General features: G+C 45.5%; 60 protein-coding genes (1 of these 60 running past the window's edge). 35 read left to right on the top strand and 25 right to left on the bottom strand.

Annotated elements, in window-relative coordinates; translation table 11 throughout:
- The 4 genes from gyrB to dnaA form a co-directional block, all read right to left on the bottom strand.
- Positions 1-139, bottom strand: the 5' portion of a protein-coding gene (gyrB, locus tag AB4180_RS15505) for a DNA topoisomerase (ATP-hydrolyzing) subunit B (protein ID WP_102249187.1). The gene continues 2,279 nt to the left of window position 1, outside the view; only the first 139 of its 2,418 coding nucleotides appear in the window; its start codon is at positions 137-139; its stop codon lies beyond the left edge, outside the window.
- A gap of 17 nt (positions 140-156) precedes the next feature.
- A complete protein-coding gene (recF, locus tag AB4180_RS15500) occupies positions 157-1,236 on the bottom strand; it encodes a DNA replication/repair protein RecF (RefSeq protein WP_102249186.1) in 1,080 nt (359 codons plus the stop codon).
- A 74-nt stretch (positions 1,237-1,310) separates the two neighbouring features.
- A complete protein-coding gene (dnaN, locus tag AB4180_RS15495; RefSeq protein ID WP_017107516.1) occupies positions 1,311-2,411 on the bottom strand; it encodes a DNA polymerase III subunit beta in 1,101 nt (366 codons plus the stop codon).
- A gap of 81 nt (positions 2,412-2,492) precedes the next feature.
- Positions 2,493-3,914, bottom strand: a complete 1,422-nt coding sequence (gene dnaA, locus AB4180_RS15490; protein WP_009848136.1) for a chromosomal replication initiator protein DnaA — start codon at positions 3,912-3,914, stop codon at positions 2,493-2,495.
- Positions 3,915-4,223: 309 nt separating this feature from the next.
- Between dnaA and AB4180_RS15485 the strand changes: the two genes are divergently transcribed.
- The 23 genes from AB4180_RS15485 to glmU all read left to right on the top strand — a co-directional run bounded on the left by AB4180_RS15485 (position 4,224) and on the right by glmU (position 24,412).
- Entirely contained in the window at positions 4,224-4,973 is a 750-nt protein-coding gene (locus AB4180_RS15485) for an amino acid ABC transporter substrate-binding protein (RefSeq protein WP_029223762.1), read from the top strand.
- 134 nt (positions 4,974-5,107) lie between these two features.
- On the top strand, positions 5,108-5,779 hold the full coding sequence (locus AB4180_RS15480) for an amino acid ABC transporter permease (protein WP_009848134.1): 672 nt from the start codon (positions 5,108-5,110) through the stop codon (positions 5,777-5,779).
- Entirely contained in the window at positions 5,776-6,513 is a 738-nt protein-coding gene (locus AB4180_RS15475; protein ID WP_009848133.1) for an amino acid ABC transporter ATP-binding protein, read from the top strand. The genes AB4180_RS15480 and AB4180_RS15475 overlap by 4 nt, the downstream gene beginning before the upstream one ends.
- Positions 6,514-6,719: 206 nt before the next feature.
- Positions 6,720-6,854: a 50S ribosomal protein L34 gene (gene rpmH / locus AB4180_RS15470; RefSeq protein ID WP_004735800.1), complete on the top strand. Its 135-nt coding sequence runs from the start codon at positions 6,720-6,722 to the stop codon at positions 6,852-6,854.
- A gap of 45 nt (positions 6,855-6,899) precedes the next feature.
- Positions 6,900-7,223, top strand: coding sequence for a ribonuclease P protein component (rnpA, locus tag AB4180_RS15465; protein ID WP_029223763.1), 324 nt, complete (start codon positions 6,900-6,902; stop codon positions 7,221-7,223).
- Complete coding sequence (gene yidD, locus AB4180_RS15460) at positions 7,190-7,447, top strand: membrane protein insertion efficiency factor YidD (RefSeq protein WP_004735802.1); 258 nt, start codon at positions 7,190-7,192, stop codon at positions 7,445-7,447. Before rnpA ends, yidD begins: the two co-directional genes overlap by 34 nt.
- 2 nt (positions 7,448-7,449) lie before the next feature.
- A complete protein-coding gene (gene yidC / locus AB4180_RS15455) occupies positions 7,450-9,069 on the top strand; it encodes a membrane protein insertase YidC (RefSeq protein ID WP_009848131.1) in 1,620 nt (539 codons plus the stop codon).
- A 129-nt stretch (positions 9,070-9,198) separates the two neighbouring features.
- A complete protein-coding gene (mnmE, locus tag AB4180_RS15450) occupies positions 9,199-10,560 on the top strand; it encodes a tRNA uridine-5-carboxymethylaminomethyl(34) synthesis GTPase MnmE (RefSeq protein ID WP_029222947.1) in 1,362 nt (453 codons plus the stop codon).
- A gap of 50 nt (positions 10,561-10,610) precedes the next feature.
- The gene (mioC, locus tag AB4180_RS15445; protein ID WP_009848129.1) at positions 10,611-11,045 is read left to right on the top strand and encodes an FMN-binding protein MioC; all 435 of its coding nucleotides are present in this window, start codon (positions 10,611-10,613) and stop codon (positions 11,043-11,045) included.
- 479 nt (positions 11,046-11,524) lie between these two features.
- Positions 11,525-13,420, top strand: coding sequence for a tRNA uridine-5-carboxymethylaminomethyl(34) synthesis enzyme MnmG (gene mnmG, locus AB4180_RS15440; protein WP_012605106.1), 1,896 nt, complete (start codon positions 11,525-11,527; stop codon positions 13,418-13,420).
- Complete coding sequence (gene rsmG, locus AB4180_RS15435; protein ID WP_009848127.1) at positions 13,420-14,052, top strand: 16S rRNA (guanine(527)-N(7))-methyltransferase RsmG; 633 nt, start codon at positions 13,420-13,422, stop codon at positions 14,050-14,052. The genes mnmG and rsmG overlap by 1 nt, the downstream gene beginning before the upstream one ends.
- A gap of 14 nt (positions 14,053-14,066) precedes the next feature.
- Complete coding sequence (locus tag AB4180_RS15430; protein ID WP_102249185.1) at positions 14,067-14,840, top strand: ParA family protein; 774 nt, start codon at positions 14,067-14,069, stop codon at positions 14,838-14,840.
- 23 nt (positions 14,841-14,863) lie between these two features.
- Complete coding sequence (locus AB4180_RS15425; protein WP_012605105.1) at positions 14,864-15,745, top strand: ParB/RepB/Spo0J family partition protein; 882 nt, start codon at positions 14,864-14,866, stop codon at positions 15,743-15,745.
- A gap of 192 nt (positions 15,746-15,937) precedes the next feature.
- Complete coding sequence (locus AB4180_RS15420) at positions 15,938-16,327, top strand: F0F1 ATP synthase subunit I (protein ID WP_008221392.1); 390 nt, start codon at positions 15,938-15,940, stop codon at positions 16,325-16,327.
- Between the two features lie 8 nt (positions 16,328-16,335).
- Positions 16,336-17,133 (top strand): F0F1 ATP synthase subunit A, encoded by a 798-nt coding sequence (atpB, locus tag AB4180_RS15415; RefSeq protein WP_009848124.1) that lies wholly within the window; start codon positions 16,336-16,338, stop codon positions 17,131-17,133.
- A gap of 49 nt (positions 17,134-17,182) precedes the next feature.
- On the top strand, positions 17,183-17,440 hold the full coding sequence (gene atpE, locus AB4180_RS15410) for a F0F1 ATP synthase subunit C (RefSeq protein WP_004411110.1): 258 nt from the start codon (positions 17,183-17,185) through the stop codon (positions 17,438-17,440).
- Between the two features lie 59 nt (positions 17,441-17,499).
- A complete protein-coding gene (gene atpF / locus AB4180_RS15405) occupies positions 17,500-17,970 on the top strand; it encodes a F0F1 ATP synthase subunit B (protein WP_010433231.1) in 471 nt (156 codons plus the stop codon).
- Between the two features lie 15 nt (positions 17,971-17,985).
- Positions 17,986-18,519 (top strand): F0F1 ATP synthase subunit delta, encoded by a 534-nt coding sequence (gene atpH / locus AB4180_RS15400; RefSeq protein ID WP_009848122.1) that lies wholly within the window; start codon positions 17,986-17,988, stop codon positions 18,517-18,519.
- Positions 18,520-18,532: 13 nt separating this feature from the next.
- Complete coding sequence (atpA, locus tag AB4180_RS15395) at positions 18,533-20,074, top strand: F0F1 ATP synthase subunit alpha (RefSeq protein ID WP_009848121.1); 1,542 nt, start codon at positions 18,533-18,535, stop codon at positions 20,072-20,074.
- A gap of 48 nt (positions 20,075-20,122) precedes the next feature.
- Positions 20,123-20,989 (top strand): F0F1 ATP synthase subunit gamma, encoded by an 867-nt coding sequence (gene atpG / locus AB4180_RS15390; RefSeq protein WP_009848120.1) that lies wholly within the window; start codon positions 20,123-20,125, stop codon positions 20,987-20,989.
- A gap of 34 nt (positions 20,990-21,023) precedes the next feature.
- Positions 21,024-22,427, top strand: a complete 1,404-nt coding sequence (gene atpD, locus AB4180_RS15385; protein ID WP_009848119.1) for a F0F1 ATP synthase subunit beta — start codon at positions 21,024-21,026, stop codon at positions 22,425-22,427.
- Positions 22,428-22,445: 18 nt separating this feature from the next.
- Positions 22,446-22,868 (top strand): F0F1 ATP synthase subunit epsilon, encoded by a 423-nt coding sequence (locus tag AB4180_RS15380; RefSeq protein ID WP_004735742.1) that lies wholly within the window; start codon positions 22,446-22,448, stop codon positions 22,866-22,868.
- A gap of 182 nt (positions 22,869-23,050) precedes the next feature.
- Positions 23,051-24,412: a bifunctional UDP-N-acetylglucosamine diphosphorylase/glucosamine-1-phosphate N-acetyltransferase GlmU gene (gene glmU, locus AB4180_RS15375; RefSeq protein ID WP_102249184.1), complete on the top strand. Its 1,362-nt coding sequence runs from the start codon at positions 23,051-23,053 to the stop codon at positions 24,410-24,412.
- A gap of 123 nt (positions 24,413-24,535) precedes the next feature.
- Here glmU and punC read toward each other — a convergent pair whose 3' ends face one another.
- Positions 24,536-25,747, bottom strand: coding sequence for a purine nucleoside transporter PunC (gene punC, locus AB4180_RS15370; RefSeq protein WP_102249183.1), 1,212 nt, complete (start codon positions 25,745-25,747; stop codon positions 24,536-24,538).
- A gap of 163 nt (positions 25,748-25,910) precedes the next feature.
- Between punC and punR the strand changes: the two genes are divergently transcribed.
- Complete coding sequence (gene punR / locus AB4180_RS15365) at positions 25,911-26,825, top strand: DNA-binding transcriptional activator PunR (RefSeq protein ID WP_012605101.1); 915 nt, start codon at positions 25,911-25,913, stop codon at positions 26,823-26,825.
- A 100-nt stretch (positions 26,826-26,925) separates the two neighbouring features.
- Here punR and ilvA read toward each other — a convergent pair whose 3' ends face one another.
- Genes ilvA through ilvG form a run of 5 tightly spaced genes read right to left on the bottom strand, consistent with a single transcriptional unit; the run spans position 26,926 to position 33,260 of the window.
- Positions 26,926-28,470 (bottom strand): threonine ammonia-lyase, biosynthetic, encoded by a 1,545-nt coding sequence (gene ilvA / locus AB4180_RS15360; RefSeq protein WP_102249182.1) that lies wholly within the window; start codon positions 28,468-28,470, stop codon positions 26,926-26,928.
- Positions 28,471-28,472: 2 nt separating this feature from the next.
- Entirely contained in the window at positions 28,473-30,314 is a 1,842-nt protein-coding gene (gene ilvD / locus AB4180_RS15355; RefSeq protein ID WP_102249181.1) for a dihydroxy-acid dehydratase, read from the bottom strand.
- A gap of 32 nt (positions 30,315-30,346) precedes the next feature.
- Positions 30,347-31,315, bottom strand: coding sequence for a branched-chain amino acid transaminase (locus AB4180_RS15350; RefSeq protein ID WP_102249180.1), 969 nt, complete (start codon positions 31,313-31,315; stop codon positions 30,347-30,349).
- A 12-nt stretch (positions 31,316-31,327) separates the two neighbouring features.
- On the bottom strand, positions 31,328-31,612 hold the full coding sequence (gene ilvM / locus AB4180_RS15345) for an acetolactate synthase 2 small subunit (protein ID WP_009848112.1): 285 nt from the start codon (positions 31,610-31,612) through the stop codon (positions 31,328-31,330).
- A gap of 1 nt (position 31,613) precedes the next feature.
- A complete protein-coding gene (gene ilvG / locus AB4180_RS15340) occupies positions 31,614-33,260 on the bottom strand; it encodes an acetolactate synthase 2 catalytic subunit (protein ID WP_017103134.1) in 1,647 nt (548 codons plus the stop codon).
- Positions 33,261-33,731: 471 nt separating this feature from the next.
- Between ilvG and AB4180_RS15335 the strand changes: the two genes are divergently transcribed.
- A complete protein-coding gene (locus tag AB4180_RS15335; protein WP_102249179.1) occupies positions 33,732-35,255 on the top strand; it encodes a YifB family Mg chelatase-like AAA ATPase in 1,524 nt (507 codons plus the stop codon).
- Between the two features lie 141 nt (positions 35,256-35,396).
- Here AB4180_RS15335 and AB4180_RS15330 read toward each other — a convergent pair whose 3' ends face one another.
- The 6 genes from AB4180_RS15330 to AB4180_RS15305 form a co-directional block, all read right to left on the bottom strand.
- Positions 35,397-36,350: a DUF2860 domain-containing protein gene (locus tag AB4180_RS15330; RefSeq protein ID WP_017099682.1), complete on the bottom strand. Its 954-nt coding sequence runs from the start codon at positions 36,348-36,350 to the stop codon at positions 35,397-35,399.
- 139 nt (positions 36,351-36,489) lie between these two features.
- On the bottom strand, positions 36,490-37,089 hold the full coding sequence (locus tag AB4180_RS15325; RefSeq protein ID WP_102249178.1) for a thiol:disulfide interchange protein DsbA/DsbL: 600 nt from the start codon (positions 37,087-37,089) through the stop codon (positions 36,490-36,492).
- A 53-nt stretch (positions 37,090-37,142) separates the two neighbouring features.
- The gene (locus AB4180_RS15320; RefSeq protein WP_102249203.1) at positions 37,143-38,129 is read right to left on the bottom strand and encodes a serine/threonine protein kinase; all 987 of its coding nucleotides are present in this window, start codon (positions 38,127-38,129) and stop codon (positions 37,143-37,145) included.
- A 74-nt stretch (positions 38,130-38,203) separates the two neighbouring features.
- Complete coding sequence (gene ccoG, locus AB4180_RS15315) at positions 38,204-39,622, bottom strand: cytochrome c oxidase accessory protein CcoG (protein ID WP_009848106.1); 1,419 nt, start codon at positions 39,620-39,622, stop codon at positions 38,204-38,206.
- A gap of 326 nt (positions 39,623-39,948) precedes the next feature.
- Positions 39,949-40,212: a YihD family protein gene (locus AB4180_RS15310; protein WP_009848104.1), complete on the bottom strand. Its 264-nt coding sequence runs from the start codon at positions 40,210-40,212 to the stop codon at positions 39,949-39,951.
- 131 nt (positions 40,213-40,343) lie between these two features.
- Entirely contained in the window at positions 40,344-40,511 is a 168-nt protein-coding gene (locus AB4180_RS15305) for a hypothetical protein (protein WP_009848103.1), read from the bottom strand.
- Positions 40,512-40,794: 283 nt separating this feature from the next.
- On the opposite strand from AB4180_RS15305, the gene AB4180_RS15300 reads away from it, so the two are divergent.
- Positions 40,795-41,586, top strand: a complete 792-nt coding sequence (locus AB4180_RS15300) for a sporulation protein (RefSeq protein ID WP_009848102.1) — start codon at positions 40,795-40,797, stop codon at positions 41,584-41,586.
- A 173-nt stretch (positions 41,587-41,759) separates the two neighbouring features.
- Positions 41,760-42,413 carry a hemolysin III family protein gene (locus tag AB4180_RS15295; protein WP_017107564.1) on the top strand — a complete coding sequence of 218 codons (654 nt, stop codon included), beginning with the start codon at positions 41,760-41,762 and terminating at the stop codon, positions 42,411-42,413.
- Positions 42,414-42,435: 22 nt separating this feature from the next.
- Here the strand turns inward: AB4180_RS15295 and AB4180_RS15290 are convergent, their stop codons facing one another.
- The 6 genes from AB4180_RS15290 to def form a co-directional block, all read right to left on the bottom strand.
- Complete coding sequence (locus AB4180_RS15290) at positions 42,436-42,990, bottom strand: DUF3157 family protein (protein WP_102249177.1); 555 nt, start codon at positions 42,988-42,990, stop codon at positions 42,436-42,438.
- A 26-nt stretch (positions 42,991-43,016) separates the two neighbouring features.
- The gene (locus tag AB4180_RS15285; RefSeq protein ID WP_009848099.1) at positions 43,017-44,462 is read right to left on the bottom strand and encodes a TrkH family potassium uptake protein; all 1,446 of its coding nucleotides are present in this window, start codon (positions 44,460-44,462) and stop codon (positions 43,017-43,019) included.
- Positions 44,463-44,558: 96 nt separating this feature from the next.
- Positions 44,559-45,935: a Trk system potassium transporter TrkA gene (trkA, locus tag AB4180_RS15280; RefSeq protein ID WP_004735766.1), complete on the bottom strand. Its 1,377-nt coding sequence runs from the start codon at positions 45,933-45,935 to the stop codon at positions 44,559-44,561.
- A 110-nt stretch (positions 45,936-46,045) separates the two neighbouring features.
- Positions 46,046-47,326 (bottom strand): 16S rRNA (cytosine(967)-C(5))-methyltransferase RsmB, encoded by a 1,281-nt coding sequence (gene rsmB / locus AB4180_RS15275; RefSeq protein WP_009848098.1) that lies wholly within the window; start codon positions 47,324-47,326, stop codon positions 46,046-46,048.
- A 119-nt stretch (positions 47,327-47,445) separates the two neighbouring features.
- A complete protein-coding gene (gene fmt, locus AB4180_RS15270) occupies positions 47,446-48,411 on the bottom strand; it encodes a methionyl-tRNA formyltransferase (RefSeq protein ID WP_102249176.1) in 966 nt (321 codons plus the stop codon).
- Positions 48,412-48,449: 38 nt separating this feature from the next.
- Positions 48,450-48,962, bottom strand: a complete 513-nt coding sequence (gene def / locus AB4180_RS15265) for a peptide deformylase (RefSeq protein WP_004735769.1) — start codon at positions 48,960-48,962, stop codon at positions 48,450-48,452.
- Between the two features lie 140 nt (positions 48,963-49,102).
- On the opposite strand from def, the gene AB4180_RS15260 reads away from it, so the two are divergent.
- Genes AB4180_RS15260 through AB4180_RS15245 form a run of 4 tightly spaced genes read left to right on the top strand, consistent with a single transcriptional unit; the run spans position 49,103 to position 52,365 of the window.
- Positions 49,103-50,194 (top strand): LysM peptidoglycan-binding domain-containing protein, encoded by a 1,092-nt coding sequence (locus AB4180_RS15260; RefSeq protein WP_102249175.1) that lies wholly within the window; start codon positions 49,103-49,105, stop codon positions 50,192-50,194.
- Complete coding sequence (dprA, locus tag AB4180_RS15255) at positions 50,191-51,303, top strand: DNA-processing protein DprA (protein WP_102249174.1); 1,113 nt, start codon at positions 50,191-50,193, stop codon at positions 51,301-51,303. Before AB4180_RS15260 ends, dprA begins: the two co-directional genes overlap by 4 nt.
- 3 nt (positions 51,304-51,306) lie before the next feature.
- On the top strand, positions 51,307-51,783 hold the full coding sequence (locus AB4180_RS15250) for a DUF494 family protein (RefSeq protein WP_009848094.1): 477 nt from the start codon (positions 51,307-51,309) through the stop codon (positions 51,781-51,783).
- Between the two features lie 12 nt (positions 51,784-51,795).
- The gene (locus AB4180_RS15245; protein WP_102249173.1) at positions 51,796-52,365 is read left to right on the top strand and encodes a type I DNA topoisomerase; all 570 of its coding nucleotides are present in this window, start codon (positions 51,796-51,798) and stop codon (positions 52,363-52,365) included.
- 89 nt (positions 52,366-52,454) lie between these two features.
- On the opposite strand, the gene AB4180_RS15240 is transcribed toward AB4180_RS15245, so the two are convergent.
- Positions 52,455-53,585, bottom strand: coding sequence for a 5-(carboxyamino)imidazole ribonucleotide synthase (locus AB4180_RS15240; RefSeq protein WP_102249172.1), 1,131 nt, complete (start codon positions 53,583-53,585; stop codon positions 52,455-52,457).
- Positions 53,586-53,590: 5 nt separating this feature from the next.
- Positions 53,591-54,076: a 5-(carboxyamino)imidazole ribonucleotide mutase gene (purE, locus tag AB4180_RS15235; RefSeq protein ID WP_004735777.1), complete on the bottom strand. Its 486-nt coding sequence runs from the start codon at positions 54,074-54,076 to the stop codon at positions 53,591-53,593.
- Positions 54,077-54,271: 195 nt separating this feature from the next.
- On the opposite strand from purE, the gene AB4180_RS15230 reads away from it, so the two are divergent.
- The 4 genes from AB4180_RS15230 to AB4180_RS15215 all read left to right on the top strand — a co-directional run bounded on the left by AB4180_RS15230 (position 54,272) and on the right by AB4180_RS15215 (position 56,961).
- Entirely contained in the window at positions 54,272-54,829 is a 558-nt protein-coding gene (locus AB4180_RS15230; RefSeq protein ID WP_029223376.1) for an L-threonylcarbamoyladenylate synthase, read from the top strand.
- Positions 54,830-54,848: 19 nt separating this feature from the next.
- Complete coding sequence (gene hemF / locus AB4180_RS15225; RefSeq protein WP_102249171.1) at positions 54,849-55,766, top strand: oxygen-dependent coproporphyrinogen oxidase; 918 nt, start codon at positions 54,849-54,851, stop codon at positions 55,764-55,766.
- A gap of 77 nt (positions 55,767-55,843) precedes the next feature.
- Positions 55,844-56,674, top strand: coding sequence for a shikimate dehydrogenase (gene aroE, locus AB4180_RS15220; RefSeq protein ID WP_102249170.1), 831 nt, complete (start codon positions 55,844-55,846; stop codon positions 56,672-56,674).
- A gap of 17 nt (positions 56,675-56,691) precedes the next feature.
- The gene (locus AB4180_RS15215; RefSeq protein ID WP_102249169.1) at positions 56,692-56,961 is read left to right on the top strand and encodes a DUF1488 domain-containing protein; all 270 of its coding nucleotides are present in this window, start codon (positions 56,692-56,694) and stop codon (positions 56,959-56,961) included.
- Here AB4180_RS15215 and AB4180_RS15210 read toward each other — a convergent pair.
- Positions 56,958-57,503, bottom strand: coding sequence for a gamma carbonic anhydrase family protein (locus AB4180_RS15210; protein ID WP_012605080.1), 546 nt, complete (start codon positions 57,501-57,503; stop codon positions 56,958-56,960). The two genes, AB4180_RS15215 and AB4180_RS15210, sit on opposite strands and share 4 nt — an antisense overlap.
- Positions 57,504-57,671 lie beyond the last annotated feature (168 nt).

The raw sequence follows: 57,671 nt of genomic DNA, 5'->3' as shown, positions 1-57,671 counted from the left end.
AGTTATCTACCACCTCAAAAACCATGTGGTGCAGACCGGTACCATCATCCGTGTCGCCAATGTACATTCCAGGACGCTTACGTACCGCATCCAGACCCTTCAGTACTTTAATACTCGATGAATCGTAATTATCTGACATAGTTACTCTCTGACTAATTATCCTTGCTCTATTTTGCCATGTTCCACATGAAACATCCTGCTATTTTCGTCATGCATATCTGCAATCTGATCAGCGGTAATAGAGCTTACAAAAACTTGAGCCTGGGTCGCCTTTAAACACTCAGCAAGACGTGCTCGGCGTTGGCTATCTAATTCGGAAGCAAAGTCATCTATCAAATAGATGCACTGCTTACCTGTCATTTGAGTGAGGTGTTGCCCTTGTGCTACTCGCAGCGCGCACACCATCAACTTCAATTGACCTCGTGACAAGACATCTTCCACTGGAGTGCCGTTCACTTTTATCTTCAGATCCGCTTTGTTTGGCCCACTAAAGGTGTAACCAAGCTGCTGATCCCTTTCAAAATTCTTTTCTAAAATATCGGCATATGGGGTGTCTTTGTCCCAACCACGATAATAGTTAATCTTTATCTCAAACTCAGGAAGGAAGGTCGCACAGATTTCTTCGGCGACTTCTTTAAGCTGTTCAACGTAAGTGGCACGCCACTGGCTGATACTTTCCGCTAAACGGGCCAATTCTTGGTCCCAATAGCTCAGTTCTCGATAGTTTTTTGCCGTTTTCAATAAGGCGTTTCGCTGCTTATTGAGGCGCTTTACCCTGCCCCATGCATCATAAAAGCCGGACTCACTGTGGAAGACTCCCCAATCAATGAATGCGCGGCGATGCTTAGGCCCATCGGTTAGTAAATCAAACCCTTCCGGGTGAATCAACTGCAAAGGTAAAACCTGAGCTAACTGAGCCAATTTTTGCCCAGTTTGACCGCTTATTTTAACCTCTGTGGTGCCATCGCGCTGCTTATTAATGCCAATTGGCAGCTCAAATTGATCCGAGGTCATAAAACGGCCATGTACAAACAGCTCACTGCACTCGTTTTGTATGATACGGCCGGTGAGTGAACTCTTAAATGAGCGACCATGTCCAAGCAGATATACCGCTTCAAGGACACTGGTTTTTCCGCTCCCGTTAGCCCCTATAAGAAAGTTAAAGCCTGATGACGGTTGAATGTCACAGGCTTCTATATTTCTAAACTGCTTAACGATTAAGCGCGATAAAGGCATAACGTCTTCATATTAATCTTCAATCACGACTCGATAGGTAAACGTTGTTGATCAGTAAACATCACAAACAACGCTTATAAGCGAATAGGCATAACAACGTACATCGCGCTGTCGTCTTGTGCGTTCTCGATAAGAGCACTCGCATTGGCGTCTGACATTGAGATGCGAACTTGCTCACAACGTAGTGTGTTCAGAACATCCAACACGTAGCTTACGTTGAAACCAATCTCTAGTGCATCACCATCAAAGGTTACGTCTAGCACTTCTTCCGCTTCTTCTTGCTCTGGGTTGTTCGCGGTAATACGCATCTCGCTATCTACAAGATTAACGCGAACACCACGGAATTTTTCATTCGACAGAATCGCAGCACGAGAAAATGCTGAACGTAATTCATCACAACCAGCTTCAAGTGTCTTGGTAGTATTTTGCGGCATTACGCGGCGATAATCAGGGAAACGACCATCAACCAGCTTAGAAGTGAAGACATAGTTGTTAACTTCAGCACGCACATTAGAGTTACCAATCTGCAGCGTTACCGGTTGCTCTGGTGCATCCAGTAGCTTCACTAACTCTTGCACACCTTTACGAGGAACGATGATCTGCTTCTGAGCAAAATCGGCACCCAATTGTGCTTGAGATACCGCCATACGGTGACCATCAGTTGCGACACTTCGTAGGATTGAACCTTCAATCTCAAACAACATACCGTTGAGGTAATAACGAACATCTTGGTTCGCCATTGAGAATTGGGTTTTCTCGATAAGACCGCGTAGCTCAGCTTGTGTCACTGACACTTCAACTTCACTGCTCCAGTCTTCAATATTTGGAAAATCTGCCGCAGGTAATGTCGCCAATGAGAAGCGGCTACGACCAGAGCGAACCTGAACACGGTCACCATCCAATACCACGGTGATCACTGAGCTGTCTGGCAAGCCACGACAGATATCTAGGAACTTACGTGAAGGTACGGTAATGCTGCCCGCTTCGAAATCACCTTCAAGCGTTACACGGCTGATCAGTTCAACTTCTAGATCCGTTGCTGTCATCGACAAAACGTTATCTTCTACTTTAATCAGTAGATTTCCTAGAATTGGAAGCGTTGGCCTGCCACCGAGTGCGCCAGATACTTGTTGTAATGGCTTAATCAGGTGACTACGTTCAATGGTAAATTTCATATCTTGCTCTTACGGTCTAAATGGCACTGCGTAATAGTACGTGGCCAAGGTTCTGCTTATTAAGGTTAAGAATACTGTGTATTAAGAAGAAAGGGTACGAATCAAGTTCGAATAATCTTCTTTAATGTCGTGGCTCTCTTCACGCAACTGAGCAATCTTACGACAAGCATGCAGTACGGTCGTGTGGTCACGGCCACCGAATGCATCGCCAATCTCAGGCAAGCTGTGGTTAGTTAACTCTTTAGCCAGTGCCATCGCCAGTTGGCGTGGACGAGCAACAGAACGAGAACGGCGTTTAGATAATAGATCAGCAACTTTGATTTTGTAGTATTCAGCGACTGTCTTTTGAATGTTATCAATGGTGACGAGTTTTTCTTGCAGGGCAAGCAAGTCACGCAGTGCTTCACGCACGAAATCGATCGTGATCGGACGGCCTGTGAAGTTTGCATTCGCAATAACACGGTTCAATGCGCCTTCAAGCTCACGAACGTTAGAGCGTAAACGCTTAGCAATAAAGAATGCCACTTCATCCGCAAGGTGAATTTGGTGGTCTTCGGCTTTCTTCATTAAGATCGCAACACGAGTCTCAAGCTCTGGTGGCTCAATCGCAACCGTCAAACCCCAGCCGAAGCGAGATTTAAGACGATCCTCTACCCCGTTGATCTCTTTTGGATAACGGTCAGAGGTTAGGATGATCTGTTGGTTGCCTTCAAGCAGCGCATTAAAGGTATGGAAGAACTCTTCTTGAGAGCGCTCTTTATTCGCGAAAAATTGGATATCATCGATAAGCAAAGCATCAACACTACGGTAGTAGCGCTTAAATTCTTCAATCGCGTTATTTTGTAGCGCCTTCACCATATCCTGAACAAAGCGCTCAGAATGCATGTAAACCACTTTCGCATTCGGCTTATTATCAACAATGGCATTACCCACCGCATGCAACAAGTGCGTCTTACCTAAACCGGTGCCACCGTATAAAAACAACGGGTTATAAGCTGTTCCTGGATTATCAGAAACCTGACGTGCCGCCGCCAAACCCAATTGGTTTGATTTACCCTCAACAAAGTTATTGAACTTATGTTTTGGGTTTACGTTTGAACGGTGGTTAAGATCAACCGCTACAGGCTCTTCATCACGCCAGATATTGTGAACAGGCTTACGAGCTTGTAGCTGCGCAGGTGCTGACGATTCAGCGGCCACATCAGCGGCTGTACGGGTACGAGCTGGGGCGATAGTCTCAGATTTTGGAGCAGTAACTCGTTTGTTCCCAATTTCAAAATGAAGATGCGGGATATCATTACCACAATATTCTTGTAGCAAACGGTTAATGCTATTTAGGTACTTATCGCGCACCCAATCGAGTACAAATCGGTTTGGTGCAAATAGAGTTAGAGTATTACCATTGAGCTCCGCTTGTAACGGACGTACCCACATACTGAATTCTGTAGCTGGTAACTCTTCTTGAAGCTGTTGCAAGCATTGCAACCAAAGCGAAGATGACACGGTGCCCCACTCTATTTAAGTTATATGAAATGACCGTTAATTTTACCTGTTGATAAGTCAGATCACCAGCAATTGATCACAGATCCAGTGAATAAGATCCAAGTTATTCACAATAATTTTGTAAATAATCGGTGGATCCACACATCTTGCCCCTAATTTACTCACACAATGATCCACTTATGCCCGGATCCTTGCTAGTTATCCCCAAATCGAGAATGCGATCTGGTTATGGTTAATAACATCTGGTTATTTATTCTATTGAGCATTTTCCCAGTAACATCCAACCCTATAAATATAAGGAGTTACCAAATGAATAACTGGATTAAGGCTGCAATTGCGGCTATCGCACTCTCTGCTGCTACTGTTCAAGCCGCGACTGAAGTTAAAGTCGGCATGTCTGGTCGCTACTTCCCGTTTACGTTCGTTAAACAAGACCAACTACAAGGTTTTGAAGTGGATTTATGGGATGAGATCGGTAAACGTAACGATTACAAGGTTGAATACGTAACGGCAAACTTCTCTGGTCTTTTTGGTCTTCTTGAAACGGGTCGTATCGATACCATTTCAAACCAAATTACAATGACGGATGCACGTAAAGCGAAATACCTATTCGCAGACCCATACGTAGTAGACGGTGCACAAATTACCGTTCGTAAAGGTAATGACAGCATTAAGGGTATCGAAGACCTTGATGGCAAGACGGTTGCGGTAAACCTAGGTTCAAACTTTGAACAACTGCTTCGCAGCTACGATAAAGATGGCAAGATCAATGTTAAAACCTACGATACAGGTATTGAGCATGATGTCGCTCTTGGTCGTGCCGATGCATTCGTAATGGATCGCCTATCAGCACTAGAGCTTATCAAGAAGACGGGGCTACCATTACAGCTAGCGGGTCAGCCATTCGAAACCATTGAAAACGCTTGGCCTTTCGTGGACAACGACAACGGTAAAAAACTGCAAGCAGAAGTAAACCAAGCATTAGCAGCAATGCGCGCAGATGGTACGCTAGAAAGTATCTCTCAGAAATGGTTTGGTGCGGACATTACTCAGAAGTAATCACTCACTATCTCCATTCGAGGCCCACTGCTTTACACGGCGGTGGGCTTTTTGCTTTTGTACACTGATTAAAAGCCTGATAGAACAGTATTTCCAAATAGAACAACACTTCCAATACTAATACGAGATAGATTATGGGATTTGACTTTAATTACATGCTAGAGCTGTTGCCAATACTACTGAAGTATTTAGGCACCACGATGGAGATGGCGACTTGGGGCTTGTTCTTTGCTCTGATCCTGTCTCTGATACTGGCGAATATTCGTGTATTCAAAATCCCAGTACTCGACCAACTGAGCCAGCTGTACATTAGCTTCTTTCGAGGCACACCACTGTTGGTACAGCTTTTCCTCCTTTATTACGGCTTACCACAAGTATTCCCGTGGATGGTTGGGTTGGATGCTTTCAGCGCCGCTGTAATTGGCTTAACCCTGCACTTTGCCGCGTATATGGCAGAAAGTATTCGTGCCGCGATTATCGGTATTGATCGTAGCCAGATGGAAGCCAGCCTCTCAGTCGGTATGACAACCAGTCAAGCGATGCGCCGAGTGATCTTGCCGCAAGCAACCCGCGTAGCACTGCCTTCTTTAATGAACTATTTCATCGACATGATCAAGTCGACTTCACTTGCATTCACCTTAGGTGTAGCCGAAATCATGGCTAAAGCTCAGATGGAAGCTTCTTCAAGTTTCCGCTTCTTCGAGGCTTTCTTAGCAGTCGCGCTGATTTACTGGGGCGTAGTGGTTATCCTCACTCGTATTCAAATTTGGGCCGAAGTGAAACTGAATAAGGCGTATGTACGATGATCAAATTACAAAATATCCACAAGCAGTTTGGTGACACCGAAGTTTTGAAAGGGATCGACCTAGAAATCAAACAAGGTGAGATAATTGTCATCATAGGTTCAAGTGGTACGGGTAAGTCTACCCTGCTGCGTTGTGTGAATTTTCTAGAGCAAGCCGATCAAGGTATTATTTCGATTGATGATATTAAGGTTGATGCTCAGAAACACACCAAAGCAGAGGTGCTTGCACTGCGTCGTAAGACTGGTTTTGTATTCCAAAACTATGCACTATTTGCTCACCAAACCGCGAGACAGAATATAGCTGAAGGTTTGATTACCGTTCGTGGTTGGAAAAAGAAGCAAGCCCATGAAAAAGCACAACAAATACTCGACGACATTGGCTTAGGAGAGAAAGCTGATAGCTACCCAGCCGCGCTCTCTGGTGGCCAGCAGCAACGGGTTGGTATTGGCCGTGCAATGGCTCTACAACCAGAGCTTTTACTGTTTGATGAGCCGACTTCAGCGCTTGATCCTGAATGGGTTGGCGAAGTGCTTAACCTAATGAAAAAACTAGCAAATCAGCATCAAACCATGCTGGTGGTTACTCACGAAATGCAGTTCGCTAGAGAGGTCGCAGACCGAGTGATCTTCATGGCTGATGGCCACATTGTCGAACAGGGATCTCCACAGGATATTTTTGGTAATCCACAGGATCCTAAATTAAAGAAATTCTTAAATAAGGTCGGGATCGAATAAGGATCCTTGTGATTTTAGTTATTCTACGTATAATCCCCCGACCGGAATTTTAGTTAACCCAATCATTGACACTTTTTGTGACAGTGATTACAATTCCGCCTCTTTGTTGAGAGGCGTCGGTTTTCCTTTCTTATATAAAGAAGAGAAAAAATGCCCACGCCGGGTTTAACAAAAACCTAAAACTACTGATCAGTAAGGTAATTACAATGAAACGCACTTTTCAACCTACAGTTCTGAAGCGTAAGCGTACACACGGTTTCCGTGCTCGCATGGCTACTAAGAACGGTCGCGCAACAATCAATGCACGTCGTGCAAAAGGCCGTAAGCGTCTTTCTAAGTAATCTTTGATTATTTTGAATAAGCTAGCCTTCGGTCGGGAGTTACGCTTGTTAACTCCCGAACATTATCAGAATGTCTTCAAGCAAGCTCATCGAGCAGGCTCCCCTCATTTCACCATCATTGCCCGAAATAACTCTCTTTCAAATCCTCGCCTTGGATTAGCCGTTCCGAAAAAGCAGATTAAAACCGCCGTGGGTCGTAATCGATTCAAGCGTCTTACTCGTGAAAGCTTTCGTAACACTCAACACAAACTTCCTAACAAAGATTATGTTGTAATCGCTAAGAAGAGCGCGCAAGATTTAAGCAATGAAGAAATGTTCAAGCTACTCGACAAATTATGGCTTCGCCTGTCTCGCCCTTCGCGTGGATAGCGCTAATACCCATCTATTTTTATAGATGGTTTATTAGTCCACTCATCGGCCCACGCTGCCGATTTACTCCAACCTGCTCTTTATATGCGATAGAAGCGTTGAAAGCTCACGGTTTTGTAAAAGGGTGTTGGTTATCAGGCAAACGTCTATTAAAATGCCATCCTTTGAACGAAGGGGGCTTTGACCCCGTTCCACCAGTCCAAAAACAAGACAGAGATAAATAACGATGGATTCTCAACGTAATATCCTGTTAATCGCATTGGCTTTGGTTTCTTTCCTACTGTTCCAACAATGGAACGTAGCTCAGAACCCAGCTCCACAAGCGGTTGAGCAGGCACAATCTGGCAGCACCCTACCAGCGCCATCTTATGCAGATGATCTAGACCCGGCTCCTGGTCAAGTTGCTTCTGCTAAAACTATCACAGTAACAACTGATGTTCTGACTCTGTCAATTGATACGGTTGGTGGTGATGTCGTTACAGCAAACCTAAACGATTACTCTGCTGAGTTCGATTCTGAAGATACTTTTGTTCTTCTTAAAAACGAGCCTGGTCACCAATTTATCGCTCAAAGCGGTCTAGTGGGTCCTCAAGGTATCGATTTAAGCAGCACTAACCGCCCTAGCTACACGGTTTCAGCAGACAGCTTCACGTTGGCTGAAGGTCAAGATGAACTACGCATCCCAATGACTTACCAAGCGAACGGCCTGGATTACACAAAAACATTCGTCCTTAAGCGCGGCAGCTACGCGATTGACGTTGAATACGATGTAGTCAACAACTCTGGCAATAACGCAACATTCGGCATGTACGCTCACCTACGTCAAAACGTTATGGATGACGGTGGTAGCCTAACAATGCCAACTTACCGTGGTGGTGCTTACTCTACGGAAGATACGCGTTACAAAAAATACAGCTTCGACGACATGCAAGATCGCAACCTTTCTCTTAACCTAGCAAACGGTCAAGGTTGGGCAGCGATGATTCAACACTACTTTGCAAGTGCTTGGATTCCACGCGACGAAGCAGGCAGCAACCTTTACACTCGTGTAATTGGTAACCTTGGCGACATCGGTGTTCGCATGCCGAACAAAACCATCGCTACTGGCGACGAAGCAAGCTTCAAAGCAACGCTTTGGGTTGGTCCTAAACTTCAAGACCAAATGGCTGCTGTTGCACCAAACCTAGACCTAGTAGTTGACTACGGTTGGTTATGGTTCATTGCTAAACCACTTCATACTCTGCTTTCATTTATTCAAGGCATCGTTGTGAACTGGGGTCTGGCAATCATCTGTCTAACTTTCATCGTTCGTGGTGCTATGTACCCACTAACGAAAGCTCAGTACACGTCTATGGCGAAAATGCGTATGCTTCAGCCTAAGCTGACTGCAATGCGTGAGCGTATTGGCGACGACCGTCAACGCATGAGTCAAGAAATGATGGAGCTTTACAAGAAAGAGAAAGTAAACCCACTAGGTGGCTGTTTACCTATCCTTCTTCAAATGCCTATCTTCATTTCGCTATACTGGGCACTAATGGAGTCTGTTGAACTGCGTCACTCACCGTTCTTCGGTTGGATTACTGACCTTTCAGCACAAGACCCATACTACATCTTGCCACTTCTGATGGGTGCTTCAATGTTCCTAATCCAGAAGATGAGCCCGACAACTGTAACGGATCCAATGCAGCAGAAGATCATGACCTTTATGCCGGTTATGTTCACATTCTTCTTCCTGTTCTTCCCTTCAGGTCTGGTTCTTTACTGGCTAGTATCGAACATCGTAACTCTAATTCAGCAAACACTTATCTACCGCGCACTGGAAAAGAAAGGCTTACATTCTAAGTAAGTTCGATAATAGAAAGAGATAAAGAAAGGCGACCAAAAGGTCGCCTTTTTGTTTTTAGCTGATTACAATTCAGCTAATTGATTAATCGTGAATGCCCTCTTTGGCTTTCACATGCTAGCAGGCACACCTATGACTACAGATACGATTGTTGCTCAAGCGACCGCGCCAGGCCGTGGTGGCGTCGGTATTATCCGCGTTTCCGGCCCATTGGCGACTCAGGTTGCCCTAGAAGTAACAGGAAAAACACTTAAGCCTCGCTACGCTGAGTACCTGCCGTTTAAATCTCACGATGGCATCGAACTCGACCAAGGTATCGCGCTTTTCTTCCCTAACCCGCATTCGTTTACTGGCGAAGACGTGTTAGAGCTGCAAGGCCACGGCGGTCCGGTGGTGATGGATATGCTAATCAAACGAATCCTCGCGATCTCAGGCGTGCGAGCTGCGCGTCCAGGTGAGTTTTCAGAGCGTGCCTTCTTAAACGACAAGATGGATTTAACTCAAGCCGAAGCGATTGCTGACCTGATTGACGCAAGCTCAGAAGAAGCTGCGAAATCTGCACTACAATCCCTGCAAGGTGAATTCTCTAAGCGTATTAATACACTGGTAGATTCCCTGATTTACCTAAGAATCTACGTTGAAGCGGCTATCGACTTCCCTGAAGAAGAAATTGATTTCCTTGCTGACGGTAAAGTAAGTGCTGACTTACAGGCTATCATCGACAATCTCGAAGCTGTGCGCCAAGAAGCCAATCAAGGTGCCATCATGCGTGAAGGTATGAAAGTCGTGATTGCAGGTCGCCCAAATGCGGGTAAATCGAGCCTATTAAATGCATTGTCAGGCAAAGAATCTGCCATTGTGACTGATATTGCCGGCACTACGCGTGATGTACTGCGTGAACATATCCATATTGATGGCATGCCACTGCATATTATTGATACCGCAGGCCTACGTGAGGCCTCTGATGAAGTAGAAAAAATCGGTATTGAACGTGCTTGGGAAGAAATAGCTCAGGCAGACCGAGTTTTATTTATGGTTGATGGCACAACAACAGACGCAACAGACCCGAAAGATATCTGGCCAGATTTCGTTGATCGTCTACCAGACAACATCGGAATGACGGTAATTCGTAATAAAGCGGATCAAACCAGTGAAGAGTTAGGCATTTGTCATGTTAACGATCCAACCCTGATTCGCTTATCAGCCAAAACAGGCCAAGGTGTCGACGCTCTGCGTAGTCATCTAAAGGATTGTATGGGCTTTGCTGGTGGTCATGAAGGTGGCTTTATGGCACGTCGTCGTCACTTAGATGCCCTAGAACGAGCATCAGAACACCTAGATATCGGCCAACAGCAGCTTGAAGGCTACATGGCGGGTGAGATTTTAGCGGAAGAGCTTCGAATTACTCAGCAGCACCTCAATGAGATCACGGGTGAGTTCAGTTCAGACGATCTTTTAGGTCGCATCTTTTCTTCATTCTGTATTGGTAAATAACCTTAAAAGGCCGGCTCATGCTGGCCTTCTTCTTTAGTAAGGACAGCTTAATGATCCACATTATTACAGGCAGCACCTTAGGTGGTGCAGAGTACGTTGGCGATCACCTTAATGATCTTCTTGAAGAGCAAGGTCATGAAATAACCCTCCATAATCAGCCTGAATACGATGATATCCCCCAACAAGGCTTTTGGTTGTTGGTCACTTCAACTCATGGTGCCGGTGAATTTCCAGATAATATTAAGCCGTTTATCGACGCATTGACCCAGCAATCTCCAGATTTAAGCCAGGTTCGCTTTGCTGTAGTGGCGCTTGGAGATTCGAGCTACGATACCTTCTGTTTGGCAGGTAAATCAGTCCACAGCCAACTAAAAGAGCTCGGTGCTCAAGCGATTTCTGGCTGTTTTACCATCGATGTTCTTGAAACACCGGTCCCAGAAGATGCTGCAGAGGAATGGTTTAACGATCATAGTGACCAGTTTTAACACCTCAACATTCTAAAAAGCGGCTTATGCCGCTTTTTTTGTCTCTGAAAATCGTGATTGTGAATAACTTTTTTGAAAATAAATCGAAATACATGTCCTTTTTTCAATTTTCTCTGTGGATAAGATCATACATATACGGTGATCAACCTATAGTTATCCAAATAACAACTTTCTAGGTAATTCCCCCTTGTGTATAAGTAGCCATTTTGATCCCAGCTAATCCTCATTATGATCAAAGTTAGATCACACCCTTTGATCCAAAAAAGATCCATGATCTTGTTGATCATTTTCTACTTATCCACAGACACCCTCGATCCTAATAATAGATCTAATAAAAGATCTCTCTAAAGATCTTATCTATTTTAATTAAAAACAGCTTTTTCGAAAAATTCCAAAAACGTTTTCTCAAGCTATGAAAACAGGTAGAATATCGCTCCTTTTTATCAATCTAGAAACGTTTGAGTACCTGAGGTCGGTTCATGCTTTATCACGAAAAATTTGACGTCATCGTTGTTGGTGGTGGCCATGCAGGAACGGAAGCCGCACTCGCATCTGCACGTACTGGTCAAAGTACGTTATTACTAACTCATAATATCGATACGTTGGGACAGATGTCTTGTAACCCAGCCATTGGCGGGATCGGTAAGGGCCACTTGGTAAAAGAGGTCGATGCTATGGGTGGATTAATGGCGCAAGCTATTGATCATGCAGGTATTCAGTTCAGAACATTAAACGCATCAAAAGGCCCTGCGGTACGTGCAACTCGTGCACAAGCTGACCGCGCACTTTACAAAGCCTTTGTCCGTAATGTTCTTGAAAACACACCAAACCTAACTCTGTTCCAACAGTCGGTTGATGACTTGATCGTTGAACAAGATCAAGTGGTGGGTGTGGTTACGCAAATGGGCCTCAAATTCCGCGCTAATGCTGTGGTCTTAACGGTAGGCACATTCCTAGGCGGTAAGATTCATATTGGTATGGAAAGTTCATCGGGTGGACGTGCGGGTGATCCACCATCGATCGCGCTCGCTGACCGTCTTCGTGATCTTCCATTTCGTGTTGATCGCCTGAAAACAGGTACACCTCCTCGCATTGATGCACGCAGCGTTGATTTTTCTGAGCTTGAGGTTCAACACGGCGATAATCCGACTCCGGTTTTCTCATTCATGGGTAACCGAGCTCAGCAGCCGCGTCAGATTCCATGTTACATCACGCACACTAACGAAAATACGCATGACGTTATTCGTGCCAACCTCGATCGCAGCCCGATGTACGCTGGTGTGATTGAAGGTATTGGCCCTCGTTACTGTCCGTCGATTGAAGACAAAGTGATGCGCTTTGCTGATAAAAACAGTCACCAAATTTTCATTGAGCCTGAAGGCCTAACGACGCACGAGTTATACCCTAATGGTATTTCAACCAGTTTGCCGTTTGATGTTCAGGTAAAAATCGTTCACTCAATGAAAGGTTTTGAGAACGCACACATCGTTCGTCCTGGTTACGCGATTGAGTACGATTTCTTTGACCCTCGCGATCTTAAACTGACTTACGAGACCAAGTTTATTAAGGGGTTGTTCTTTGCAGGGCAAATCAATGGCACCACTGGCTACGAAGAAGCTGCAGCACAAGGCTTAATGGCCGGTTTGAATGCGAGTTTGTTTACGCAAGGCAAAGAGGGCTGGAGCCCACGCCGCGATCAAGCTTACATGGGTGTACTTATCGATGACTTGTCGACAATGGGTACCAAAGAACCGTACCGCATGTTTACATCTCGCGCGGAATACCGCTTGTTGCTTCGTGAAGACAACGCTGATATCCGTTTGACTGAAAAGTCACGTGAACTTGGCTTGGTCGACGATGCTCGTTGGACGCGATTCAACGAGAAGATGGAAAACATGGAGAAAGAGCGTCAACGTCTTAAAGAAACATGGATTAATCCAAAATCTGAAGATATTGATCAATTGAACCAGATCCTGAAAACACCAATGTCTCGTGAAGCGAGTGGTGAAGATCTTCTTCGTCGTCCTGAAATGACTTATTCACAGCTAACGTCGTTGGATCGTTTCGGTCCTGCACTGGAAGATCAACAAGCCTCAGAGCAAGTTGAGATCCAAGTGAAGTACGATGGCTATATCCAACGTCAACAAGATGAAATTGAAAAATCACTGCGTCATGAAAACACCAAACTGCCGGCTGACATCGATTACAGTAAGGTAAAAGGGCTTTCTAACGAAGTGGTTCTAAAACTAACTACCGCTAAACCAGACTCAATTGGTATTGCATCGCGAATCTCAGGTATCACACCTGCTGCAATTTCAATTCTGTTGGTTTACTTGAAAAAACACGGCCTGTTGAAAAAAGGTGAGGAAGCATAATGAGCGCATTACGCGAAAAACTGGATCACCTGATTGGCCAGACTGAACTTGAAGTATCTGAAAAGCAACGCAGCCAATTGGTTGGCTACGTTGAGTTACTAAACAAGTGGAACAAAGCATACAATCTGACGTCAGTTCGTGATCCGCAAGAAATGATGGTGAAACATATCTTAGATAGCATCATTGTTAGCACTCACTTACAAGGCAAGCGCTTTATTGACGTTGGCACAGGCCCTGGTCTTCCTGGGATTCCGCTCTCAATCATGAATCCTGACTGCGAGTTTTACTTGCTAGACAGCTTGGGTAAGCGTATTCGTTTTATCAAGCAAGTGATTCATGAGCTGGGTATCGACAACGTGGTGCCGATTCAAAGTCGCGTTGAAGAATTTCAACCAGAAGAAAAGTTTGATGCCGTGCTCAGTCGCGCATTTGCATCAATGACAGACATGGTAGAGTGGTGTCATCATTTACCTAAAGAGCAATCCGGTGTATTTTTGGCTCTTAAGGGACAACATCCTAGAGACGAAATCGACCTGTTACCTGAATGGTGTTCAGTGACAGACATTAAAGCTTTGCAAGTGCCAGAGCTTGATGGAGAGCGTCATCTAGTTACTTTATCGCGTCAGGGATAATCAGCGAGGCCATAGTGGGTAAAATCGTAGCAATTGCCAACCAGAAGGGTGGCGTAGGAAAAACAACAACTTGCATTAACTTGGCAGCATCAATGGCGGCAACAAAGCGCAAGATATTGGTTGTTGACCTCGATCCTCAAGGTAATGCCACGATGGCGAGCGGTGTTGACAAGTATCAGGTTGAAGCAACTGCTTACGATTTGCTGGTTGAAGACACCCCATTTGATGAGGTAGTTTGCCGAAGTACATCTGGCAATTATGACCTTATCGCCGCAAATGGTGATGTTACAGCGGCAGAAATCAAATTGATGGAAGTGTTTGCTCGTGAAGTTCGCCTAAAGAACGCGTTGTCATCCATTCGTAATAACTATGATTTCATCTTTATCGATTGCCCACCGTCATTAAATCTTCTTACAATTAATGCGATGGCTGCGGCCGATTCCGTATTGGTTCCTATGCAATGTGAATACTTTGCTCTGGAAGGTTTGACTGCGTTGATGGATACCATTAGCAAGCTCGCTGCGGTGGTAAATGAGAATCTGAAGATTGAAGGTCTTCTGCGTACTATGTACGACCCTCGTAACCGCTTATCGAACGAAGTATCTGATCAACTCAAAAAGCACTTCGGTAGCAAAGTCTATCGAACTGTGATCCCTAGAAATGTGCGTCTGGCAGAAGCGCCGAGTCATGGCAAGCCAGCAATGTACTACGACAAATATTCTGCAGGAGCTAAGGCATATCTTGCTCTTGCTGGCGAAATGTTACGTCGTGAAGAAGTCCCAGTATAGGTCCAACCAAAGGAATTCGCTCAATGTCTAAGCGTGGTTTAGGAAAGGGGCTAGATGCATTGCTTGCAACTAGCTCATTAGCTCGTGAAAAGCAGCAAGTTGCTTCTTATAGTCAGGCGTTGTCGGCTGATGGTGAGCTTATCGAATTGGCTGTTGGTTGCTTAAAGCCAGGTGTATATCAACCGCGTAAGGATATTGCGCCGGAAGCGCTAGAAGAGCTGGCAGCATCAATCCAATCTCAAGGTATTATTCAGCCAATCGTTGTACGCCCCTTAGCACACGACCAGTTTGAGATTATTGCTGGCGAACGTCGTTGGAGAGCTGCTCGTCAAGCTGGCCTTAAGCAAGTGCCATGTCTAATTAAGAGAGTCGAAGACAAGGCCGCGATTGCGATGGCGTTGATCGAGAACATTCAGCGTGAAGACTTGAATGCTATCGAAGAAGCACAAGCGTTAGAGCGCTTGCAGAACGAATTTGAGCTGACACATCAACAAGTTGCTGAAGTGATCGGTAAATCGAGAGCAACGGTTAGTAACTTATTACGTCTAAATCAGCTCGAAAATGAAGTAAAAGGTTTAGTTTCCAACAAACACCTGGAAATGGGGCATGCTAGAGCATTGCTTGCGCTCGAAGGCGATACCCAGGTTGAGGCAGCAAACACTGCGGCAACCAAAAAAATGACCGTGCGTCAAACTGAGCAGCTTGTTAAAAAGTGCTTAAAGCCAGACGTTGAATCAGAATCGAAGCAAGAAGACACTGAAGCTATCGAACTTTCACGAAGACTCACGGAAAAATTGCAAGCAAACGTTTCAGTTACTCGTTCTGTTAGTGGGAAGTCAAAAGTGACAATTACTCTTGATGAGCCTCACAAATTAGATCAACTTATTGCTAAATTAGAGTACTAAGTGAGATAATTGATTTAGGTCAATTATGTAATGAACAAGTGATTTCGTACAAAAGTTGTCGGTTTGTATACAAAAATGTAAATGATTGCTGCATTCTTATTGCAATCAATTTGGCTGAACGTATAATTTTCGCCAATTTATCAGCACGCTTTTAAGCGAGTATCAAAGTAGGCTTAAAAGAGGAACGAATACATGGTAGCGGCGTTAGCAAGACCAGGACGAGTGCTTGCAAAGCAAATGTTATTGATCGAGCTTAGCGCGGTTATATTAGTGGCGATAGGGTTAGGTTTAGCTGTTAATCCTGATTGGGGTTTTGCTGCATTAATCGGTGGCGGTATTTTTGTCATCGCGAATGTAGTTTTTTGTGTGTGTGCTTTTCTATTTTGTGGAGCTCGCGCAACTAAGTTAGTTGCGGCGTCGTTCTATGCAGGTGAAGCGCTCAAAATCTTAATCACAGTTCTACTATTCTCTATCGTCTACATGTATATGCAGGTGGAATTAATTCCCCTCAAACTGACCTATTTACTGGTTCTAGGTATTAATATCTTTGCGCCAGTGCTTTTCATTAACAATAAAAAATAGGATGAGTTATGGCTGCGCCAACAGCATCCGGATACATTGAACACCATTTACAAAACCTTTCTTTAGCTAAGTTTGGTCTTGTAGAGGAGACAAGTTTCTGGAACGTACATATAGACAGTCTGTTTTTTTCGGTGTTGACAGGGATGTTATTCCTTTGGGTTTTTCGCTCAGTCGCTAAGAAAGCAACAGTAGGTGTACCTGGTAAGCTTCAGTGTTTTGTTGAAATGGTAGTGGAATTCGTTGGTGACAACGTTAAAGAAACTTTCCATGGCCGCAACCCTCTGATTGCCCCACTAGCACTGACTATATTCTGCTGGATTATCATTATGAACTTGATGGACTTAGTGCCTATCGATTTCTTACCATATCCTGCAGAGCATTGGCTAGGTATCCCTTACTTGAAAGTGGTTCCTACAGCTGATGTTAATATAACAATGGCAATGGCTTTAGGTGTTTTTGCTCTGATGATCTACTACAGCATCAAAGTGAAAGGTCTAGGCGGATTTGCTAAAGAATTGGCACTGCATCCATTTAATCACCCAATCATGATTCCATTTAACTTGGTACTTGAGGTAATTTCGTTATTAGCGAAGCCACTATCTCTAGGTATGCGTTTATTTGGTAATATGTTTGCGGGTGAGGTGGTGTTTATTCTTATCGCGGCAATGCTACCGTGGTACTTACAATGGGTAGGTGCACTACCTTGGGCTATCTTCCATATCTTGGTTATTTTGATTCAAGCGTTTGTTTTCATGATGTTGACAATCGTTTACTTATCAATGGCTCATGAAGATAGTGATCACTAAAAAATTTTTAAGCTTTATTCTAACTATTAATGTTAATCGGAGAACGTAAATGGAAACTGTACTAAGTTTTTCAGCAATCGCTGTTGCTATCATTGTTGGTCTTTGTGCCGTAGGTACTGCAATTGGTTTTGCTATTCTTGGTGGTAAATTCCTAGAAGGCGCTGCGCGTCAACCTGAAATGGCTCCAATGCTACAAGTTAAGATGTTCATCATCGCTGGTCTATTGGATGCTGTTCCAATGATCGGTATCGTAATCGCACTACTATTCACGTTTGCTAACCCATTTGTTGGTCAACTAGCAGGCTAATTAACTTCTAAATAGTTAATTAAATTTTTGTAGTTGATTCTTAACGAGGGGTAGCTGTTGTGAATATGAACGCAACTCTGTTAGGTCAAGCAATTGCTTTTTCACTGTTTGTTTGGTTCTGCATGAAATATGTATGGCCACCAATCATGCAAGCAATTGAAGAACGTCAGAAAAAAATTGCTGACGGTCTGGTAGCCGCTGAACGCGCTGCTAAAGACTTGAACCTGGCACAAGCCAACGCTTCTGAGCAAATGAAAGAAGCAAAGCGCACTGCAACTGAGGTTATTGATCAGGCAAACAAACGTAAAGCTCAAATTATTGATGAAGCACGCGAAGAGGCTCAGGCAGAACGCCAGAAGATCTTAGCGCAAGCTGAAGCAGAAATTGAAGCAGAGCGTACACGTGCCCGTGATGACCTGCGCAAACAAGTCGCAACTCTGGCTATAGCTGGTGCTGAGAAAATCCTTGAACGTACAATCGATAAAGATGTACACGATGATCTTCTTAACAACATTACTGCAAAACTTTAAAGCAAGGGGCTGTATATGTCTGATTTGACTACAATCGCACGCCCCTATGCTAAAGCAGCGTTTGACTTTGCGGTAGATAAAGGTGAGCTAGACCAATGGGGTCAAATGCTTACTTTTGCTGCCGAAGTGGCACAAAATGATGATGTTCACAATTTATTAAGCGGTTCTATGACTGCTGAAAAATTAGCTGAAGTATTCATTGTAATTTGTGGCGAACAATTTGATGAATTCGGTCAGAACTTAATTAAAGTGATGGCAGAGAATGGCCGCTTAATGGCTTTTCCTGATGTTTGTAAAGAGTTCTTTATACTCAAAAAAGAGTATGAGAAAGAGATCGACGTTGAAGTAACTTCAGCGGTAGAACTTTCTGAAGAGCAACGTGCAGAGATTAGCAGCAAATTGGAACAGCGCTTAGCGCGCAAAGTTCAGCTGAATTGCAGTATAGATGAGACTCTACTTAGTGGAGTTATTATTCGAGCCGGAGACCTAGTCATCGATAACTCAGCGCGCAGTCGTTTAGACCGCCTGAGCGATGCATTGCAGTCTTAATGGGGATTGGAGCATGCAACTTAATTCCACTGAAATTAGCGATCTAATTAAACAACGTATTGAATCTTTCGACGTTGTTAGTGAAGCTCGCAATGAAGGTACTATCGTTTCTGTAAGCGATGGCATCCTTAGCATCCACGGCCTAGCGGACGTGATGCAAGGTGAAATGATCGAACTACCGGGTGGCCGTTACGCGCTAGCACTAAACTTGAACCGTGATTCGGTTGGTGCTGTTGTAATGGGCCCGTATGCTGACCTACAGGAAGGCATGAAAGTTACAGGTACTGGTCGTATTCTAGAAGTACCAGTAGGTCCTGAAATGCTTGGTCGTGTTGTAAACACACTAGGTGAGCCAATTGATGGTAAAGGTCCAATCGAAGCTAAATTGACTTCGCCTGTAGAAATTATCGCACCAGGTGTAATCGACCGTAAATCGGTAGATCAACCTGTTCAAACTGGTTACAAGTCTGTTGACTCAATGATCCCTATCGGTCGTGGTCAACGTGAACTAGTAATCGGTGACCGTCAGACTGGTAAAACAGCAATGGCGATCGATGCGATTATTAACCAAAAAGATTCTGGTATTTTCTCTATCTATGTAGCTATCGGCCAAAAAGCGTCGACTATTGCTAACGTAGTTCGCAAACTAGAAGAGCACGGCGCACTAGCAAACACTGTTGTTGTTGTTGCATCGGCTTCTGAATCTGCAGCGCTGCAATACCTTGCACCGTATGCTGGTTGTGCGATGGGCGAATACTTCCGTGATCGCGGTGAAGATGCACTGATTGTTTATGATGATCTATCTAAGCAAGCTGTCGCTTACCGTCAAATCTCGCTACTACTTAAGCGTCCACCAGGTCGTGAAGCGTTCCCAGGTGATGTTTTCTACCTTCACTCTCGTCTACTAGAGCGTGCAGCTCGTGTAAGCGAAGCATACGTAGAAAAATTCACTAACGGCGAAGTGACAGGCAAGACTGGTTCTTTAACAGCTCTTCCTATCATCGAAACGCAAGCTGGTGACGTATCTGCATTCGTACCAACGAACGTAATCTCGATTACTGATGGTCAGATCTTCCTACAAACTGAGCTATTCAACGCGGGCGTACGTCCAGCTGTTGACCCAGGTATCTCAGTTTCTCGTGTAGGTGGTTCGGCGCAGACTAAAATCATCAAGAAGTTATCTGGCGGTATCCGTACTGCTCTAGCTCAATACCGTGAACTTGCAGCATTTGCTCAGTTCTCTTCGGATCTTGATGAAGCGACTAAGAAGCAGCTAGACCACGGTCAAAAAGTTACAGAACTGATGAAGCAGAAGCAATACGCTCCTATGTCTGTATTTGACCAAGCTCTAGTAATCTTCGCTGCAGAGCGTGGATACCTTCAAGACGTTGAACTTTCTAAAGTTCTAGACTTTGAAGCTGCTTTACTGTCGTTTGCTCGTGGTCAATACGCTGATCTAGTAACACAGATCGACGCAACGGGTGCTTTCAACAAAGAAATCGAAGCTGAGCTGAAGAAGCTTGTTGACGATTTCAAGGCAACCCAGACCTGGTAATTGGTAGGTGGTCTTAGGGCCACCTCATACCATTAACGGAGAGTAACGATGGCCGGCGCAAAAGAGATACGTAATAAAATCGGTAGTGTTAAAAGCACACAGAAGATTACGAAAGCAATGGAAATGGTAGCAGCTTCAAAAATGCGTCGTTCTCAAGACGCAATGGAAGCTACTCGTCCATATGCAGAAACAATGCGTAAAGTGATCGGTCATTTGGCTAATGGTAGCCTCGAGTATAAGCATCCTTATCTTGAGGAACGTGAAGCCAAACGTGTTGGTTACATCATCGTTTCTACAGACCGTGGTCTTTGTGGTGGTTTGAACATTAACTTGTTCAAGAAAGCCATGAACGACATGAAAGATTGGTCTGAGAAAGGTGCTGATGTTGAGCTTGCAATTGTAGGCTCTAAAGCAACAGCATTTTTCAACAACAGCGGCGCGAAAGTAGCAGCTCAAGTTTCTGGTCTGGGCGATCGTCCAAGCCTTGAAGACTTGATTGGCTCTGTGAGCGTTATGCTGAAGAAATATGATGAAGGCGAACTAGATCGCCTGTTCGTAGTGTTCAACAAGTTTGAAAACACTATGGTTCAAGAACCAACGATCGATCAATTACTTCCTTTGCCTAAATCAGACAGCGAAGAAATGAAACGCAGTCATTCTTGGGACTACATTTATGAGCCCGAGCCAAAGCCACTACTAGATGCACTATTGGTTCGCTATGTCGAATCTCAAGTGTACCAAGGTGTGGTCGAGAACCTTGCTTGTGAGCAAGCGGCTCGAATGATTGCAATGAAATCAGCAACAGATAATGCTGGTGACATTATTGATGACTTAGAACTTGTGTATAACAAAGCCCGTCAATCGGCGATTACACAAGAACTTTCTGAGATCGTTTCAGGCGCAGCTGCGGTTTAAGCTTAGGTAAAACTAAATAGTTAGAGGATTAACGATGGCTACAGGTAAGATCGTACAGATCATCGGTGCGGTAGTCGACGTAGAGTTCCCACAGGGCGAAGTACCTCGTGTATACGATGCTCTGAATGTTAATGAAGTGAAAGAGCGTCTAGTTCTTGAAGTTCAGCAACAACTTGGCGGTGGCGTAGTTCGCGCAATCGTAATGGGTAGCTCTGATGGTTTACGTCGTGGTTTGACAGTTGAAAATACTGGCGCTCCAATCTCAGTACCAGTAGGTACTAAGACATTGGGTCGTATCATGAATGTCCTAGGTGACGCGATTGATGAGTGTGGCGAGATTGGTGCTGAAGAGCATTACGCCATTCACCGTGAAGCTCCAAGCTACGAAGAGCAGTCTAACGAGACAGCTCTTCTAGAAACTGGTGTTAAAGTAATCGACTTGATTTGTCCATTCGCTAAGGGTGGTAAAATCGGTCTATTCGGTGGTGCTGGTGTAGGTAAGACCGTTAACATGATGGAACTTATCAACAACATCGCACTTCAACACTCAGGCCTATCTGTATTTGCAGGTGTAGGTGAGCGTACTCGTGAAGGTAACGATTTCTACTTTGAGATGCAGGAAGCAGGTGTTGTAAACATCGAAAAACCTGAAGAATCAAAAGTAGCGATGGTTTACGGCCAGATGAACGAGCCACCAGGTAACCGTCTACGTGTTGCACTGACTGGTCTAACAATGGCAGAGCGTTTCCGTGACGAAGGTCGTGACGTTCTACTGTTCGTTGATAACATCTACCGTTACACACTAGCAGGTACTGAAGTATCAGCACTTCTAGGTCGTATGCCTTCTGCGGTAGGTTACCAACCTACACTAGCTGAAGAAATGGGTGTTCTACAAGAGCGTATCACGTCAACTAAAGCTGGTTCTATCACGTCTGTACAGGCGGTATACGTACCTGCGGATGACTTGACTGACCCGTCTCCAGCAACAACGTTCGCTCACTTGGATGCAACGGTTGTACTTAACCGTAACATCGCATCTATGGGTCTATACCCAGCGATCGACCCGCTAGATTCTACTTCACGTCAACTGGATCCATTGGTAGTTGGACAAGAACACTACGACATCGCTCGTGGCGTTCAGTCTACTCTTCAGCGCTATAAAGAGCTGAAAGATATCATTGCTATCCTAGGTATGGACGAGCTATCTGAAGAAGATAAGCAAGTTGTATCTCGTGCTCGTAAGATTGAGAAGTTCCTAACTCAGCCTTACCACGTAGCGGAAGTATTTACAGGTGACCCAGGCGTTTACGTACCTCTTAAAGAGACTCTACGTGGCTTCCAAGGTCTTCTATCTGGTGAATACGATGACATTCCAGAGCAAGCGTTCATGTACTGTGGTGCAATTGACGAAGCTATCGAGAATGCTAAGAAGCTATAAGGCTAACTAGGAGGCGATATGGCAGCAATAACCTTTCACCTAGACGTTGTAAGTGCCGAGAAACAAATTTTCTCAGGTCTTGTTGAGACGTTTCAGGTGACCGGTAGTGAGGGTGAGCTTGGTATTTTCCATGGTCACACTCCACTGCTGACCGCTATCAAGCCTGGTATGGTGCGTATTGTTAAGCAGCACGGCCACGAAGAAATTATTTATGTTTCTGGTGGTATGGTAGAAGTTCAGCCTGGTACAGCGACTGTACTGGCTGATACAGCTATCCGTGGTGAAGAGCTAGACGCAGCAAAGGCGGAAGAAGCTAAACGCAAGGCTGTGGAGAATATCCAAAATCAGCATGGCGATATAGACTTCGCACAAGCGGCCGGTGAACTGGCTAAAGCCATTGCTCAGTTACGAGTTATCGAACTGACAAAGCAGCGTCGTTAATCTTTTTAAGATTATAGACTCTGAGATAAAGGCGACCTAAGGGTCGCCTTTTTGCATTTTTAGGTTCTGAAAAATGCACCTTTTAAGCACCACTACTGGTTAAATGGTTATTGTGATTTAATTTTTTTGCCAAAAACGGTTACAATATCGGCTTAATAAAAATACTGTTGGATAGGTTTACAATGAAGTTTAGCGCAGTGATTCTCGCGGCAGGCAAAGGCACTCGCATGTATTCAAACACACCAAAGGTTCTGCACACGCTAGCGGGTAAGCCAATGGTGAAGCATGTTATCGATACATGTAATGGTTTAGGCGCTCAAAATATCAACCTGGTTTACGGCCACGGTGGTGATCAGATGAAGGCTACTCTAGCTGAAGAGTCTGTAAATTGGGCACTGCAAGCTGAGCAGCTAGGTACTGGTCACGCTGTAGATCAAGCATCTGCACATTTCGCTGATGATGAAAAAGTATTGGTGCTATACGGTGATGTTCCACTAATCTCTCCTGAAACCATTGAAAACCTATTAGACGCTCAACCAAACGGTGGTATCGCACTACTAACTGTCGTGTTAGACAACCCGATGGGCTACGGTCGTATCATTCGTCGCAATGGCCCGGTTGTGGCTATCGTTGAGCAAAAAGATGCAACCGATGAGCAGAAGCTTATCAAAGAGATTAATACTGGCGTTATGGTTGCTACTGGTGGCGATCTGAAACGTTGGTTGTCTGGCTTAAGCAACGATAACGCACAAGGTGAATACTACCTGACTGACGTTATTGCAGCGGCTCACGATGAAGGGCGTGCGGTTGAGGCTGTACATCCAGTAAGCCCAATTGAAGTTGAAGGCGTGAACGACCGCTCTCAACTGGCTCGTCTAGAGCGCGCTTACCAAGCTGAACAAGCAGACAAGTTATTAAAGCAAGGCGTAATGTTACGTGACCCAAGCCGCTTTGACCTACGTGGTGAGCTTCAATGTGGTATGGATGTTGAGATTGATACCAACGTAATCATTGAAGGCAGCGTTAGCATTGGTGATAACGTGGTTATCGGCACTGGTTGTGTACTTAAAGACTGTGAGATTGATGACAACACTATCGTTCGCCCATACAGCGTAATCGAAGGTGCGACAATTGGTGAAGACTGTACGGTTGGTCCATTCGCTCGCTTACGTCCTGGAGCTGACATGCGTAACAATTCGCATGTAGGTAACTTTGTTGAAGTGAAGAACACTCGTCTTGGTGAGGGTTCTAAAGCTAATCACCTTACTTACCTAGGTGATGCTGAGATCGGTCAACGTGTAAATGTGGGTGCGGGTGCTATCACTTGTAACTACGATGGCGCGAACAAGTTTAAGACCATCATTGGCGATGACGTATTTGTTGGCTCAGACAGCCAATTAATCGCACCTGTTACTATTGGCAACGGCGCAACTGTCGGTGCGGGCTCAACGGTGACTCGTGATGTTGCTGAGAACGAGCTTGTTATTAGTCGTGCGAAAGAGCGCAAGATTGCCAACTGGCAGCGTCCGACTAAGAAAAAGTAGTCTCAACTATAAATCAGATGACTGCGATAGAGCTAATAGCACTGCTATTGGTTTTTCTTAGATATCTAGATATAAAAAAAGAGCGATTAATCTCGCTCTTTTTTGTTTTCTTTAACCTAGAAACTAGTCTTGTTTCTCGTCAGCGACCACTCGAGAGTTGTCTGGTGTCGCGAAGTGTTCAGAAAGCTCTTTGTTTGAAACAATATAGCCAACCCACAATGCACCCAAACAAATCACAACCGCGATACCCGTTGCGCTTAGTGCTTGGCTAGCCATTGCCGCGACCAATGCACTTGATAGGCCACTGATACTGATTTGCAGGCTGTTTTGTAGGCCAGCAGCTGTTGCTGGGCTTTGCTTAGCACTTGATAGAGCACGGTTTACTACTATTGGGTAAAGTGCACCGTTTGCTACTGCAATCAAACAGAAAGGCGCAAGCAGAGGCCAGATTGACGTCAGTTCCCACTGTGATGCAATGAAGATAAGCATCGCTGCAACGCTGAACAAACCGATAAGATTTCTTAGTACAACGCCATCACCATATTTCTTCACCGCTTGCTTACCGAAATAACCACCCGCCATGAACGCGATTGTCTGTGGGATAAAGCTCAAGCCGATGTCTTTTGCTTCATAACCTAGCTGAGCCATTATCTCTGGCATACCCGTTAGGTAAGCGAAGAACGCTGCAGATGCCGAAGCAAACATTAAAACATTACCCATGTAAGGCTTTGATTTTATCAACATCTTGATGTCTGTCTTAATCGATGTCTGCTTTACTTCAGGCGCTTCTTTTGGTTGAGCCATTGTTGTTGCAATTAGTAGTGCGCCCATCAAAGTCAATGTAATGAAGATACTGTGCCAGCCAAAGCTGTTTGCTAGCAACACACCCAGTTGAGGTGCTAGTGCTGGAGATAGCGCTACTAGAGGCATGATAGTAGCAAAAATTTGCTGGCTACTGCTTTGCGAGTAACGCTTGATAACCATTGCTTGCCAGATTACCGCAGGCGCACACACACCGATCGCTTGAATGAAGCGTAGTGTTAGTAGGTGCCATACCTCGGTGCTGAATGCCAAGCCGAATGACGCTGCCGTAAAGATAACAAGACCAACCGCTAGTGTGTTGCGGTGACCATACTTGTCACTCGCCAGACCCCAAAGAAGCTGACCCATTGCCATACCGCCAAGGAATACAGTTAGAGACAGAGCAATCTGCTCTGGACCGGTTGCGAAATCAACTTCCATTGCCTTAAATGCAGGAAGGTACATATCGGTCGCAATAAAGCCAAGCATTGAAAGTACTGCAAGGTAGACCAATTGAAATTTAGAAATATTCATAAGATGCCATTAAGCTAAAGGTAGTGATGTTTTTATCATCAAAAAAATTGTTTGATATACAGAAGTGAAAGCCCCTGTTTATTTGTGCTGACATTCTATTTTTCAGACCTGATAAAATAAAACGCTAAAATATGTGGTTATCAATCAAAAAATTTGAAGGTTTATGTTCTCTAAATCCTCTTTAGAAATGCTCGATACTGTTGCTCGCTTAGGCAGTTTTACTGCGGCGGCAGAACAATTGCACAAAGTGCCCTCAGCGATCAGCTATGGGGTTAGGCAGGTAGAGCAAGAGCTTGATGTTCTACTTTTCAGACGGTTACCAAGAAAAGTAGAGCTGACACCTGCAGGTGAGTTGTTTATTGAAGAGGCTCGTCAACTGCTGAGACAGATGGAAGAACTCAGTGCCCAGACTCGCCGAGCTGCGCGTGGTTGGAAGAAAACCTTGCGCTTAACGCTTGATAACGTGGTTAAGCTCGACAAGATGAAGCCGATGATTGAAGAGTTTTATCAAACCTTTGAGTTCGCTGAACTGCAGATTAACATGGAAGTGTTTAACGGCTCTTGGGAAGCCATTGCACAGGGCAGGGCGGATGTCGTGATTGGTGCAACCTCGGCGATTCCGGTTGGTGGTGACTTTGAAGTTAAAGATATGGGGCGGTTAGATTGGGCATTTGTCATGTCACCCAGTCATCCTTGTGTGCGAGAGCAAAACCTTAATGAAGCCTTTGTCAGTCAATACCCAGCGATCTGTTTAGATGATACCTCTAGTGTGCTGCCTAAGCGTCACACTGGCCATTATGCAAGTCAGAGACGTCTTCTATTACCTAACTGGTACAGCGCAATAGAGTGTCTTAAAAATGGTGTTGGGGTGGGTTACATGCCAAGGCATATCGCCGCACCTATTATTGAGCAAGGTTTGCTGGTAGAAAAAATATTGCCCGAGCCAAGCCCGCAGAGTCATTGTTGTTTGGTATGGCGAAAAGACGATAACCATAAATTGATCGAATGGATGGTGAAGTACCTAGGATCGAGTGAGCAACTTCACCAAGATTGGTTGGATCATCGCAAGGCGATCTAATGATCTATTTACAAGAAGATCCTTTTCAAGCTTGAACTGAATCAGCACCAATAAAAAGAGCGAGTAAATACTCGCTCTTTTTTGATTCGGTCGTTAACTCTTAAGACAAGAAGAACTTGTAGGAAGGGTTATCGGTTTCATCTTTGCATTGGTAGCCGAGTTCTTCTAAATGCGTAGAGAACTGAGCCAAATCGTCATCACCCAGCTCAAAACCACACAGCACACGACCGTAGTCAGCACCATGGTTACGATAGTTGAACAAGCTGATATTCCAGTGAGTCCCTAAGGTATCAAGGAATTTAATCAATGCTCCTGGGTATTCAGGGAACTCAAAGCTGTACAGACGCTCTTTCAATGGTTTCGATGGTTTGCCGCCAATCATGTAACGAATATGAAGTTTTGCCATCTCGTCATCAGACAAGTCGACAACCGCGTAGTCACCCTCACGTAAGTCATTGATGATGTGTTCGAGTTCTTCTTGTCCACCTTGTAGACGTACACCAACGAAGATATTCGCCAGGCTTTCGTCGTTGTGGCGGTAGTTAAACTCAGTCACCGCTCGACCACCAATAATGTTACAGAACTCTAGGAACGCACCTTGTCGTTCTGGAATAGTCACCGCAAGTAGACCTTCTCGCTTCTCACCCAATTCACAACGCTCAGAGACATAACGCAGACCGTGGAAGTTGGTGTTAGCACCAGACAAGACCGTCGCCAGTTGCTTATCTTGCAGTTGGTTTTGTTCAGCAAACTTCTTAAGACCTGCCAGAGCAAGTGCTCCTGAAGGTTCGGCAATTGCACGGGTGTCTTCAAAGATGTCCTTTACCGCAGAGCAGATTTCATCGCTAGAGACTGTAATATGACCATCAATGTACTGTTGGCAAAGACGGAAGGTTTCTTCACCAATGCGTTTAACCGCAACACCATCAGCAAACATGCTGACCTGATCCAGTACCACTGGTTCACCCGCATCCAGTGCTGCTTTCAAGCAAGCTGAGTCTTCAGGCTCTACCGCAATCACTTTAATCTCTGGCATCAGTTGTTTGATAAGCACTGCAACACCAGCGGCTAAGCCACCACCACCAACCGGCACAAAGATATAATCCATGTGACCGTTTTGCTGCAGCATCTCCATGCCCATAGTACCTTGCCCTGCAATCACCAGTGGGTGATCGAAAGGAGGTACAAAGGTGAAGCCATGTTCAGCCGATAGGCGTTCAGCTTCCGCTTTTGCTTCATCGAAATTACTGCCGTGCAGAACCACTTTGCCACCAAATCCGCGTACCGCATCGACCTTGATATCTGGCGTCGTTTTTGGCATCACGATTGTGGTTTGAATACCTAGCTTAGAGCCAGATAGCGCCATACCTTGTGCGTGGTTTCCTGCTGATGCTGCAATCACACCTGCGGCTTTCTGTTGTTCAGAAAGGCTTGAAACCATGTTGTAGGCACCGCGTAGCTTAAACGAGTGTACCGGCTGGCGGTCTTCTCGTTTGAGCTGAACCTGATTACCGATACGAGCGCTTAAACGTGGCATATCTTGCAGAGGTGTCACAATCGCTGCTTCGTAAACCGGCGCTCTCAGGATCTGACGCAGATAATCTGCGCCAGTTTGTTTTTGGGGGCTGGAGGTGTCGTCACTCATAGTTAGCCCTCAAGCTTAGACTTATCACGCACTGCGCCTTTGTCGGCACTGGTTGCCATGCTCGCGTAAGCTTTCAGTGCGAATGACACTTCACGCTGACGGTTTTCTGGTTTCCAACCCAGTGCATCTTGTTTAACACGACGAGCTTCTAGCTCTGCTTCTGGCACATCAAGTGTGATTGAGCGGCTAGGGATGTCGATAGTGATAATATCGCCAGTGTTCACTAGACCAATCACACCGCCACTTGCTGCTTCTGGAGAAGCGTGACCGATAGACAGGCCTGATGTACCACCAGAGAAGCGACCATCAGTCAGTAGAGCACAAGACTTGCCTAGCCCCATCGATTTTAGGTAAGTCGTTGGGTAAAGCATCTCTTGCATACCCGGACCACCTTTAGGACCTTCGTAACGAATAACAACCACTTCGCCGGCTTTTACTTTACCCGCTAAGATGCCATCTACTGCCGTATCTTGGCTTTCGAATACGATTGCAGGGCCTTGGAATTTAAGGTTTTCTTCATCAACACCCGCTGTTTTAACGATACAACCATCAACCGCGATGTTACCTGAAAGTACCGCTAGGCCACCTTCTTGGCTGAATGCGTTTTCTTTAGTACGAATACAACCTTCTTTACGATCGTCGTCAAGACGATCCCAACGGCAATCTTGTGAGAAAGCTTTAGTTGTACGGATGCCCGCAGGGCCAGCACGGAAGAACTTAAGCACCGCTTCGTCTTCTGTCTGAATGATGTCGTACTGCGCAAGTTGCTCTTGCATGCTTAGACCAAGCACGGTGCGAGTTTGGTTATTCAGTAGACCTGCACGATCAAGCTCACCTAGGATAGCCATTACGCCACCAGCACGGTGAACGTCTTCCATGTGGTATTTAGGCGTCGAAGGAGCAACTTTACATAGGTGTGGAACGCGGCGAGACATCTCGTCGATATCACCCATATCAAAATCAATCTCACCTTCTTGAGCTGCCGCTAAAAGGTGAAGTACTGTGTTACTTGAACCACCCATCGCGATATCTAGCGCCATTGCATTATCAAAGGCTGCGCGGTTTGCGATGTTGCGTGGCAGTGCTGACTCGTCGTCTTGCTCGTAATAACGCTTGGTTAGATCAACGATGCGCTTACCGGCATTGATGAACAGTTCTTCACGGTCTGCGTGCGTCGCCAGCATAGAACCGTTACCAGGCTGAGATAGACCAAGTGCTTCTGTTAGACAGTTCATTGAGTTTGCAGTGAACATACCTGAACATGAACCACAGGTTGGACATGCTGAACGTTCTACTTGCTCACTTTGCTCATCAGAAATGGTTGGATCGGCACCCTGAATCATCGCGTCAACAAGGTCGAGCTTGATGATTTGATCTGAAAGCTTAGTTTTACCTGCTTCCATTGGACCGCCTGATACAAATATCACTGGGATGTTAAGGCGCATTGCTGCCATCATCATTCCCGGAGTGATTTTGTCACAGTTAGAGATACACACCATTGCATCAGCACAGTGTGCATTGACCATGTATTCTACTGAATCCGCGATAAGCTCACGTGATGGCAGTGAGTACAGCATGCCGCCGTGGCCCATTGCGATACCATCATCGACTGCGATGGTGTTGAATTCTTTAGCGATACCGCCCGCTTTCTCTATTTCACCCGCAACCAGTTGACCCATATCTTTAAGGTGAACGTGGCCTGGTACGAATTGAGTGAAAGAGTTTACAACCGCGATGATTGGCTTACCGAAGTCATCATCTTTAACGCCAGTTGCACGCCATAAAGCGCGCGCACCAGCCATGTTGCGTCCGTGGGTAGTTGTTGCTGAACGATAGATTGGCATTGCTTAAATCCTTATAAATACTTGGCTGTTGCTTACTTAGTTGATTGTGTTTGGTTAGCTGAAGCGTGGTTTTCTGGGTAAACATAATCTAACCAGCCCCACTTATCTTCAGTCGTGCCATTGAATAAACCAAAGTAAGCCGCTTGAACTTTTTCAGTGATAGGACCGCGTTTGCCTTCACCTACTGTAATTTTGTCTACGCTGCGAACTGGAACGATTTCTGCTGCTGTGCCTGTCATGAATACTTCATCGGCAAGGTATAGCGCTTCACGAGCAATGTTCTCTTCACGGATTTCATAACCCATGTCTTTTGCTAGCGTCATGATCGAATCACGAGTAATACCCGGCAGAATTGCGCTGGTTGCTGGTGGTGTTGATAGCACGCCATTACGAATCACGAAGATGTTCTCGCCCGCACCTTCTGAAAGGTAACCATCGACACTTAGGGCGATACCTTCATCGTAACCATGACGACGAGCTTCACCACCAACCAGTAGTGAAGATAGGTAGTTACCACCGGCTTTTGCTGCGGTTGGGATGGTATTTGGCGCTGCACGGTTCCAGCTTGATATCATCGCATCTACGCCATTTTCTAGCGCTTCTTCGCCTAGGTAAGAACCCCAAGGGAAAGCAGCGATGATCAGATCCATCTCAGTGTTTTCTGGCGGGCAGACACCCAAACCAACGTTACCAACGAAACCTAGAGGGCGGATGTACGCTGACTCTAGCTTATTTTGGCGTAGCGTTTCGCGAGTCGCTTCCATAATTTCTTCCTCTGTGTAAGGAATTGGGAAGCGGTAGATTTTCGCTGAGTCTTTTAGGCGTCTTGCATGCTCTGGGTGACGGAAGATAACCGGGCCCTTTGGCGTGTTGTAACAACGAACACCTTCAAACACAGAAGTACCGTAGTGCATTGCGTGAGTCAGGACGTGAACGTTCGCCTCTGCCCAAGGAACCATTTCACCGTTAAACCAAATATAGTCTGCTGTTTTAGCTGTCATGTTAGCGGTTCCTTATGCGTTTATCTTTTGTTGTAAGTTGTTGTTTGGCAATTCATTACGGCTGATCGAGATAACGTCAACGGTACGCACATCCCACAGTTTTTCGATTTGGTTTACCAAGAAAGAGATCGGACGCTCACTGTCGACAATGATCTCAACACTCGCCACTTTGCTTTCGTGGTTTTGAGTGCCAGCTACTTGCTTAACAATAAAGCCACGGTGGCGGATAACACGAAGAACACGCTCTAGTAGTACAGGCTTATCATCGGCTTTGATGTCTAATAGGTATCTTTTCATGTTATGTGTTCTCCAACATCTCACTGTTTGAAGCACCTGGCGGTACTAGTGGCCATACGTTCTCTTCTTCATCGATAAGAACATGAAGTAGGTAAGCGGTTTTGCTCTCTAGCATCTCTTTCAGTGCTGGTTCTACTTCTTCTTTACGCGTGATGGTTTTGCCCGGGATATCAAATGCTTTCGCTAGCATGACGAAATCCGGGTTGTCATCCAAGATGGTTTCACTGTGTCGGCCATCAAAGAACAGCGATTGCCATTGACGAACCATGCCTAAGCGCGAGTTGTTAAGCAGCACCATTTTTACTGGGATTTGGCGACGCTTCAGCGTACCAAGCTCTTGAATGTTCATCATGAACGAGCCGTCACCAGAGATAAGTATAGATTGGTCATTAGGACGACCAACCGATGCACCCATGGCTGCAGGTAGGCCAAAGCCCATAGTGCCTAAGCCCGCTGAAGTGATGAAGTTTTGTGGATCGCGTGGCTGAATGTGTTGAGCTGCCCACATCTGATGTTGGCCAACATCGGTCGAAACCATAGAACTCGCAGGCATCATGTCTGACAGTTGTTTCAACAACAGAGGTGCGAAGATAAGGTCGCCAGGGTGGTCGTAACGCCATTTGAATGAGCTACGAAGGCCTTCGGAGTGATGAACCCAAGAAGAGATGTCTTGGCTTAGCTCCAGTTGAGGCATGATCTTGTTGATGTCACCACGAATTGGTGCATCGGCAAGACGTAGTTTACTGAACTCTGCCGCATCGATATCAATATGGATAACTTTAGCGTGCGGTGCAAAGGTGTCGAGCTTGCCGGTTACTCGGTCATCAAAACGAGCGCCAACAACAATCAACAGGTCACTTTCTTGAACCACTAGGTTAGCGGCTTTGGTGCCGTGCATACCCAGCATACCCAAGTAGTGTGGGTCGTCACGTTCAATGGTGCCTAAGCCTTTTAGTGTGCTTACTGCAGGCATTGGGTTTAGACGTAAAAACTCACGAACAGCATCGGTTGCTTTCGCCAGTTGAACGCCACCACCTACGTATAAAACAGGACGAGTCGCTTGAGACAAGAAGTACTGAGCTTGCTCAATAGCATCCGTTGTCACTACGGGAATGGCTGGTGGTGTAAATTCAGGAAGAACTTTCACAGGGGACTCTGCTAATTGAACGTCTTTAGCTATATCGACAATAACCGGACCGGGACGTCCTGCTTTTGCAACGATAAATGCTTCAGCCAATGTCGGCGCAAGATCTTCAATATCGGTAACAAGGTAGCTGTGTTTAGTACATGACAGAGACATACCAATCACATCCATTTCTTGGAATGCATCGGTACCAATGTGGGAACTAGCAACTTGACCAGTGATAGCTACGAGTGGGATGGAATCCATAAAAGCATCAGCAAGACCTGTGACTAGGTTAGTTGCCCCCGGGCCTGAGGTTGCCATACAAACAGCGACGTCTTGCGTTGCTCGAGCCATACCGATAGCGGCCATTGCAGCGCCTTGCTCATGGCGACATAGGATATGTTCAACCCCGCCGTCATAGAGTGCATCGTAGATTGGCATGATGGCACCGCCAGGGTAACCAAATACGGTCTCAATGCCTTGTTGCTTGAGTGCGGATACGACCAGTTCTGCGCCTTTCATCGTAATTCCTCCGTATTACCTTTGTTTTGGTAATTGTTTCCATTGTCTCTGCACATCTTGTGCTCCCATTCTTCCTGTAAATCGGCAAAGCCGAAAATGTTTCAAAATATAAAATCGAATGTCTAAATTAGAAAAAACCCCCGGACTTTTCAGTGCGGGGGTTTTTTCTAATTCGTGGTTACTTTTTTCCCACTCGCCCCCGCGCAGTCTCAATAATGACTACGATAATCAGGTTAATCAGTGCGTAAATGCGAGCGTTAAATGTCATAAAGTTCGAGTTTTCTCGTTTATTGTCTTAAGTAAATGTCTACATCTCTAGTGTTATCACACAAATCTGCTGCATGACAAGGAAAATGTCATTCTTTTTTCACATTAAAACACCATTCCACCACGCTATATAACAACCTTATCGCTTTGGTGAGCAATGAATATCCAGAGTGAATACTTTTAAATCAAAGACAAAGGAAAGTTATGGGACTCGCAATAATTCATAGCCGAGCTAGTGTGGGTGTAGAGGCACCAGAAGTGACTGTGGAAGTGCATATTAGCAACGGAATGCCCGGTTTTACGCTGGTGGGTCTACCTGAAACGACGGTTAAGGAATCTAAAGATCGAGTAAGGAGTGCCATCATCAATTCTCGCTTTGAATTTCCATCGAAAAGAATCACGGTCAACCTTGCACCTGCAGATTTACCCAAAGAGGGAGGACGTTTCGATCTGCCAATTGCGCTTGGGATTTTGGTGGCGTCAGATCAGCTTCCTACATCAAAAATAGTTCAACATGAATTTATCGGTGAGTTGGCGTTATCGGGAGAGCTGCGTTCAGTCAAAGGAGTGCTACCAGCAACATTAGCGGCGGATAGTGTTGAGCGATGCTTGGTGGTTCCGCACCATAACGGTGATCAGGCGGCCTTAGTTGGCAAGGGAGCGCATAAATCTGCACAAACCTTGTTGGAGGTTTGCGCTGATATGTGTGGCCAGGCTCAGCTTGGTTTATATCGAACCGAGCATCATCATGTCGATGTGTCTGATAATCGTGACCTACAAGATATTATTGGCCAGCAACAAGGTAAGCGAGCACTGGAGATCGCCGCAGCGGGCAACCATAACCTTCTTTTTCTCGGCCCGCCCGGAACTGGAAAAACCATGTTGGCGTCTCGATTGCGCGATTTGTTACCTGAGATGAGTGACGACGAGGCGATGGAAACCGCTTCGGTGGCTTCTTTAACGCAACAAGAAATCAATCAATACAACTGGAAACAACGACCTTTCCGTTCTCCACACCATTCGAGTTCGATGGCAGCATTGGTCGGTGGTGGCTCGATACCTCGCCCCGGAGAGATCTCTTTGGCGCATAACGGATTATTGTTTCTCGATGAGATGCCTGAGTTTGAGCGCAAGGTGCTCGATTCATTACGAGAGCCTCTAGAGTCAGGTGAGATCATTATTTCACGCGTGGCAGGCAAGACTCGTTTTCCTGCACGCTTTCAGTTGGTCGGAGCCTTGAACCCAAGCCCGACTGGTTATTACGAAGGCAATCAAGCACGCGCTAATCCTCAGATCATATTGCGCTATCTCAATCGACTATCAGGGCCGTTATTGGATCGATTTGATATGTCGTTAGAGATCCCTCTATTGCCCAAAGGGATGTTAGCCGAAGGTGGTGACCGTGGTGAAACCACTCAAGTCGTGAAGCAAAGGGTTAAGCAGGCTCGCGAGTTGATGTTATCTCGAAACCATAAATCGAATGCACTGTTAGGTAGCCGAGAAATTGAAAAGTACTGCCCACTGAGGCGTGAGGATGCAGAATTTCTGGAAACGGCGCTGCATCGATTAGGTTTATCAATTCGTGCCTATCATCGAATCATCAAGGTAGCGCGAACCATTGCAGACCTAGACGGTAACGAACAGATTGAAAAGAAGCATTTATCGGAAGCGCTTGGTTACCGAGCAATGGATCGATTGTTGAAGCAACTTACGGCTCAAGCGGTGTAGTCATACCAATCGTAGTAAACAACGGGTCATTTATTTACTGTGATTGGTATAGAAACAAGAAAGCCTGCTTTTTACGTAGGCTTTCGTTGTTATGAACCAGTTGTTATGAACTAATGGTTATTAGCGCGCTGTGATTCCGAACTAGAATTTGTAGTTCAGGCCGACTGAGACGATGTATTGCGACTCATCGTAGAAAGTAATGTTCGAGTCGCTGGTGCCGTAGCCCGCAAGCGAAACAAACGACCAGTTTTCCCAGTCCATGAATTGATCATATTCATACGCGGCAAATAGGTTGATGTTGTCGTCGCTGCGCTTCTTGCTGTAGATAGGGTTGCTTGCATCGTAAGAGCGTTGGTTATAGCCCGCTGTTAGTGCGTATTGGTGACGACCCATACCGCCAAACAAACTCACTTCACCGCCAAACTGTTCATAAGAGGCAGCTTTGCCATCGGCAGAACTTGATTGGTAAATCAATGATGGTACTAACATCATGGTGCGATTGATTGGTTGACGGTACTGACCTTTCAGATAGAAAGTATTGGCATCACGCTGAAGTTCTTCTCTAACTCGATCATCTTCTACATCTTTGGTGGCGTAGGCCATGTCTAACGAGAAAGCTGAGCCCGCAATGCTACTTAGTTTCAAACGAAAGGCATTGCCTGTTTCATCCGTTTTGGTGCGACCTGAAGTGGTGTTGTACGGATCGGCCCAAGTCTCACCAGACATGACAGTCGGCAGAAGTGAAGCGTCGATGGTCATGCCTGACTCTAGTTGGTATTTATAACCCAATTCAAGCACCACAGTACCTGTTGCTACGTCATCACGAGTTGTACCTGTGTATACCTGGTGATTTAATTTTTCGCCAAAGGTGTAAGCAATACTACCCAAAGGAGCGATAAGAAATGAGCTCTCAGATGAAGCTTTCTGGTTAATGGACGAAATGGTGCTATCTGCATCGGTATTAAAGTTTGAGGTGGAAGAGGTAACCCCTGTATTAATAGAAATTTCACCACTGAAACCTTGTTCGTCTGCAAGCTTGGCAAAAGCAGGAGAGGTTGCAATGCTCAGTGCCAAAAGCGTTATTTTTATTTTCATTCAAAGGCTCCTTGCCTACCAGTTCTTAGGACTGGATATTAATATCAGTAAAGCACAACGTTTTCAGGATGATTGTTTATCTATGAATATTTTTGAACTAGTGCAAAAAAGGAAGCCGAAGCTCCCTTTAATCAATACGTTACTTCTTAAGTAGGAAGTTAACGAGCTCGAAGTACTCATCGAGAGAGCTGATACCTTGAGCGTCTACTAGGTAGCGGTTGTTAACGACGACCGCAGGAACACCAGAAAGACCGCTGTCTTTGAATGCTTTGTCGAAGCGGCGAACCATAGAGTCGACTGCAAAGCCGTTGTATGCCGCATCGAATTTCTTAGCATCAACGCCTTCATCTAGGAAGATTTGACGCAATTCTGCTTCATCGCGTGGTGGCTTGTTCATGGTGTGGATGCGGTTAAACATCACTGGCACCATTTTGTCTTCAACTTTCAGGGCAATCATGGTTGCGTAAGCTTTGCTCATTGGCAGACCCATGTTGCCACCCATGAATGAAACATGGTTCTTCTGTAGCTTAGTGTCTTTTGGTAGCTGTTGTTTTAGCTGCTGGATGATTGGTTCAAAGCTATTACAGTGTGGGCAGTAAAAAGAGAAGAACTCTGTCACCATTGGTTTTTTTGATGCTTCTAGATCGAGAACTTTGTAGTGTTCACCTTCGTTAAATTTCGCAGCGTGAGCTGAAAGGCTCAACATGATCAATGAGAAAAATGCGAATAGCTTTTTCATTTATCCAATCTCCATTATGTTTGAATTTTTATCTAGTTGTGTTGCGATTGCTGTTACCACTGAGGCATTAACGAAAGTGGTGGCTCTTGCAGGGTAGCAATTTGCTCTTTACAAGCAAGTACTTGTTGCTCCCAATATTTTGGATCATTAAACCATGGGAAGGCTAGAGGAAATGCAGGATCGTTCCATCGTTTCGCCAACCATGCCATGTAATGCACCATACGTAGACCGCGTAGTGGTTCGATTAGTTTCAGTTGCGCGGTATTAAAATCGCAAAATTCTTGATAGCTCTCTAGCAGAATATCCAGTTGCATTAGCTTATCTTGACGCTCGCCGTTAAGCAGCATCCACAAATCTTGTATCGCAGGGCCGTTACGTGCGTCATCAAGATCGACGAACATTGGCCCGTCACGCCATAAGATATTGCCAGGGTGGCAGTCACCATGCAGGCGGATATTTTCAATATTGCTTGGCCACTGGCTCTCTAGCTCTTTGATCAGAAGGTCGACATCATTAAAGAATGCGTTCTCTAGGTGTGTCGGGATAAACTGAGAGCTCTCTAGAATTTTACGTGGTTGATAAAGGTATTCGTCTAAGCTGATGGTCGGGCGATGCTGGAATGTTCTTCCTGCGCTGGCTTTATGAATACGCCCAAGAAAACGTCCAACGCCTTCCAATTGGTCTAGATTGTCGACTTCGTACTGTCTGCCACCAACACTTTCAAATAAGGTAAATAGGTAGCCTTGATATTCATGTAAGGTTGCGCCATTGATTCGCATTGGAGGTGCAACTGGCATCTCTTGTTCGATAAGCTCGAGTGCGAAGTCATGCTCTTCTTGGATCTGTGCTTTGTTCCAGCGCTGCGGACGATAAAACTTAACGACGTAGCGTTTACGGTCTTCATCGGTGAATTGATACACTCGATTTTCGTAACTGTTGAGAGCGAGAAGCCCGGATTCAGCACGGACTCCAATACTCTCCAGTGCGTACCACATGAAGTCGGGAGTCAGGTTATCAAAGTTAAAGGCTTGCATCGTCATAGAATAAAAAAGGCTCATTACTGAGCCTTTTTCCATTTATTGGGTTGTTATACCTAGCACTAAGGTGACTGGTATCAGAGCTTCTTGATAAAGCGGCTTTCGACTTTCATCGTAAACTCTTCATTATCCGAGAGTATAAACTGAATTGTCGAAACTGGTGAGCTCAGTTTTTCTGGATCGACGCCCAAACTGATAGGAAGGTTTAAAACCTCACCTGGGTCTACGGTAATCTTTTGTTTACCGTACCAGATAGAATCCGGTAGCCCGCTGACATCAAGTTTGTACTCTTGCTCTTGCTGAGTCTTGTTGATGACTTTCAAGTTGTAAGTATTTTCGACAAGCCCTTGGCTATTGATTCTAAATAGTTGGTTTCTATCGCGCAGAACGCTTAAGCCTGCAGGATCAACACTCGCGATTTGTGCGAAAAACAGCCCCAACATAACGATCAGTATTACGCCATAGCCCAAGAGCTTAGGACGCATCACCTTGGTTGAGTGCCCCTCAAGCCTATGTTCGGTGGTGTAGTTGATCAGACCTTTCTCATAACCCATACGTTCCATGGTGTTGTCACAAGCATCAATACACGCGCCACAGTTAATACACTCGTATTGCAGACCGTCACGAATATCGATACCCGTCGGGCACACTTGAACGCATAAATTACAGTCAATACAGTCGCCTAGACCAAGTTCTTTTGGATCGGCTTTACGAGAGCGAGGGCCGCGGCTTTCACCTCGTTCAGTGTCGTAACCCACGATGAAGGTATCTTTATCGAACATTGCCGATTGGAAACGCGCGTAAGGACACATGTGCAGACAAACAATAGAACGCATCCATCCGGCATTCGCATAAGTACACCCAGCAAAGAACAATACCCAAAACACAGGCCAAAAAGTCGAGTTAAAGGTAAAGAAGCCAACCACCAGCTCTTTGATTGGGATGAAATAACCGACAAAGGTTAAGCCCGTCGCAATCGCAATCGCCCACCATGCGATGTGTTTGATGGTTTTTCTGAGAATTAAATTGCTCGTCAGTTTGCCCGAGTCTTGTTTTCTTCGCTTATTGGCAGCACCCTCCAGTTTCTCTTCGAACCAGATGTACATGAAGGTCCAGACGGTTTGTGGACACAGGTAGCCACACCAGACTCGCCCTAAGAAGGTGGTTATGAAGAACAAGCCAAACGCCGCAATCATGAAGAGGATAGCGAGTAGCGTTAGATCTTGTGGGTATAGCGTGGTGCCAAAGAAGTTGAACTGCTGGCTACCTATATCGAGCAAGATCGCTTGTCGTTCACCGAATGGAATCCATGGGATAAGCGCAAAAAGTAAAAGTAAGAACCAACCGCCGTAACGACGAAGTTGTTGGAATTTACCTTTGCTTTCTCGAACATAGATTCGGTTACTTGGGTTAAATCGATCTCCATTACCTTTATGTGTTTTTGGGTTAAAGGTTTTAGGAGTCACATCTTTGATATCGATTTTATCCTGACTCATGGACTATCCTTTTTGTGGCTTGTTTGCCCGGTTAACTCGGGCATGACGACATTACTTGAAAGTATGGTTTAGAGAACCTGTAGAAATTGAGCTTGGTGCATTTGTTGGTATCGCACTCACTCTTATTATTTTAGAAGATTCTTATGGGTGGCGATTATAGCGACAATCTTGTTCTCATTTCTTTAACGCTATCAACCTTTAACAACAAAAGTCATAACAGTTGTGACGAAAAAATAGCGAACAGAAACAAAAAAGCGACCGAGCGGTCGCTTTTAAACATTGAGTGTTTTATCTATACGGCAATTGAGCTCTAAATAAATAGGCGACTAAAGAAGGCCACGCGCTTTTAGAATTGCGGTTTTGAAATCATCTTCTTGGTCTTTTTTAAGACCTGGGATCATTTCATCTTTTTCGCTATTACGCATTTTTAGATGGTAGATAAGAACATCGTCAGTTAGCTCTTCAAGCTTACCTTGGTAGCCCGCTTCTTTTGATAGCTTAATGATGAACTCTAATAGGTTAAGCTCTTGATCTTTCTGCCACTCAGGCTCCATCAGTTCAAGCAGTTCTTCAATGCGGTGACACTTCATACTTTATTTCTCCACAAATTTTATAATGATTTGTGGCTAAGGTATCAAATCGGGTAGGGAATACCAATGTGTAAACACATTTCAAGATGGGAGCGGGCAAGAAAAAAGCGCAGTAAAAACTGCGCTTTTTGTTAAGCGGCTTTAATCACTTTTGTTGCAGTCGGTGCTAATAAAGCAGCCTTCTCAACGAGAGTCATTGTAGGAGCCAATTTCTTAGCCGTTGGAGCAGCAACAAAGCCACTACGACGACGCATCGCACTACGGTTGGTGTGCGAGAACCTGACAGCTGTTGGGCGCATTAATTTACCTAACGGTCAGGCATATCCATTGCCAATCTAATGGCCTGATTTATCATGAGCTCCTCCTCAATTGCTTGAAGAGTCACTCGTCTGGCTTTCGCCAATCCGAAAAATAAATCAGGATAATGATATGCATGCATATCAAGGGTTAGATTATCACTATCTAAGTTATCGATCGACGCCTGAGTGATAATTAAACGATATTAGAGCTAAAATAGTGTGAGCAGTATATTTGAGTTTGAACCTCTTTCAGGCTTAAGATGATGCTTTAAAGGAGGTGCATATGTCGTTCTTAAAGAAAACGTTAGCAAGTTTTGGAATTGGATCTGCCAAGGTGGATTCTGTATTGCAACAGGAAGTGCTTTATCCAGGTAAGAAGGCGAGCATTATTGTACATGTCTACGGAGGCGCTCAGCCGCAGGAGATCGATAACATTGATCTCAACTTATGCTGTCGCTACGTCAAAGAAGTTACCGCGAACTCGCAAGGGCAAGAGGGCGGTCATAAACGCCGAATGCACCAGACGTACTCGCTTGCCAAATGGAGCTTGCCGTATGCCTTTGTGATTCAGCCGGGTGAAACCCGTGACTTTGAATGTGAGTTTGATGTGCCACTGAACACACCGGTTACGATTGGTGATTCAAAGGTGTGGCTGGAAACCGGGTTGGATATTGCGATGGCGATTGACCCATCGGATAAAGACACCTTAACGGTTCGTCCCGACCCACTGCTCGATGGTATTTTTAACGAGCTTGAAGCTCAAGGCCTGCGCATTCGTCAAGTGGAATGTGAAGCGGTCAAAGGCTTTGAACTGCCGTTTGTACAAGAGTTTGAGTTTGTGCCGACGACGGGTCCTTATCATGGCCGTTGGCGTGAATTGGAAGTGGTGGCTCATCGTGATGAAACAGAGCTGAAGCTGTGGTTCGAGATTGATAGAAATCGCGATGGTGCAAAAGGCATGTTAGCGAGCTTGCTAGGCGTTGGTAAGCTACAGCGTCAATTGAGTGTGCCACTGGATACCTCACCACAAGATGCTGGCAAGATGGTACTTGAATATCTAGATAACGCCTCTTAGTTCCTATAATCCTTTATTTAACTCTTTGGTTATTTAGTTTTGGATCTTTTAGCCTCATTACATATTTCAGGCGTCATTGGTGTCATAAAAGGTGTCATAAAAATTTAAGCTTACACGTGTAAGCTTAATGTGCAATACTGGGTCAATCGAACATTTACTCTAGTAGGATATTCATGTCTGCATCATCAGCCAGCGAATACAGTGACATCGAAGAACGCGCTAATGCAATAACCCATGGCTTGGGCGTTGTGCTCGGCGTGGTTGGTCTGATCTTGCTGCTTATTCGTGCGTTTGATTACCAAGCCGACATGCTAACTGTTGCTAGTATGGCGGTGTATGGCAGCAGTATTATTCTGCTCTTTCTCGCTTCCACGTTGTACCACTCTATCACCACTGAGAAAACCAAGCGCTTACTCAAAACCCTTGACCACTGTGCGATTTATTTGTTGATTGCGGGCAGTTACACGCCGTTTCTCTTAGTGGGCTTAAGAACTCCATTAGCGATGGGCTTGATGGCGGTGATCTGGGGGATTGCGCTAGTGGGCATCATCATGAAGATAGCCTTCGTTTATCGATTCAAGCGTTTATCGCTGTTCATTTACCTAGCGATGGGGTGGCTATCTTTGATTGTTGTTTATCAATTAGCGATGAATATCGATATTGGTGGTTTGGTGTTACTGGCAGTTGGCGGGGTGATTTACTCGCTGGGTGTAATTTTCTATGTGGCAAAACGCATCCCTTATAACCATGCCATTTGGCACCTGTTTGTGTTGGCGGGCTGCGCTTGCCATTTCTTCGCTATCTACTTGTACGTGACTCCGGTTTAGTTTTTATTGAACCGGTATGCCCCTAACGGGTAGAAACGTCAGTGATCTCCACGTCTATTTTATATTCAGGATACTTATCAACATCGATCGCTAAGTATTTACCTTCTGCCGAAGTTTGTGGTCGAAGGTAGGTATCAGCAAGGCGCTTAATGGATTGCCAAGTGTTGATACTGCCTTGATGCAGCAGCTCACCCGTTGGTGAGTAGACAGTGATATTTAGCGTAACTAGCACTACGGCTTCTGTGCTTTGGTTAGTGACTGAAATAGGTAAGATTAGCTGTTCATTCTCGTAGAGTCCTGCCCCAATCAAAACGTCCACACCTGATTTGGAAAGCTGCAAGCTTGGCTTGGTGTCTCCAATCTTGATTGTGGTACCGCGTGTGTTTTTGGCTACAGGAATACTCGTCAATGCTGAATCTGCATTCGATGATGCGTTACTCACATACTGCCAAGTAAAATCGTCTTTTAGTAACACTTGCTTACCATCAGACAATGTGACCATTTGATCAGCAAAGGCAGAACTTACGAATACTGAGTTTGCGAGCAATGCGCTAGCGAGAAGTACGTATGATTTCATCTGTGTTTCCTTAAATATTCGCGGAATTAGCGTCGCCAAAAGGCTGGGAAAAATAGAACAATGAGCGTCAGTATCTCGAGTCGTCCCATTAGCATGCCTAAACTTAGCAACCATTTAGCGGCGTCTGGCAGTGGAGCAAAGTTCCCGGTTGGACCGATCACGCTGCCCATTCCCGGACCCACGTTGGCAACGGCTGTGATAGCGCCTGAGATGCTTGTTATTGGGTCTAACCCCATCGCACTCAAACCACCAGCAATTAAGATAATCGTAATAAAGAACATCAAACCAAATGCGACGAGTGAACGCACAATGTCGTCATTCACAGGTCGCTGATTGTAGCGTTGAACAAACACGCCCGACGGGTGAATCAGCTTCATCATTTGTTTGTGGAGCATGGTCATCGCGATCTGGAAACGGAAGATTTTGATACCGCCAGAGGTTGAACCCGAGCAAGCGCCCGCCATCATTAGGAATGCAAACAAGGTAGTTGGTAGTGCACCCCACGCGGTGAAGTCTTCTAAGCCAAAACCGGTTGTGGTGACGACTGATACAATGTTGAACATCGAAACACGCATCGCATCCATAACTGTGTAGCCATCTCTAACCACTAGCCATGTCGATATTACGGCGCTGGTGACCAAGAACAGGTATGTAAAACCTCTCACTTGCGCGTCTTTGTAGAGGATTGAGAGTTTTCTTCCACGCAGTGCGCTAACGAACAGTAAGAACGGCAGGCCGCCAAGGAACATGAACAGGGTTCCTACCCAGTGAGCGCTGTTGGAGAAGTGGTTCATCGATCCATCTGAGGTTGAGTAACCCCCCGTCGACAGTGTTGTGAACGCGTGATTGATCGCGTCAAAGATGCCCATGCCTGCAAACAAATAGCTAATGATGCATAAACCAGTCAGAACCAGATAAACCGCTACGATGTTCTTCGCGACGGTTTTTGCTCGTGGGCTGCTTTTATCTGACCAATCGGATGATTCGGTTTGGAACAGGCGCATACCACCAACGTTGAGCATTGGTAGAACCGCTACCGCCATCACGATAAAGCCGATGCCGCCTAACCATTGCAGTATAGAACGCCACAACAGAATGCTTGGTGCCATGCTGTCTAAGCCGCTTAATACGGTTGAGCCTGTCGTGGTGATACCTGACATGGTTTCGAAGTAGGCGTCCGTAAAGCTGATGTGGTTAATGAAGACAAAGGGCAGGGCGGCAAAGGCGCTGGCAATTGTCCAAACCAAAGAGGTGATAAGGAACATGTCCCGCACCCCAAGTCGGAACTTAGCGGAGCGGCCCAAGCTCAAGCAGATGAACGCCACAATGTGCGTGATCACTACCGATTGACCAAACTCGAGGAAGCCACCGGTGCCAGTAAAAAAGGCAACCAATGTGGGGATGTACATGAAAAGGGCGAGTTTTGATAACACTAACCCTATCACTAATAATATCGGACGAAAGTTGACCATAGCTTAATAGACCATAGCTTTAATTGATTACAGCTTTGTGCCGGAGCGTCGTTCTCACAAAAAGAAAGTTGCGAGAAGAAGCTTACGAGAACAAGGCTATAAGAAGAACGGGCTCGGTTGGAATAGAGACTCAACATCAGGTACGTATTTCTTGTCCACTAGGAACATCACTACGTGGTCATCCTGTTCGATTACGGTTCTATCGTGCGCGATAAGCACCTCTTCTCCGCGAACAATCGCACCAATAGTGGTGCCCGGTGGCAGTTTGATGTCGCCAATCGCTCGGCCAACGACTTTAGATGTGGTCTCGTCACCGTGAGCAATGGCTTCAATCGCCTCTGCAGCACCGCGACGTAGAGAGGATACGTTAACAATATCAGCACGACGAACGTGAGTAAGCAGCGCAGAAATCGTCGCTTGCTGTGGAGATATCGCAATATCAATCACGCCCCCCTGAACAAGGTCGACATAAGCGCCACGCTGAATCAGCACCATTACTTTCTTGGCACCCATTCGCTTCGCCAGCATCGCTGACATGATGTTGGTTTCATCTTCATTGGTTAGAGCAATGAACACATCAACTTGATCGATGTTCTCTTCTGTTAGCAGCTCTTGGTCGGCTGCATCACCACAGAATACGATGGTGTTTTCTAATTCTTCAGATAGCTTCTCGGCGCGAGTGTAGCTGCGCTCGATAAGTTTGATGCTGTAGCTTTGCTCAAGGCGTTTTGCCAAGCTAGCACCAATGTTACCACCGCCAACAATCATGATGCGACGATACGGTTTCTCTAGGCGTTGCAGTTCACTCATTACTGAGCGGATGTGGTTACTTGCTGCCACAAAGAAAACCTCATCATCGGCTTCAATGATGGTGGTGCCTTGTGGGCGAATAGGGCGACCTTGACGGAAGATAGCGGCAACACGAGTATCGATGTGCGGCATGTGCTCACGCAAAGCAGACAGGGCGTTACCAACCAATGGTCCACCGTAATAAGCTTTTACTGCTACTAGGCTAACTTTCTGTTCAGCAAAACTTACAACCTGCAATGCACCTGGGTATTGAATCAGGCGCTCGATGTAGCTGGTCACTAGCTCTTCGGGTGCAATCAGGTGATCGACTGGGATAGCACCTGATTTGAACAGCGCTTCTTTCTCTTCTAGATATTGAGGAGAACGAATACGAGCAATTCGGTTTGGCGTATTAAACAGAGAGAAGGCAACCTGACATGCGGCCATGTTGGTTTCATCCATGTTGGTTACGGCAACCAACATGTCGGCATCTTGCGCGCCCGCTTCACGTAGTGTGTTCGGGTGGCTGGCATAACCGTTTACAACCCTAAGGTCGTATTTGTCCTGAAGTTCACGCAGTCGGTCGGCATTACGGTCGACGATCGTGATGTCATTGTTTTCACCCACTAGGTTTTCAGCAAGGGTACCGCCAACTTGTCCAGCACCTAGAATAATGATCTTCATAGCCTTTCTCTTATTTTTTGCCGTTGTAATTCTAGTGATCTCTTTTCGCTTTGATAATGCACTAGAAAGAAACAGCGGCTAAGAAATAAATTCTTAGCCGCTGTTAGTTGTTATGCCTGTTTTACTAGAACTGCGTAGTAGAAGCCATCCATATCTTCTTCACCAGGTAGTATTTGACGACCCGGTTTTTCGATATCAGACCCAACTAGCGTTGCGTTCTCGGTGCGCTCTAAGAATGCTTTCACTTGCAGCACGTTTTCTTGCGGCGTGATAGAACATGTCGCATAAACCATGGTGCCGCCTTCTTTTAGCTGGCGCCACATTGCATCCAAAATCTCACTTTGCAGCTCTGCTAGTGCATCAATATCAGAGGCACGGCGTAGCCACTTAATGTCAGGGTGACGGCGGATTACACCCGTCGCTGAACACGGAGCATCAAGTAGGATGCGGTCAAACTGACTGCCTGTCCACCACTCTTCAGGGTAGCGAGCATCACCACAGATTACGTCGGCACGCAGTTGTAGGCGTTCAAGGTTATCGTAAACGCGGTCTAGGCGTTTAATATCACTGTCGATTGCAACCACTTCAGTGTCTTGAGTATGTTCAAGAATGTGTGCAGTTTTGCCACCAGGTGCTGCGCAGCAATCTAGGATTAGCTCACCATCTTTTGGTGTTAGGAAATCAACGGAAAGCTGAGCTGCAGCGTCTTGTACTGATACCCAGCCTCGGTCGAAACCAGGAAGCAAAGTAACATCACAAGGTGACGCTAATTTTATGGCATCAGCCGCTTCAGGGTGCAGTGTGTATTCAATGTTTTCGTTTTTAAGCAGTTCAACATACTCGTCACGAGTGTGGTGTTGGCGGTTTACGCGTAGCCACATTGGTGCCTTGCTGTTGTTTGCTTCAACTAGTTGCTCCCACTGATCTGGGTAGCTTTCTTGAAGCATTTTCAGAATCCAGCTTGGATGGCTGTATTTGCCAGCATTGTGGCTAACGGCTTTCTCATCTAGCTCTTCTTGATCGCGCAGATAGCTGCGAAGCACTGCATTGATCAAACCACTGAGACTTGGGCCGCGCAGGGTTTTGGTTGCTTCAACGGTTTCAGCAACGGCAGCATGCGAAGGAATGCGCATAAAGCTCAACTGGTAAATGCCTACTAAGATCAGGTGGTGGAATACGCGCTTTTTACCTTTAAGCGAGTTTTCCATCAGTTCGTTAGCTATTGACTCTAAGCGAGGCAGGTAACGAAGTGCGCCGTAGCAAATCTCTTGCAGTAGAGCATGGTCTCGCGGACGGATCGTTTTTTGAGCCGCAGGGAGAGCGTGTGAAAGAGAGTGGCCTTTATCGACAACTTGGAATAGGACATTTGCAGCAGCAGCGCGAACATTCATGAGGGGTACCGAATATTTATTTGAATACATGAGGGCATCTCTGCCCTCGTAAAGGTTTTCTAAATAGTGTTTTTACAAGCTACACGTTTTTAAGTACATATTGAGTAGCTTTAAAGCGGTTAAGAAAGTTGAGTACCAACTTCAAACCAGCTTGCTCGTGAGTTCAAGATGTCCTGAACTGACATAGCTTTTTTACCTGGAACTTGTAGCTGTTCCAAGACTAGTACTTTGTTGCCAGTCGCAACATAAATACCAGTCTTATCTGCTTTGATGATTGAGCCAGCTGGCGCAGATGTCGATTCTTCATCAACACGTGTCTGCCAAACTTTAATGCTTTTTTCATCATTAGAGCTGCTATCAACAATCGCAAAGTGACTCATTGGCCACGGGTTGAAAGCGCGCACACAACGTTCGATGTGTTCTGCACTGTCATTCCAATCAATTTTAGCTTCTTCTTTACTCAGCTTCTTCGCGTAGTTAGCAAGTTCGTCGTCTTGCTTCTCAGCAACAGCTTTACCAGAAGCTATGTCTGCTAAACACTCAACAAGCGCGTCAGGGCCAAGGCCAGCTAGCTTTTCATACATTGACGCACTGGTGTCTGTTGCTTCAATTGGTAGCGTTGCGATGCTTAGCATGTCACCAGTATCTAGGCCGATATCCATCTGCATGATCGTTACGCCTGTCTCTTTATCACCCGCCCAAATAGAGCGTTGGATCGGAGCAGCACCACGCCAGCGCGGTAGGATAGAGCCATGCACGTTGATACAACCTAAGCGAGGTGTATCTAATACAGCTTGTGGTAACAGCATACCGTAAGCGACAACAACCATGATGTCAGCATTCAAATCTGTTAGCTCTTGTTTAGCTTCATCTGACTTGAAATTTTCTGGCTGGTAAACTGGAATGCCGTGCTCTAATGCAAGTTGCTTTACTGGTGGCGCAGACAGTTTTTTCCCTCGACCTGCTGGGCGATCTGGGTTGGTGTAAACTGCAATGACGTCATGCTCCGAAGACAACAACGCCGCCAAGTGACGGGCGGCGAAATCCGGAGTACCTGCGAAGACAATTCTTAAAGATTGACCCAAGGTAGACTTCCTTCTTAATTTAGTAATAGCAGCGGTTATTAACCTTGTTTCTCGTTGAAACGTTTAATCTTCGCTAGCTTATCTTGAATACGTTTGCGTTTTAGTGGTGATAGGTAATCAACAAACAACTTGCCTTCTAGGTGGTCAAGTTCGTGCTGAACACAGATGGCCAGAAGGTCATCTGCGTCGAATGTGAATTCGTTGCCTTCACGATCTAATGCTTTAACCGTTACTTCTGCAGCGCGAGGTACTAGAGCTCGAGCGCCTGGCACAGATAGACAGCCTTCTTCGATACCATCTTCGCCACGTTTGTCGGTAATTTCAGGGTTGATCAGAACCATAGGTTCGTCACGTGTTTCTGAAATATCGATAACAACGATGCGCTGGTGGAAATCTACTTGCGTTGCCGCAAGGCCGATACCTTCTTCGTCGTACATGGTTTCAATCATGTCATCAACGAACTTTTGAATCTCAGGGGTAACTTCTTTTACCGGTTTCGCCACGGTACGTAGACGATCATCTGGTAATGTTAATACTTGTAATACAGACATATACACTCGAAATATTGAACTGTGCCGAAACAGCTTAAACCTTGTTGGCTCAATTCTAGACATTTTAGAGGTCAAATGACAGCATCCTGAAGGTAATTCTCTAATCAGATGTCATATATTCAGACCAAGGAACCTAGGTCATGCGTCATTTTTCCCCCGCTTTATCTCTTATTTGTGCCTCGATTTCGTTTGCCGCTACGGCTGAAAGTAGTGCTCAACCTTTAACCATTAAACAGGGTGCACCCGAGGCGTATGTGGTGGTTAAGGGCGATACCTTGTGGGATATCTCCGCGATGTATCTCGATAGTCCGTGGTTGTGGCCAAGGTTATGGCAGGTAAACCCAGAAATAGAAAATCCTCACCTTATATATCCCGGAGATAAACTGTCTTTGGTTTGGATTAATGGCGAGCCCGTATTGAGCCTTAAGCCCGTCATCAAGCTGAGCCCTAAGATTCGTGTCTCTGAGAAGAAAGCAGTACCTACCGTGAATGAGGGGCTGGTTCTGCCTTATCTACAATCTGATCGCTTGGTTGATCAGCAAGATATTCAATCAGCTCAACGAGTGTTAGGGACGAGTGATGGCAAACGCTTCTTATCGGGTGAAGACCGATTGTTTATCTCTGGCAACCAACAACATCAAAAATGGGGTATTTACCGTTCTGTCGAAACTTACCAACGACAGCAACCTCAAGCGAGTATGACCTCTTTACGTTTGGTTGCTACAGCACGCCTTAAAGAGGTCGATGATGAATTCAGTAGCTTGCAGATAGACACGCAACTGCAAGAAGTGTTACTTAACGATCTCGTGTTGCCGGAACTAGGCGTCGATCAGGTGAACCTCTCTACCACGTTCTACCCTGCACCTAGTGCTGCGGGTCAGTTTGCTAATATCTTGGGCTCATTAGATGGCAGCCAATACAGCGCAAAGAATCAGGTCGTAGTTATTAACAAAGGATCGCAAGACAATCTTCGCCAAGGCTCTATGTTTACGCTCAGCGAAAGCGGCGCTGTGGTGTTTGGTAAGCAAGGTGAATACAGCTATAAAGAATCAGCGGCGAGCGATAAGGTGCAATTGCCAAGTACCTCACTGGGTAGTTTGATGGTCATTCGCCCTTACGAGTATTTTAGTTTGGCGTTGATCACTCAAAGCTCCAAGCCGGTTAGTAATGACATTCTGGCGGTATCACCTTTGGACCTTGCTGTGACAGAAGAGTCTAAGGGCACCGAGTGAATGAGCAACAACTGAGTGCTTGGCTAACTCTAAGTTTTGTTCCGCAATTGGGTAGCAAGCGCCTTTCTCGTTTGCTGAGTATTGATTCTCCTTCTAATATTGTTGGCTACTCAAGTCAGCAGCTACAAGCACTTGGTTTGTCTGCCAAGCAAATTTCCTATCTAAGAGAGCAAGCCCCGAGAGAAGTGGAGGCTTGCTTAGCGTGGCAAACAAGGCAGCCCAACCATCACATCATTACCCCGAATTGCTCGCATTATCCCAAACTGCTCAATGAGACCGCCTCTGCGCCAAGTGTGCTTTTCGTTAAAGGTCACGTTGAAAAACTGATTGAGCCTCAAATCGCTATGGTCGGCAGTCGCAATGCCAGTCTCGAAGGGTTGCAAACCGCGAAGTCCTTCGCTAAAGAGTTTGTACAAAATGGCTTGATCGTCACCAGTGGTTTAGCGTTAGGCATTGATGGCTATGCTCATGATGGTGCTCTGGATAAAGGAGGGGAGACCTTCGCAGTGTTGGGCTCTGGCTTAGATTCCATTTACCCTGCGCGGCACAGAAACTTAGCCGATAGAATTTGTGAGAATGGTGCGCTAATTTCAGAGTTTCGACCAAGTGCTAAACCAAGACCTGAACATTTCCCCCGACGTAATCGTATTATTAGTGGCTTGTCGCTAGGAACCTTAGTGGTTGAAGCGGCTGAGAAGAGTGGCTCTTTGATTACGGCTCGCTATGCCATGGAGCAAGGCCGAGAGGTGTTTGCGCTTCCAGGCTCAATTCATAGTCCAACCAGCCGCGGAGGTAACAGCTTAATTAAAGCTGGAGCATGTTTAGTACAAAATGCTCAAGATGTTCTGATTGAAATAAAGAGTCTGTTAGACTGGTCTATAGATCAGCAGCCCAGTTTGTTCGAGCCTACGCCGAATGAGGGTGAAAATGAGCAATTGCCATTTCCACAGCTGTTAGCTAACGTAGGATTAGAGGCGACACCCGTTGATATTTTGGCACAGAGAACCCATATACCTGTGCATGAGGTCATGATGCAGCTTTTAGAGCTTGAGCTCTCAGGGCATGTTGTTGCAGTTTCCGGTGGCTATATTCGAAAGGGGAGAGGCTAAGCTATGATGATGGACATACTGATGTACTTGTTTGAAACCTACATCCATAGCGATTCTGAATTGCAGGTGGATCAAGATGAGCTGGAAGATGAGCTTCTTCGAGCAGGGTTTCACCAAGATGATATTTATAAGGCCCTCCATTGGTTAGAAGATCTTGCGGCATTGCAAGATACCGAGAACCAAGCGGCGATTAGTGTGTGTTCCAATACCTCGATGCGTATTTATACCAGTCGAGAGATTTCACGTATTAATATGGAGTGTCGAGGCTTCTTATTGTTCCTTGAGCAGATCAACGTGCTTACGACAGAGATTCGTGAAATGGTGATTGATCGTGTGATGGGGCTTGAGACCAACGAATTTGAATTGGATGATCTGAAATGGATTATCTTAATGGTGCTATTTAATGTGCCGGGTAATGAAAGTGCTTACACGCAAATGGAAGAGCTGTTGTACACCAAAGAGCAAGGTATCTTGCATTAATACAGGCTTGTCATGAGTAGTAAGATTGATAATCAGCTTTTTTCAGCACATGAACATGCGTTAGAGCATGAACCATGTCCACAGTGTGGTGGGGAGCTTCAGCTTCGCCATGGTAAGCACGGCCCATTTTTAGGCTGTAAGCAGTATCCGAGCTGTGATTACATCAAACCTCTTCATCAAAATGATGGTCATGTGGTGAAAGAGCTGGGTGTGCCGTGTCCTAAATGCCAAAACGAATTGGTATTAAGGCAAGGTCGCTTTGGGATGTTCATTGGTTGTAGTAGTTACCCAGAGTGTAATCACATCGAATCTTTGGACCAACCCAAAGAACAACCTGAAGAGCAGCCACTTGTTGCCTGCCCTGAGTGTGGCAGAGGCCATTTGGTTGAGCGTAAATCTCGCTATGGCAAAACCTTTTATGCGTGCGATAACTATCCTAAGTGTAAGTTCGCAGTAAACCAACCACCTATTATCGGTCGTTGTGAACAGTGTCAGTTCCCGTTGTTAATTGAGAAGAAAGCAGCCAATGGAACTAAGAAACAATGTGCTGATCGCAAGTGTCACCACATTCAATCTCAATAACTCGATATTATAGACACAAAAAAACGGCGCTCACTGAGCGCCGTTTTTGTATCCAATGAACTTTTTATATCAATAAGCCAATGTAGGGCTTACTTCATCTGCTCAGCAAACTCATGCACAGCAGGGTAAGCTTGCTTATCGAGAATGTCTGCCAGTGAGCATAACGCTCTTTGCAGTTCTGCGTTGTAGTCAGCGCTCACGTTAATGTGGCCCATCTTACGACCTGCACGCTTCTCTTTGCCATACCAATGAACATGACAGCCACCTTGAGCCAGAATAGCCTCTGGTAGAGTATCTTCGCCAAGAATGTTGATCATTGCAGTTGGACGAATCAGCTTAGTGCTGCCTAGTGGCATGCTACATACAGCACGCAAATGGTTCTCAAACTGACAAGTCTCAGCGCCTTGCTGTGTCCAGTGGCCAGAGTTATGAACACGTGGTGCAATTTCGTTAACCAGCAGTGAACCTTTAACATCAAAGAACTCTAACGCTAGCACGCCAACGTAATCCAAACGTTCTGCAACAGCGGTGAACATGGTTTTTGCTTGCTCTTGCAGTTCAATGTCATCAATCGCTGTCGATAAGCTCAACACGCCATCGGTGTGAACATTTTCAGCCAGTGGGTACACTTGAATCTCGCCATTAGCGCCACGAGCACCCACCAGTGATACTTCGCGGTCAAACGGAACGAACTCTTCAGCCACAATCGCTTGGTTGTCTGTTGCTGCAATGCACTCAGCCATTTCTGTCCAAGTTGATTCAACATTCTCTAATGTCTTTAAGCGCCACTGGCCTTTGCCGTCGTAGCCACCAAGTGTGCTCTTCAATACCATTGGTAAGCCAACGTGAGCGATCGCAGCGTCAAAGTCTTCGCGAGAGTTAATCACGTAGTACTTAGCATTTTTCACGCTTGCTTCGTCTAACAGGGCTTTTTCAAGGCGACGGTCACCGCCAGCTTTGATTGCTTCTGTTGTCGGTAAGAACTTACCGCTGCGCTCACATACCTCAAGAACATCGTGAGGGATATGTTCGAATTCAGCAGTAATGACGTCCGCACGCTCAATCGCATTGTCTAAGCCGTTGCCTAGAATCGCTTGCGTTAATGGGTGAACAATATTTTTGCTGCCAACATCAAAAGCAGAAATTTCAATATTCAGCGGCGCCCCAGCTAGGGACATCATGCGAGCAAGTTGGCCCGCGCCTAACACAAGAACATGCATGGGAATTAGTCCTCAGCAGGGTTTGGATTAGCCAGAACCGTTTCTGTTTGCTCAGAGCGGAACGCTTCTACTTTTGCCATCACTTCTTCATTGTGAGTACCAATGATTTGGGCTGCTAGGATACCAGCATTGGCAGCGCCAGCTTCACCGATAGCCAAAGTACCTACTGCAATGCCTTTTGGCATCTGTACGATAGAAAGCAGAGAATCCATGCCCTTCAGTGCTTTAGACTGAACAGGGACACCTAAAACAGGTACGCTTGTGAAAGCTGCAGCCATGCCCGGAAGATGCGCTGCACCGCCAGCACCAGCAATAATCACTTTAATACCGCGCTCTTTCGCACTGGTTGCGTAATCAGCAAGCAACTGAGGTGTGCGGTGAGCAGAAACCACTTTTGTTTCGTACGCCACGCCAAACTGATCCAACATTTCTGCAGCTAGCTTCATTGTTGGCCAATCAGATTTAGAACCCATGATAATACCGACAGTCATCTCAAACTCCTTCAGGTACGATTTAATTAGTGATTAGATATTTTGCGCGCATTATACGGGTAAAATTGCTTAAGGAAAACGTTTGCGTCAGTCTGAGTTGTTAATTGATACATTTTATAAACAAATAGCTTTAGTCACAGTGAATGATAATTTGTACACTTAGCGAGTTCGATAACAGAATTAATGAGGCAACCCTTGGATAACTTTCAACATACTTTGCAGGCATTACAACAAGGTGAAGTCATTGCTTACCCGACTGAAGGCGTTTTTGGGGTCGGTTGTGATCCCGATAATCCACAAGCCATTAAGAAATTGCTCGATTTAAAACAGCGGCCGATGGAGAAAGGGTTGATCCTAATTGCTGCGAGTTACGAGCAGTTGCTGCCCTATATTGATGAAAGCCAGTTGACGGAAGCGCAGTTAGCGACCGTAAAAGCAACATGGCCGGGACCAGTGACTTGGATAATGCCAACCAGCAGTAAAGTAACTGATTGGGTCAGCGGCCAGTTTGATTCCATCGCGGTACGAGTGACTGATCACCCTTTGGTTCAAAGAATGTGTAATGAATTCGGTAAGCCGTTAACCTCGACCAGTGCCAACCTGACAGGTGAACCGCCTTGTATGACGACTGAAGAAGTTCAACAGCAACTGGGTCAACATTTGGTGGCTATTCTCGAAGGTCAAACGGGTGGTCGTGAGAAGCCAAGCGAAATTAGAGATGCAAAAACGTCGAAAATATTAAGACAGGGTTAAACCCTGCAAAGGAAGAAAGATGTCAGCAATTGATAAAGAAGCAGTAAAACAGTTTTTACTGAGCCTACAAGATTCGATTTGCCAACAGCTTGAGCAAGCTGATGGCACAGCACTGTTTGAAGAAGATGCATGGGAGCGTGAACCTGGCGAACGCCTTGGTGGCGGTGGTCGAACTCGTGTGATGACCAACGGTGCGGTATTCGAGCAAGGTGGTGTTAATTTCTCTCACGTAGCGGGTAAGGCAATGCCAGCCTCAGCAACCGCTCACCGCCCTGAATTAGCCGGACGTAAGTTTGAGGCGATGGGGGTGTCATTAGTTATCCACCCTAAAAACCCATATATCCCAACCTCACACGCCAACGTACGATTCTTTATTGCCGAAAAGGAAGGGGAAGACCCTATCTGGTGGTTCGGTGGTGGTTTTGATTTAACACCATTCTATCCTTTTGATGAAGACTGCCAATCTTGGCATCAAACCGCTAAAGATCTTTGTGCGCCGTTTGGTGATGATGTCTATCAAGAACATAAAGAGTGGTGTGACAAGTACTTCTATCTGCCTCACCGAGACGAAACACGCGGTGTTGGTGGTCTGTTCTTTGATGACTTAAATGAGTGGGGTTTCGATAAGAGCTTTGCTTATATGCAGGCTGTCGGTGAAGGCTTTACAGCCGCCTATCTACCAATTGTAGAACGACGTAAAGAGACGTCTTACGGTGAGCGCGAGCGTGACTTCCAACTTTATCGTCGTGGTCGCTATGTTGAATTTAACCTAGTTTACGACCGTGGTACCTTATTTGGTCTGCAAAGCGGTGGGCGCACAGAGTCTATATTGATGTCTATGCCGCCGTTGGCTCGTTGGGAGTATCGTTACGAACCACAAGCAGGGTCACCAGAAGCTCTGCTTTATAGTGACTACCTAAAACCTCGAGTTTGGTAGTTCTTCCTTCCTTATAGGGATAGTGATAGGGTCATCTATATAGATGACCCTTTTTATTATTTCTGTTAGGTAAGGATATGACACAGCAAGTAGATCGTTATGCCGTTTTCGGTAACCCTATTGGGCAGAGCAAATCGCCATTCATTCACACATTATTTGCTCGCCAAACCAGTCAACAACTTACCTATACAGCACTCCAGCCAGAACAAGGTGAATTCATCACTGCTGCTCAAGCTTTTTTTAGTGAAGGTGGTAGAGGGTGTAATGTCACAGCGCCATTTAAAGAAGATGCTTATCAGTTCGCTAATCGCCTGACTGAAAGAGCTGAACTAGCAGGTGCTGTAAACACACTTAAGAAGCTCGATGATGGAGAGATCATTGGTGATAACACCGATGGTGAGGGTTTAGTTCAAGACCTTCTTCAACATCAAGTTATGCTCGAAGGGGCTCGCGTTCTTCTGCTTGGCGCTGGTGGTGCTGCTCGAGGGGTAATTCAACCTCTTCTCGACCAAAAGCCACAACAGTTGGTAGTTGCTAATCGAACCAGTTCAAAGGCTGAACTACTGGCCGAGATGTTTTCTTCACATGGAAACATCAAAGGAATGGGGTTAAGCGATGTTAATGAAGGGTTTGATGTCATTATTAACTCGACTTCGTCTGGCCTAAGTGGTCAGCTTCCTGAAGTTTCTGAGATTATCTTCAATTCTAATAGTGCCGTTTATGACATGGTTTACGGATCGGGCAACACGGTATTCAATCAGTGGGCATTAGATCATGGTGTTCACGCTGCTTATGATGGTTTAGGCATGCTAGTGGGGCAGGCTGCAGAGAGCTTTATGCTATGGCGTGGCCTTCGTCCGGGAACAAAACAGATTTTAAGAGAACTACGTAAAAACCTAGAGATGTAATGAGGTATTTATAAAAAATGAATCAATCAATTCTATTTCCTGATATCCAAGATTGGGATGAAGAAAATCAATCAATCATCTTCCCAGCACAGCAGTCTGGCGCACTGATTGAGTGTGTTATGTCTATTGAAGAGCTGTCTCGATTGGCAGGTAAAGATATAGAAGAAGGCAATCAAGCTTTAGCGATCTTTTCAGAGTTACGTTTCGATATTGAAGAGCTAGCGGAAGAGTTAATAGAAGAAGAGGAGTATGACTCCTCTAATCGGATTCAGATCAAAGCGCTTTAGACTGGCAATACAGAGTCTAGGTAGTCGTTTTTATTCTGAACATAGTTGTCAGCTGACTTCTGTAAAAAGGCACGCTCTTTATCATTTAATGGGCGTGCTTGTTTTACTGGGCTTCCTACATATAGATAACCGCTTTCAAGTACCTTATTAGGCGGAACCAAACTACCAGCACCAATCATCACATCTTCTTTAATAACCACGCCATCGAGCACGATAGCTCCCATACCAACAAGTACGCGATCTTCAATGGTGCAGCCATGCAGCATTACTTTATGCCCGATAGTGACATCATTACCTATTAGTAGAGGATAGCCTTCAGGGTTTTCTGCATTTTTATGGGTGACGTGCAAAACGCTACCGTCTTGGATATTCGTTCTATCTCCAATATGAATGTGGTTGACATCCCCTCGAGCTGCAACCAAAGGCCACACACTAGAGTCGTCACCGATTTTGATATCACCAACCAGTACAGAACTTGTATCTATATAGACACCTTGTCCAATCTGAGGGGATATTCCTTTATAACTGCGTATTGAACTCATAAATCCTCCTTTATATAGGCACCTTAAGCCCTTAATTAAGGGGAATACTAGTGAAAATGGGGCGTTTTGAACAAAAAACGCTCGAACAATCAAAAAAGTAAGAAAAACTTCAAAAAGGGCTTGCCAGTGTGATCGAAATCTCTATAATGCCACCTCGCTGACACGGGA

The sequence above is a fragment of the Vibrio sp. 10N.286.49.C3 genome, from assembly GCF_041469545.1.
Lineage (GTDB): Bacteria > Pseudomonadota > Gammaproteobacteria > Enterobacterales > Vibrionaceae > Vibrio > Vibrio tasmaniensis_A.
The sequence above is the reverse complement of the archived record's forward strand: the minus strand, read 5'-3'. Positions and strand labels throughout refer to the sequence as shown.

Coding starts and splice junctions, on each gene's coding strand:
- recF (WP_102249186.1), bottom strand. CDS start 1,236: ATGCCTTTATCGCGCTTAATCGTTAAGCAGTTTAGAAATATAGAAGCC.
- dnaN (WP_017107516.1), bottom strand. CDS start 2,411: ATGAAATTTACCATTGAACGTAGTCACCTGATTAAGCCATTACAACAA.
- AB4180_RS15485 (WP_029223762.1), top strand. CDS start 4,224: ATGAATAACTGGATTAAGGCTGCAATTGCGGCTATCGCACTCTCTGCT.
- AB4180_RS15480 (WP_009848134.1), top strand. CDS start 5,108: ATGGGATTTGACTTTAATTACATGCTAGAGCTGTTGCCAATACTACTG.
- AB4180_RS15475 (WP_009848133.1), top strand. CDS start 5,776: ATGATCAAATTACAAAATATCCACAAGCAGTTTGGTGACACCGAAGTT.
- rpmH (WP_004735800.1), top strand. CDS start 6,720: ATGAAACGCACTTTTCAACCTACAGTTCTGAAGCGTAAGCGTACACAC.
- yidD (WP_004735802.1), top strand. CDS start 7,190: ATGGCTTCGCCTGTCTCGCCCTTCGCGTGGATAGCGCTAATACCCATC.
- yidC (WP_009848131.1), top strand. CDS start 7,450: ATGGATTCTCAACGTAATATCCTGTTAATCGCATTGGCTTTGGTTTCT.
- mnmE (WP_029222947.1), top strand. CDS start 9,199: ATGACTACAGATACGATTGTTGCTCAAGCGACCGCGCCAGGCCGTGGT.
- mioC (WP_009848129.1), top strand. CDS start 10,611: ATGATCCACATTATTACAGGCAGCACCTTAGGTGGTGCAGAGTACGTT.
- mnmG (WP_012605106.1), top strand. CDS start 11,525: ATGCTTTATCACGAAAAATTTGACGTCATCGTTGTTGGTGGTGGCCAT.
- rsmG (WP_009848127.1), top strand. CDS start 13,420: ATGAGCGCATTACGCGAAAAACTGGATCACCTGATTGGCCAGACTGAA.
- AB4180_RS15425 (WP_012605105.1), top strand. CDS start 14,864: ATGTCTAAGCGTGGTTTAGGAAAGGGGCTAGATGCATTGCTTGCAACT.
- AB4180_RS15420 (WP_008221392.1), top strand. CDS start 15,938: ATGGTAGCGGCGTTAGCAAGACCAGGACGAGTGCTTGCAAAGCAAATG.
- atpB (WP_009848124.1), top strand. CDS start 16,336: ATGGCTGCGCCAACAGCATCCGGATACATTGAACACCATTTACAAAAC.
- atpE (WP_004411110.1), top strand. CDS start 17,183: ATGGAAACTGTACTAAGTTTTTCAGCAATCGCTGTTGCTATCATTGTT.
- atpH (WP_009848122.1), top strand. CDS start 17,986: ATGTCTGATTTGACTACAATCGCACGCCCCTATGCTAAAGCAGCGTTT.
- atpA (WP_009848121.1), top strand. CDS start 18,533: ATGCAACTTAATTCCACTGAAATTAGCGATCTAATTAAACAACGTATT.
- atpG (WP_009848120.1), top strand. CDS start 20,123: ATGGCCGGCGCAAAAGAGATACGTAATAAAATCGGTAGTGTTAAAAGC.
- atpD (WP_009848119.1), top strand. CDS start 21,024: ATGGCTACAGGTAAGATCGTACAGATCATCGGTGCGGTAGTCGACGTA.
- AB4180_RS15380 (WP_004735742.1), top strand. CDS start 22,446: ATGGCAGCAATAACCTTTCACCTAGACGTTGTAAGTGCCGAGAAACAA.
- glmU (WP_102249184.1), top strand. CDS start 23,051: ATGAAGTTTAGCGCAGTGATTCTCGCGGCAGGCAAAGGCACTCGCATG.
- punC (WP_102249183.1), bottom strand. CDS start 25,747: ATGAATATTTCTAAATTTCAATTGGTCTACCTTGCAGTACTTTCAATG.
- punR (WP_012605101.1), top strand. CDS start 25,911: ATGTTCTCTAAATCCTCTTTAGAAATGCTCGATACTGTTGCTCGCTTA.
- ilvA (WP_102249182.1), bottom strand. CDS start 28,470: ATGAGTGACGACACCTCCAGCCCCCAAAAACAAACTGGCGCAGATTAT.
- ilvD (WP_102249181.1), bottom strand. CDS start 30,314: ATGCCAATCTATCGTTCAGCAACAACTACCCACGGACGCAACATGGCT.
- AB4180_RS15350 (WP_102249180.1), bottom strand. CDS start 31,315: ATGACAGCTAAAACAGCAGACTATATTTGGTTTAACGGTGAAATGGTT.
- ilvM (WP_009848112.1), bottom strand. CDS start 31,612: ATGAAAAGATACCTATTAGACATCAAAGCCGATGATAAGCCTGTACTA.
- ilvG (WP_017103134.1), bottom strand. CDS start 33,260: ATGAAAGGCGCAGAACTGGTCGTATCCGCACTCAAGCAACAAGGCATT.
- AB4180_RS15335 (WP_102249179.1), top strand. CDS start 33,732: ATGGGACTCGCAATAATTCATAGCCGAGCTAGTGTGGGTGTAGAGGCA.
- AB4180_RS15330 (WP_017099682.1), bottom strand. CDS start 36,350: ATGAAAATAAAAATAACGCTTTTGGCACTGAGCATTGCAACCTCTCCT.
- AB4180_RS15325 (WP_102249178.1), bottom strand. CDS start 37,089: ATGAAAAAGCTATTCGCATTTTTCTCATTGATCATGTTGAGCCTTTCA.
- AB4180_RS15320 (WP_102249203.1), bottom strand. CDS start 38,129: ATGACGATGCAAGCCTTTAACTTTGATAACCTGACTCCCGACTTCATG.
- ccoG (WP_009848106.1), bottom strand. CDS start 39,622: ATGAGTCAGGATAAAATCGATATCAAAGATGTGACTCCTAAAACCTTT.
- AB4180_RS15310 (WP_009848104.1), bottom strand. CDS start 40,212: ATGAAGTGTCACCGCATTGAAGAACTGCTTGAACTGATGGAGCCTGAG.
- AB4180_RS15305 (WP_009848103.1), bottom strand. CDS start 40,511: ATGCGCCCAACAGCTGTCAGGTTCTCGCACACCAACCGTAGTGCGATG.
- AB4180_RS15300 (WP_009848102.1), top strand. CDS start 40,795: ATGTCGTTCTTAAAGAAAACGTTAGCAAGTTTTGGAATTGGATCTGCC.
- AB4180_RS15295 (WP_017107564.1), top strand. CDS start 41,760: ATGTCTGCATCATCAGCCAGCGAATACAGTGACATCGAAGAACGCGCT.
- AB4180_RS15290 (WP_102249177.1), bottom strand. CDS start 42,990: ATGAAATCATACGTACTTCTCGCTAGCGCATTGCTCGCAAACTCAGTA.
- AB4180_RS15285 (WP_009848099.1), bottom strand. CDS start 44,462: ATGGTCAACTTTCGTCCGATATTATTAGTGATAGGGTTAGTGTTATCA.
- trkA (WP_004735766.1), bottom strand. CDS start 45,935: ATGAAGATCATTATTCTAGGTGCTGGACAAGTTGGCGGTACCCTTGCT.
- rsmB (WP_009848098.1), bottom strand. CDS start 47,326: ATGAATGTTCGCGCTGCTGCTGCAAATGTCCTATTCCAAGTTGTCGAT.
- def (WP_004735769.1), bottom strand. CDS start 48,962: ATGTCTGTATTACAAGTATTAACATTACCAGATGATCGTCTACGTACC.
- AB4180_RS15260 (WP_102249175.1), top strand. CDS start 49,103: ATGCGTCATTTTTCCCCCGCTTTATCTCTTATTTGTGCCTCGATTTCG.
- AB4180_RS15250 (WP_009848094.1), top strand. CDS start 51,307: ATGATGATGGACATACTGATGTACTTGTTTGAAACCTACATCCATAGC.
- AB4180_RS15245 (WP_102249173.1), top strand. CDS start 51,796: ATGAGTAGTAAGATTGATAATCAGCTTTTTTCAGCACATGAACATGCG.
- AB4180_RS15240 (WP_102249172.1), bottom strand. CDS start 53,585: ATGCATGTTCTTGTGTTAGGCGCGGGCCAACTTGCTCGCATGATGTCC.
- purE (WP_004735777.1), bottom strand. CDS start 54,076: ATGACTGTCGGTATTATCATGGGTTCTAAATCTGATTGGCCAACAATG.
- hemF (WP_102249171.1), top strand. CDS start 54,849: ATGTCAGCAATTGATAAAGAAGCAGTAAAACAGTTTTTACTGAGCCTA.
- aroE (WP_102249170.1), top strand. CDS start 55,844: ATGACACAGCAAGTAGATCGTTATGCCGTTTTCGGTAACCCTATTGGG.
- AB4180_RS15215 (WP_102249169.1), top strand. CDS start 56,692: ATGAATCAATCAATTCTATTTCCTGATATCCAAGATTGGGATGAAGAA.
- AB4180_RS15210 (WP_012605080.1), bottom strand. CDS start 57,503: ATGAGTTCAATACGCAGTTATAAAGGAATATCCCCTCAGATTGGACAA.